Source organism: Ewingella americana ATCC 33852, from assembly GCF_000735345.1.
GTDB classification, from domain to species: domain Bacteria; phylum Pseudomonadota; class Gammaproteobacteria; order Enterobacterales; family Enterobacteriaceae; genus Ewingella; species Ewingella americana.
This window is the reverse complement of record NZ_JMPJ01000038.1, coordinates 1-57,400: the sequence shown is the minus strand read 5'-3', so window position 1 is coordinate 57,400 and position 57,400 is coordinate 1. Positions and strand designations below refer to the sequence as shown.

Genomic DNA, 57,400 nt, shown 5'->3' with positions numbered 1-57,400 from the left:
GGTGGTGTGGAATATCGTGTGGAACGCCACCGCGACGTTTATCGCGGTGATCATCATCAGCCTGCTGCTGGATGAGTCCGGCTTCTTTGAGTGGGCGGCGCTGCACGTGGCACGCTGGGGAGGCGGCAAAGGCCGCTGGCTGTTCACCTATATTCTGCTGCTGGGCGCGGTGGTGGCAGCGCTGTTTGCCAACGACGGCGCGGCACTGATCTTAACGCCCATCGTGATTGCCATGCTGCTGGCGCTGGGCTTTAGTCGGGGAGCCACACTGGCTTTCGTCATGGCGGCGGGCTTTATCGCCGATACCGCCAGCCTGCCGCTGATTGTCTCCAATCTGGTGAATATCGTCTCCGCCGACTTCTTCAAGCTCGGCTTTAATGAATATGCGGCGGTAATGGTGCCGGTGAATATCGCCTCGATTGCCGCCACGCTCTTGGTGCTGCACCTGTTCTTTCGCCGCGAAATCCCCGCTACTTATGACCTTGGCAAACTGCAACAACCGCGTTTGGCCATTCGTGACCCGAGGACCTTTAAAACCGGCTGGCTGGTGCTGGTTCTGCTGTTAGTCGGCTTCTTTGGGCTTGAGCCGCTGGGCGTGCCGGTCAGCGCGGTGGCGGCGGTTGGCGCACTATTGCTGTGGGCGGTAGCTAAACAGCAACGCGTTATTGATACTGGCAAAGTGCTGCGCGGCGCGCCGTGGCAGATAGTGGTGTTTTCGCTGGGCATGTATCTGGTGGTCTATGGTCTGCGCAATGCCGGGCTGACCGACATGCTTTCCTCCCTGCTCAATCGCTTTGCCGAACACGGGCTGTGGGCCGCCACGCTGGGTACCGGTTTCCTCACCGCCTTGCTCTCTTCAGTGATGAATAATATGCCGACGGTGCTGATTGGCGCGCTGTCGATTGACGCCAGTACCGCCAGCGGCGTTATCAAACAGGCCATGATTTATGCCAACGTGATTGGTAGCGATTTGGGGCCGAAAATCACCCCGATTGGCAGTCTGGCAACCCTGCTCTGGCTGCACGTTTTGGGGCAGAAAGGCATCAAGATTAGCTGGGGATACTACTTGCGCGTCGGCATCGTCATGACCCTGCCCGTGTTGCTGGTCACCCTGTCGGCGCTGGCCTTGCGTTTATCACTCTGAGGAAAATGTTATGACTCAATCTAATGTGAAGATTTATCACAACCCGGCCTGCGGCACCTCGCGCAATACGCTGGCGATGATCCGCGCCACCGGCACAGAACCCGAGGTGATTTTATATCTCGACACCCCGCCGTCGCGCGATGAACTGCTGCAACTGATTGCCGCGATGCGCATTTCACCCCGCGAGCTGCTGCGTAAGAATGTTGAGCCTTACGCAGAGTTAGGGCTGGCCGAGGATAAATTCAGCGACGACCAGTTGGTTGATTTCATGCTGGCCGCGCCGATTTTAATTAACCGCCCAATAGTGGTCACGCCGCTAGGCACGCGGCTGTGCAGGCCGTCGGAGCAGGTGCTGGCTATTTTGCCGCAGCCGCTGACGGAGCCATTTATTAAAGAAGATGGCGAAGTGGTCGAGCCTATATCTCCACTTCAATCACTTTAATTCCGGCGTTCCTCGCCAGTTTGATGCAATCCGCCGTGTCCTCCCCGCCGGGGAAAGCCAGCAGCAACTCCGGCTGGCTGTCCTCGAGCATAAACAGGTTGCGGCGGATTTCGGCATATTTGCCATACAGTGACCAGTTGGCCGGGTAACGCACCACGTGAGCACTGTTTTCCCTCGCCCAGCCCTCTATTACCCCGCCCAGCGATTGGTGGCCGCCGTGAATAACCACCGAAATCGCTATCGACTGATGATATAAATCCAGCACCCGAGTGACGGAATGAATATCGGCATAAAACCGCCCGGCGCAAATTAACACTCTCATTATTTCTCACCTTTTATATTTAGGTTGTTGTTATTATTTTTTAAACTTCAGGCCTGTTTTCACTGATTAACATCTCGTCGTTGCCTAGGCGTTCAATAACGGGATAAGCAATAGCGGCAATATGATGATGTACACGACGATAATCACGTAATACGCGTTGGAATATATCTCCAGATTCCGCCCATGCATTTTTATCCTCCCGCAGCTTTTTAAAATGCTCACGGCTGGCCGACGCCTCAAGTTGGCGAATCGACTCTTTACGCGCCACTAGCTGGTGCGCCGCCGAGAGGTCTTCCCCCAAGAATGCGGTCACCGCCAGACGCAGGCTGGTGAGCACTTCCCAGTGCAGCAGCCGGATGTTGTTCAGCTCGAACTCGTTGAACAGCTCGCCACGGCGCGAACGGCGCGTCGCCAGCTGGGTCAGGTTGCTGGAGAGAATGTCCCCGGCATGCTCGAAGTTGATCACAAACATCAAGATCTCCTGCGCACGGTCGGCATCCGAGTCACTCAGGCCGTCTTGGCCGAGGTCGGCCAGATAGGCGCGAACCGCCGCGCTGAGCAGATCTAGCGACTGATCGACCTGACGGATTTCGTCGGCGACGCCCTGCTCCAGATGCTGGAACAGCACAAACAGCCGGTCGAGCATAATGGTCAGCATGTCCGCCACGCGCAGTGATTCGCGCACCGCGTTAGACAGCCCGAGGTAGGCGACGTCTAGCCCCGCTTCGTCGAGATACATCGGCAGACCGGGGTCGCCAACGCGCTCTTCTTCCGGGAACAGCGTCTCCAGCACGTGCGCCAGTGGAGAGATAAGCCCGATAAACACCAGCGCCAGCACCATGCTAAACGCGGTGTGGAACCACACCACCAGCTGCGGCGTGGTCAGCGCCAGACTTCTCGCGAAGTCGGCCAGCAGCGGCAACAGCAGCAGCGCCACCAAGCTGCCCAGTACGCGAACCAGCAGATTGCCAATCGGCAGGCGGCGCGCCACCGGCGTTCCAGCACTGAATACCGGCGGCAGCGCACCGCCAATATTTGCGCCCAACACCAGCACCAGCGCGGTCTCCTGATTCATCACGCCAGTGGTCGCCAGCGAGGCAATCAGCAAAATAACCGCCACGCTGGAGTGGCAAATCAAAGTCAAGATGATGGCGACCATCAGGGCAATCAGGGTGTCGCCCTGTAGCCCCTGCATCACCGCGTGAAACACCGGCGTTGACTCAATGTGCTCAAGCGTAGTGCCCAGCAGGCTGAGTGCCAGCAGCATCAAACCCAGACCAATCATGGCGCACCCCGCGCTTTCAAAGCTGGAGTGGTCACGCATTTTGAACACCACAAAGCCGCCCAGCATCAGCAGCGGGATAGCAATCGCGGTGTTGAAGCTCATCAATTGCACCACCAGCGTGGAGCCAATATTGGCGCCCAGCATGACCGCCAGCGCCGGAGACAGGCTGAGCGTCCCGGCGGCGGTAAATGAAGTGGCCATCAGGCTCACGGCGGTGCTGCTTTGCAAGATGCCGGTGATACCAATGCCGGACAGCAGCGCCATCCAGCGGTTGCTCAAATGGCGGCCCATCCAATGACGCAGTTGGGTGCCGAATCCGCGCTGTAGCGCGGTGGAAATCATATGGCTGCCCCACAATAGCAGGGCAATGGCGCCAGCCAGGTTAATTAACAGGGTGGTTCCAGACTGAGTAGCTACGAACATAATTATTCCCCCTTTTTCAGGGATGGTGCTTTGGTAAAACGCAGTAACCTGATCGAAATTCGATTAATAGCGCTGGCGAAATCTAAAATAGTTTTAGTTTGGGTATAACTTATCTGCTCCTTGCTGTACCACTTAATAGAGTTAACGCGCAGGGTGCGGGTTATTTTCATTAAAAATAACACCACCCCAAAGATGATCTTATTTTTAATCAGTAAAATAACGCCACGCTTAGGATTGAATAAATAAGCGTGTTTCATGGTGACTTCCTAAAATTCTATAACGCTTTTCCCTGAATCATCCGGGTGCCGTAATAGCGCGACACCCGGATGAGGTCACATCAATAAAGCGATTTTCTGCTCAATCTTAATGCCACTGTTTGAAGCGACGGATATAAATGGTTTTCATGCCCTGAGCCACACAGCAGTAGGCCAGTAAGGTGCCTGCCAGCCATGGGAAGTACTGCCATGGCAGAGCCTGCAAGCCAATCAACGGCCCCAGTGGTGAGAACGGCACATAGATACCAATCGCCATAATCAGAGTGGTCATTAACAGCACCGGCAGCGCCGCCGTGCTCTGAATAAACGGCAACTTCTGAGTACGCAGCAAATGCACCACCAGCGTCTGTGACAGCAGGCTTTCAATAAACCAGCCGGACTGGAACAGAGATTGATGGTCCGTCGTCGCGCCAAACACAAACCACATTAAGGCGAAGGTGGTCATGTCGAAAATCGACGACGTTGGACCAATCCACACCATAAAGCGGCCGATGTTTTTCGCATCCCACTTACGCGGTTTGCTCAAGAACTCCTTATCAATTTTGTCCCAAGGCAGCGCCATCTGGGAAATGTCATACATCAGGTTTAACAGCAGCAGCTGGATAGCCAACATCGGCAAGAACGGAATAAACGCACTGGCCACCAATACCGAGAACACGTTGCCGAAATTGGAGCTGGCGGTCATGTTCAGGTACTTCATGATGTTGCCGAAGGTCTCGCGCCCTTTGAGAACCCCCTCTTCCAGAACCATCAGGCTCTTTTCTAACAGGATGATATCGGCAGACTCTTTGGCGATATCCGTCCCGCTGTCGACTGAAATCCCCACGTCAGCGTCGCGCAGTGCTGGCGCATCGTTAATGCCATCGCCGAGGAAACCGACGGTGTGGCCGTTAGCTTGTAAGGCTTTGAGTACCCGTGATTTTTGCAGCGGCGTCAGCTTGGCAAACACCGTGCGCTCTTCCACCAAAATTTGCAGCGTCGCGTCATCCAGATTCTCTAATTCTGGCCCGAGTAGCGGCTCGCCCGGCTCCAGCCCGACCTGACGGCAGATGCGCGTGGTGACCACCGCGTTATCCCCGGTCAGCACTTTTACTGCCACACCAATGCTTTGCAGCGCGGCAATCGCCGGGCCCGCGGTCTCTTTCGGCGGATCGAGGAAAGTCAGGAACCCGCGAATGATCAGGTCATGCTCGTCAGCCGTGCTGTACTGAGGCTTAGTATCACCCTTTTTAATGTCACGAGTAGCCACGACCAGCACGCGGAAACCGTCTTTGTTGTAATCATTAGCCATCGCCAGCAGTTGATTGCGACGCGCCTGATCCAACTCCACCAATTTGCCGTTTTCCACCATGTGGTTAGAAATGCTCAGCATCTCTTCCACCGCGCCTTTACACACCAGCAGGTGATTAGCCATTTGGTCCTTCACCACAATCGACAGTCGACGGCGGATGAAGTCGAACGGCATCTCGTCAACCTTGCTGTACCCCTCAGGTTTGACGAAGTTCGGCTCGTTTTCGGAGAAGTAAATCACCGCCTGATCCATCAGGTTCTTAATGCCGCTCTGGTGATGGCTGTTAAGCCACGCCAGCGACAGCACCGACTCATTTTTCTGCCCGGTGGTATCAATGTGGTGCTCGAGAATGATTTTATCTTGTGTCAGGGTGCCGGTTTTGTCGGTGCAGAGCACGTCCATCGCACCTAAGTTCTGAATGGAATTCAGACGCTTAACCACCACTTTGCGCTTGGCCATGGCCACCGCGCCTTTGGCGAGGTTGGCGCTGACAATCATCGGCAGCATTTCTGGCGTCAGGCCAACGGCCACCGCCAGTGAGAACAGCAGCGCGTCCCACCACTCCCCTTTCACCAAGCCGTTAATCAAGAACACCACCGGCACCATCACCAGCATAAAGCGGATCAGCAGCCAGCTAACGCTGTTCACCCCACGGTCAAACGCGGTTTGCACGCGGGTGCCGACAATAGCTTTAGCCAGAGAACCGAAATAGGTTTTTGAGCCGGTCGCCACCACCACCGCCTGCGCCGTGCCGCTGACCACGTTGGTGCCCATAAAGCAGATGTTCGGCATGTCCAGCAGGTTGTCATTGTCCATTGCCACTTCGCTGGCTGACTTCTGCGCCACGTCGCCCAGCGTGTCGTATTTCTCAACCGGCAAGGCTTCGCCGGTTAACACCGCCTGACTGATAAACAGGTCGCGAGACTCAATCAACCGCACGTCGGCTGGGATCATGTCCCCGGCGTAAAGCTGGACGATGTCACCCACCACCAGCTCGCGCATTGGGATTTCACACAACTTGCCCGGCTTGCTGACGCTGTCGCGACGCAGCACGGTGGCGGTGGTGCGCACCATCGCCTTCAGCGCTTCGGCGGCTTTGGCTGAGCGATGCTCCTGCCAAAAACGCAGCAAACCGCTGAGTCCCACCATGGTGCCGATAATGATCACCGTGGTTAAATCCCCTTCATCGCCACTGTGGGTCGGCAGCCAGTAGTCGGTGAAGAAACTGATGCTGGCCAGAGCCAACAGGATGTAGATAAACGGGTTGTTGAACGCCTTGATCAACTGCACTAACGCGTGAGGTGGCTTGTCGTGCGCCACTTCGTTATAGCCCTCTTTCTCCAGCCGCGACGCCGCGTTGGAGTGCAGCAGCCCCTCTTTGGTGGCTCCCATATTAATCAGCGTGGTTGCCACGCCGTTTTTGGCTTCCTGAGCGGCACGCATTGACAGCGCGTTGGCCTTCGGATTTTTTTTATCCCGGGTTTTGTGTTCTACAGTCATGGTAGTGCTCCTGTCGCCAAACCACAGGGAACGATTCTCGACATCAGCCAATTTGCAGGCAGCCGGAAATAGTCCGCATCGTTTAAGCGATCGGTTTTTAATTAATTTTGCGCAAGCGTTCCCGCCATTCAATTAATGAACGGAGTAAAACATTTTGGTTTTATTTATTTACGCATAGCTTCGCCGGCCTGAATATTTAAATAGATTCAGGCAATCAAAAAACACGCAAATAATAACTGATGGCACCTCGGTGGCGGATTGCTTGACGCGTTAAGCCTTAATCCACTTAGGGATTAACGCCACGACGCCGCACACCGCCAAGGGTGAGATCAGGCAGAGAAGGTCCGACTTTGTGGGTCTTCGGTATCAGAAAAGGTGCAACGTTGCTCCAGCTGGCCAGTGACAGGACTGACACGCCAGTTAGTAACACGTTGATTCAATTCATTGATTTTAATTGAAAAAATCGAATTAGAATGTTTTTTGCGCGCAGCCACAGTCCGATCGCGGGACGGGCGAACACGCAAAGTCGATGTCAGTGCTTTGACATCAGGAAAAAGGGTCATTTTGAAGTTCATAACACACCTCGGGACCGTGATACTTCAGGTTGAGGTGCTAAGACACAAGAGACTAAGCTCTGGCGAGGCACACCCGAACGATGAAATGATCACAATCAATTTCATGTTTATTATTCCGAACCGCTAAGAAAGCGTCATTCGGCAAGTGACTAGATACAGTGTCCATTATTCTCTTATGTTAAGTTAGGAAAGGCCGCAACTTCCGGCCCGTGCAATCTACCCATGAGCCTTAATATTGTCAACCCGCAAAGTAATAATAAATATGTTTGTTTATATTCTGGTGATATTCGCGGGCTAATTGTGGGAAAACATTAAACTCAAATAGAAAGGTTATTACATTACATTTGACTCAGATGATTATTAGCCACGGCGATTTCACCCCGCGCGCTCTCCTTTCCAACTCGTTTACCTGCCGTTTAAGCCCGAGTGCATAGTGTAATGATTCTCTCTGTGAGAAACATTATCATTAATAATAACAGGTGTTTACCCTATGCTTTTTAACTCTAGCACTCTGCGAGGCGGCAAAGCCTTGCTCTCGACCCTCGCCGCAGCTTGTCTTTTGTTACCCGCGCTTGCCGCAGCCACCACTTACCCATTGACTATTACCGACATGGATAACCGCAAGGTCACCATCGAGAAAGAGCCGCAGCGCATTATCTTGCAGGATGGCAGGGATATTCTGGCGCTGGCGCTGCTCGACCGCGATGACCCTTTCCATCGCGTCGTGGCGTGGAACAACCTGCCGAAGAAGCAGGATTCCGGCACCTGGAACCTGCTGCGCGGCAAATGGCCGGAAGCAGAAAAGATTCTGGATATGGGCTTCTCCGATCAGGGGAATATTGAACTGGAATCAGTGATCGCTCGCCAGCCTGATTTGATGATTGCCCAACTGCGCGCCAAGCCTTCTCTAACCCAGCTTGGTGCTATCGCCAAACTTGAGAAGCTGCATATTCCGGTTATTTTTGTCGATTACGAACTGCACCCGCTGCAAAACACCATGCCGAGCATCACCCTGTTAGGCAAAGTGTTGAATCAGGAGCAGCACGCCAAAGAGTACACAGACTACTATGCGCAGCATCTGGCGGAGATGCAAAAAGCCACGGCGGCGGTGAACCCGAAACCACGAGTATTTATTGAGCCTATCGCCGGGGTTGGCGGTGCGGACGATGCCTGCTGCTTCACCCACTCGCACAATGGCTGGGGCGGATTAGTCGAAGCCACTGGCGCGGTGAATATTGGTTCCGGCCTGTTGCCGGGGGCGACGGGGTATATTCCGGTTGAGAAAGTGATCAGCGAAAAGCCTGACTTCTACCTGATGACCGGCTCGAAGCGCGGCGGCAAAACCAACTCGGTGATCCCGTTTGGCTACGGCGCGAATCTGGCCGATGTGACGAGCCAGTTCGACACCCTGCTGTCACGCACCGGCATCAAGCAGATCCCGGCGGTGCAGGCCGGACACGTGGCGGGGCTGTATCACCACTTCTATAACCATCCGTATAACATCATCGGCATGGAAATTTTGAGTAAGACCTTCTATCCGACCCAGCTCAGCAAGCTGGACCCGGACCACGACTACCATGAAATCATCACTCGCTTCACCCATCTGCCGGACGACAGCATTATTCTGTCTTATCACCCCGGCCAGACTCACTGATTAGCGTTATCTATTGCGCGGGTTGCGGCCCGCGCAGTTTCCAGCATTTAACACCGCACATTAGCGCGGAGCCTTGGCCAAGGCGTTAATCTGTTTGGCTTCAATAATAAAACGCCCTTTAGCTCCCCGCGCCGCATTGAGCATGGCTCTCCCCAGACTCTCCGTGGTGACCAAACGTTGCGGGAATAACTGGCGTAACAGTGCCAGCACCGGCTTGCTCCAGCGATAAAACACCCGATAGCTGGCAGTTTTCGACTCAATGCCGTGCAGAGGCACAATCAGCCCCGGCCTGAACAGGTAAACTGAGGCGAGCGGCAATTTCTGCAAATCATTCTCCGTTTTGCCCTTCACCCGCGCCCACATCACCCGCCCCTTCTCACTGCTGTCAGTACCGGTCCCCGAGACATAGGTAAAGGTCAGATTTGGTGAATGCTGCGCCAGCTTTTTGGCGATACCCAGCGTCAGATCATAAGTCTGGCGGCGATACTGCACTTCGCTCAAGCCCGACGAGGAGATGCCGAGGCAGAAGAAGCAGGCATCGAAGCCCTGCCATTCGGCCTCATCTAAGGTTTCAGGTTGCAGCAGGTCTGGTAGCACCAGTTGGCGCAGCTTGGGATGGGTCTCTTTTAAGCTGCTGCGCCCGACGGTGGTCACTTGCTCGACATCTTCCGCCAGCAGGCATTCGCGCAATACGCCCTGCCCGACCATGCCAGAAGCTCCAAAGATGATAATTTTCATTGCGCGATGTTCCTTGATGTCGCCGATATGGCGATGATAGCCCAGCATACTGAGATCCGGGTGACGTTGTGAGTGGCTAATCGTGGCTTAGCCAGCCGCCACCTGCTGTATCAGCCAGTTCTCAAAGCTTTTTATTGCCGGCGTTTTGGCGCGCGATTTCAGCTGCGTCAGCCAATAGCTGCCAAGATCCACTTCTATTGGGAACGGCTGGACCAGTTGACCGCTCTGCACTTCGCGGCTAAACATATTGGCCGGCACCAGCACCGCGCCGCCGCACTGAATGGCGCTTTCAACCATCAGGCGCGAAGAGTCAAACACCGGGCCGCCAATGCGCCACGGCGTGATTTGCGCGGCGCTCAGCCACTGGTCCCACTCATCCTTGCGATAAGTGCGCATCAGCGGGTGGCGCTTTAGATCTTCCGGCGTCTGCAACTGGCGGCCAATGTCTGGCGTACAGAGCACGGTCAGCGGCGCGTCGAGCAACTTGAGATTTTGGGTCATCGGCCACTGGCCATTGCCGAAGCGAATGGCTAAATCCATGCCGTCCGAGGCCAGATTCACCACGTTATTGTTGGTTAGAATGCGCAAATCAATAAAAGGATGAGCGGCGCGGAAAGAGGCCAGCCGGGGCATCAACCAGCCGACGGCAAAGGTGCCCACCACCGCCACGGTGAGCACTTCGTGAAAATGACCGTCTTCAAACTGGTGTAGCACCGCGCTGATGCGCTCAAAGGCGTCATTTAAAACCGGGAACAGCGCCTGACCTTCTTCGGTCAAATCCAGCCCGCGCGGCAGGCGTCGAAATAGCACAATGCCCAGCTGCTCTTCGAGGGTTCTGACCTGCTGGCTGATGGCGGCCTGAGTAACACAGAGTTCCAACCCGGCACGGGTGAAACTTAAATGGCGGGCTGAAGACTCGAAGGCCCGTAAAGCGTTTAATGGCAGTCTGTTGCGTAAGGCGTGTGACATAAGTTTTCCTTTAGGCTCCCTGAAATTCTTGTCGCTTGTGAGAAGATGGCGAATGGTTAAAACTTATTCGCGGCATCAAACGATTCGTCTAAATCCTTTTACTTTTTCAATACCCGAGAATTCACTATGAAAAAAAACCAGATGTTAGTTCTGGCTCTGTTCCCTCTGACGCTATTAAGCGCATCAGTACACGCAGCCACCGACAAAGCCGAGATCGATAAAATAATCCAGCCCTTAATGCAGAAATACCATGTGCCGGGCATGACCATAGCCGTCTCTGAAAACGGCAAGCACACATTCTACAACTATGGCGTGGCATCGAAACAGACCAAAGCCCCAATAACCAACACCACGCTGTTCGAAATTGGCTCGCTGAGCAAAACCTTCACCGCTACGCTGGCGGCCTATGCCAGCAATCAGGGCAAAATAGACTTTAAAGATCCCGCCAGTAAATACCTGCCGTCGCTGAAGGGTTCGGCCTTCGACCATGTCAGCTTGCTCAATCTGGCGACTCACACCTCGGGCCTGCCGCTGTTCGTGCCGGACGACGTGACCAATAACACCCAGTTGATGACCTATTACAAAAACTGGCAGCCAAAACACCCTATTGGCACTTACCGGGTCTATTCCAACTTGGGTATCGGCATGCTGGGGATGATCACCGCGCAGAGTCTGGATATTAAATTCAGCGACGCAATGGAAAAACAGCTGCTGCCCGCGGTGGGCATGACCCGTACCTATGTCAACGTGCCTGAAGATCAGATGCATGACTATGCGCAAGGTTATAATAAAGACGATAAACCGGTTCGCGTGAATCCCGGCCCGCTGGATGCCGAATCTTACGGCTTGAAATCCAACTCGCTGGATTTGATTCGCTACCTTGATGCCAACATGCAAGTGAAGAAAATCGACGACACGTGGCAGAAAGCCATTAACGACACCCACACCGGTTACTTCAAAGCTGGCGTGTTCACCCAAGATATGATGTGGGAAAACTACGCCTATCCGCCTGAACTTAAACAACTGGTGACCGGCAACGCGGCGGGAATGATTCTGGACGGCATGCCAACCACCGCCATCACGCCGCCAAAACCGGGCACGCCGGAGAACTGGTATAACAAAACCGGCTCCACCGGCGGGTTCTCCACTTACGCGGTGTTTATCCCGTCGCGTAAAATTGCCGTCGTGATGCTGGCAAACAAATGGTTCCCGAACGATGACCGGGTCAATGCGACTTACAACATCATTCAAACGCTGGATAAATAAGCTGGACTGAGAGAGCGCGGCGAGTGCCGCGCTCATAAGATAGTAGGTACTTTGCCTCTAGCCAATTAAGAGTGGCGCTTCCCCGCCGTTCGCTTGCAAAAAAGAATAGCATCAGCAGACCTTGAATATGCATTGGCCTCTTTTTTTATATTTATCAACATCTTTTGTAGATACAGACGGTTTTCAACGCCAAGTTTTTTTTCGATATTATTGACGTGCTGACTGACAGTTTTGACACTGATCGACAGATTATCGGCGATTTGCATCGGCACAATGCCGTCGGCCAACATGCGCATAACACACCATTCCCGCGCCGTTAATTTGGCAAATCTGTTTGAGGGTATCGCCATATTAATGTGCCATGTCAAAGCAGGTCAGGCTGTCTTTCCATGGTGAGAATACGCAGGAAGCCAGTTCGTGCATACTGTCGGTTTTATAAACGATCTCTTTCTGGCCGGTGACGGAAATTAATAATTTCACGGCGTCTTCATTAGCAACTTGGGTGTAAATCACCAATTTGCTACGCGGCCATTTAGATGAGAATGAACGGACAAATTCAATGCATTCGAACACATCATCATCGCGGCTGAATAACTCCATAACCACCACGTCGATTTCATTGCTTCGAAGATTAACAGTCAGATCACTGATATTGGATGCGGCCATCACGTTAATCCCTTTGGAATTAAAGTAAACAGAAAGGCCATATTTAATATAGGTATCGGCGTCCATCATTGCGATATTAAGCATATCTATTCTCCTGATAAAAAAAATGCCACAGTATCGTGGCAAATATTCCCTGGTGTGGAACAGAAAGCGTTGCCAAATAAAGCGCGGTTAACCCTCTATCGGGTTGCGCAGACCGCCGACCGAGCATCTGGGGATGAGGTATTAATCGGTCAGCATGGAACCATTAAACGAGTTATTGCGAGGGATAATAATCAGCGAAATCATCATGAGCTGTAGGAAATGGATGACAAGACTACGGCACTCATTCGACATGAGTCCGTGATGGGAATGGCTAATATAAACGTACTAACAACGAAACAGATTATCTTAAAAGTTATTACAGAAAAACTCCTATTTTCTATTTCATTCTGACTACACACCCCGTAGTCCAGCGCCTACGCCGCCTGACGAATTGGCTGATTCTTCCTTTTGTTTATAAAATGTTTAATAAGAAAAATCTTGATGAAATATCGACAAATGTCATTCCGCAGATTTTTTATTTGGTCATTTTTTTACTTTAAGGTTAAAAGGACCCAGCCTGTCCGTTGAGTGACCGCTTATTCTTTTTAATCCTCTAATTCAATATGAGTGATGATTATGAATGCGCCATCAACACCTAGAATGAAACGCCAGACGGCTATTGTCGGTTGGCTGACCATTTTCACTCAGGCCGCCCTCCACCGCGCTGGTAAAGATACCATTGGCAACCCGGTACCGAATTTCAACGTCAGTTCAGAATCCCGTTTTTACATGGCGAATGCTCTATCTCTCGACATAAATAAAAACCTACCTTTTTTTTAAAATAAAACCCTTTTTTCTCCAAAAATCAACCTGACAACCAAACTCATAAATAACAATAAGTTAAATACTCCCCATAAATTTAACCCCTCCATTACATCACGACTACATCTCAACAAGAATTCTCCTACAGAAGATACTCAGCCCCCTGATTGAGCCGGTAATCGAAAAATCGTTCAATACGCTTCAGTCAGAAAAAGAGCTAATTAGCCCCTATTTAACCTGACACTTCACACGTTAATTCCTGCTATTTCACTGTGTGAAATTAAAAGAAACGGACTTCGAGACTGAATGAATTCTTTCCTCTTTTAATTTTCATGAGTTTTATAAGAGTATTGATTATGAAAATTCCACCTGTGCCAGTAATCAAGCGTCCAACCGCCATTATTGGTTGGCTGACGATTGTTACTCAGGCCGCTTTACCGCTAAGTCTGGCCTATTCTCCTCTGGTCAAAGCCGCGCAAACGCCAGAAGCTTCGGCACTCAAATGGTATCAATCGGCCGACCAGCAATCGCAGCAACCCTTCGCTGACTCTGCGGACACGCTGGCGGACATTGGCTCTGCCTTGTCGCAAGATAATTCTACCAATGCCGTGTCAGGTATGGCGCGCTCTGCGGCAACTGGCGCACTGAACAACTCGGTTGAACAGTGGCTTAGCCAGTTCGGTACCGCGCGGGTGCAGCTTAACGTTGATGAGAAGTTTAGAGCTAACGGCAGTGAGGCTGACCTGCTGGTGCCACTGTATGAGCGTGAGGAACTGCTGCTCTTCACCCAACTGGGCTTCCGCCATAAAGACTCTCGCAACACCGGTAACCTCGGTGTGGGCGCGCGCTACTTTGCTGGCGACTGGATGCTCGGCCTGAACACCTTCCTTGATAATGACTTCAGTGGCAAAAACCGACGTATGGGTGTCGGCGTTGAAGCTTGGCGTGATTACCTGAAACTCTCCGCCAACAGCTATCTGCGCCTGACAGACTGGCATCAGTCCCGTGATTTCTCCGACTACGACGAGCGCCCTGCAAATGGTTATGACCTGCGTGCTGAAGGCTGGTTACCGGCTTTCCCGCAGCTCGGTGCCAAAGTGATGTTCGAGAAATATCAGGGGAATGAGGTGGCGCTGTTTGGCAAAGATAATCGCCAGCAAAATCCTTGGGCCTTTACCGGCGGCATTAACTACACGCCGGTACCATTAGTCACCGTGGGTGCACAACACCGCGCAGGCAAAGATGGCAACAGCGATTCTCAGCTATCCCTTGAGCTTAACTACCGTCTGGGCGAGCCTTGGAATAAACAGATCGATCCTAACTTGGTCGGCGCATCGCGTACCCTCAACGGCACCCGATACGACTTGGTTGAACGTAATAACAGCATCGTGCTGGACTATCGCAAGCAGGATACCGTGACGCTGGTTCTGCCTGAAAAATCTTCAGGTAAAGGCCATGACACCCTGCCTATCATCTTCAGCGTGAAAACCAAAAGCCCGCTGCAACGCATCGACTGGGATGCAACAACTCTGGTTGCAGCTGGTGGGACTATCACTCAGGTCGGCAATGACCGCCTGAACGTGGTATTACCGGCATATCAGGCTGGCCGCGACAACCTTTACCACTTCGCAGGCGTCGCTTATGACGTGAACGGCAACAGCGGCAGCGCCACGGCGCAAATTCAGGTTGAAGTCGGCGATGTTAGCGCCAATACCACCAAAGTCAGCGCAACCCCAACCACCCTTCTTGCCGATGGCAAAAGCACCTCTACGCTGAAAGTTGAACTGTTCGATGATGCGTCTAACCCGGTTGGCGGCATGACCAAATCCCTGTCAGCCAGCCTTGATGAGACGGCTTTTGCAGGTAAATCCATGGGGATTAATAGTGCAGAAGCTCCAATACCGGCGAAATTGAGCGCGTTTGAAGAAGTGTCTCCGGGCATCTATCAGGCAACCCTCACCGCGAGCAACCGCGCAGGCAGCGTTCTCATCACTCCGCGCTTTAACGATGTCGCCCTGCCTGGGATAACCATTGAGCAAAACGCCGATGACGCGTCAGGCCACATTGATGCTGGCGCCCTGCTGGCCGTGGTTGACAATAGCGTGGCGGACAATAAGACAGAGAACCAAGTTGGTGTCACCATCACCGATGCGGTCGGCAACCCACTGAGCAACATGGGCGTGAACTTCAGCCTGTCCGGCGCAGCCACGGTAGCACCAGGTTCATCACTGAACGTCACCACCGACAATCAGGGGCAGGCAAAAATTGGCGTGATTGATAAAACGGCGGAAGAAGTGACCGTGACGGCCAAGCTGGCAAACGGCAACTCGGCAACCGTGGTCATCCACTTCATGCCAGATAGCGCGACAGCGGATATGCAAAAAGATGGCGTTACCGTCGATAAGCAGATGCTGATCGCCAACAATGCTGATAAAGCGACTTATAGCGCGGTAGTGAAAGACGCTAATGGTAATGGCGTGCCGAACTTCACCGTTAATTGGGGTACTAATCTCGGCACGCTATCTGGCAGTACCAGCAACACCAATGCTGACGGCGTAGCAACTGTCACGCTGAACAGCACCAGCGAAGGCAGCGCGCAGGTTACGGCTCAGGCGGGCAAATCAGGCTCTATCAATGCGCCAATGGTGCAGTTCAATGCTGATACGGGCAGTGCGGCTATCGGCAGCGATGGTCTGAAAGTCGACAAAACTACCCTGCTTGCCAACGATACCGAGATGGCGACCTACACCGCCACGGTGAAAGATGCCAATGGCAACGTGGTGCCAAACCTAAATGTTGAGTGGAAAACAAATCTGGGTGAATTATCAGCAGCGACCAGCGCCACCAATAGCCAAGGTGTCGCCACCATTACGCTGAAAGGCAAAGTGGCGGGCGAAGCACAGGTAACGGCGGCGGTGAATGGCGGAGCGGCAATCAACGCTGATAAAGTGACCTTCACGGCCGATCCTTCCTCTGCGGTCATCGGCAGCGGCGATCTCAGCGTGACACCAACCACCATCACGGCGAATGGCACGGATAAAGCGACCTTCACGGCAATTGTCAAAGATGCCAACGGTAACCCGGTACCAGACGCCGATGTTACTTGGACGACTGACGCGGGAACCCTTTCTGCCACCAGTGGGAAATCAGATGCTAATGGCGCTTCCACGGTCACTTTAACCGGCACCAAAACTGGCACGGCGCAGGTATCGGCAACGGTCAACGGCAAAGTGGTTAACGCCACGCCAGTGACCTTAATTGCGGACGTTGCTACGGCAAAAATTGAATCCTTAACCTCTGACTTGCCCGCCATTGTGGGTACAGGCAGTCAGTCCACGCTGGTTACTCTGGTGCTGAAAGATGCCAATGGCAACGTGGTAGCAGATCAAGAGGTTAACTGGGGCACTACCCTGAGCTCAGTCAGTAACGCGTCGAGTAAAACGAACAGCCAAGGTGTGGCAACCACCACGTTGCAGGCCATTCAGTACACCGAGAAACGTAACGGTACCGCTACGGTCACTGCAACCACGGCACACGACAGCAAAACCACCGATGTTACTATCACCACGGTGATGTCCGTCGGCGGCACCTTCTACTGGACAATGAACGTAGCGCACCCAACCTCTGACAAGTCGACCGCAGCCGGTTTCTGTTCAACTAATGGCGGGGGTCGCCTGTTCGTTGAGTCCGATGTCGCGACCTTTGTTAACAACGGCGGCGACTTCCGCAGCAAGAGTGTTTCCGGTGAATACAACAATGACTGGTACCGTCTGGCAGATAACTGGGATACCCGTCGCGCAGACCTTTATGGCAACGGCAGTTCTCTCGGCAATATCGAAGATGGCGAAGGTGAACATTACATTTGCGTCAAATAATCTGAATAGACGTCTTATTAAATAAAATCCACGGGATTCTGCTAGCAGAATCCCGTTTTTTATTCCTTTCCCTGCCGGTAGCATCAGTCAAATCATCACCCTATGTAAGAACTGGACTACAAAGGCGAATTCACCTTGTTATAGACGGGGTGGCTATTTAAGATACGAATAATCTTACAGCCATCTACTCTTATTCTTAGAGAATGCGCCAGTATCTACCTTACGTTGGAATAATAATGAGTCGATTTCTTATCGTTGATGACCATCCACTGGCACGGACCGCAATACGCTTTTTGCTGGAAAATAATGGTCACGAAGTGGTAGCCGAAACCGCCGATGGGCAGGAAGTGTTTGGGTTGATGACTGAGTTAGAGCCGGACATGTTAATTATTGATATTGATATAAATAATATGGACGGGCTGGAAGTTATCGAAAACTTAAGAACCCAGCGCAACCACACGCCAGCCATAGTGATGAGCGGCAAAAATGCCGATTACTACGCCCTGCGCAGCGCGAAAAGTGGTGCCAATGGCTTTATCAGTAAGAAAAATAATCTGTCAGATTTAAATATTGCCATCGAAGCCGTGCGCAATGGTTACGGATATTTCCCGCTAAAGAGCCACAGCACAGCATTATTAGAAGAAACCACCAGCGATGCCGAGCGAATTAAAACCCTTTCTGCGCGCGAATTTCAGGTTCTGCAATATTTAGCGCAGGGTATGGAAGTGATCACCATTGCCACTAGAATGAAAATTAGCAATAAAACCATCAGCACCTATAAAAGCCGGTTAATGGACAAGCTGGGGCTGAAAACACGGACGGAGTTACTCGACTTTGTCAGACGTAATCAGATTTCATGACCCAGTGACAGGCCCAAAGTAATGCTAAAAGTGCTTTTTGTTTTACTGCTGACGTTATCCATGTCGGTGCTGGCCGCCGCGCCTCCCCAGCAACTGATGATTTATAGCCGCCAACCACAGCCTGAATTGAAGTTCCAGCTCTCCGACGCCGACTGGCGTTGGCTAGGCATCAAGAAAGAGCTGACGGTCGCCACCTGGGAGCCGCAAAACCAGCCGATGGATATCGTGGTGGCTCCGGCCACCTTTGAAGGTATCTCCGCCGATTACTTGCAAATCGTCAGTCGCCAGCTCGGCGTACAGCCTCGCCCAGTGCGCTTTAACAGCCGCGCCGAGGCGCTGATGGCGGTCGAGTCGGGTCAGGTGGATATGATGATTGACGACCACGGCTCGCCGGATATCGACCTAAAGCGCTTTGCCGCCAGCGTCTCCTATTTGCCTAATCATCCCGCGCTGGTGACCAAAGAGGTCAACGGCATGGACAAGCCCGCGCCGGGGAAGCCTTTCAGTCTAGTGGTCGCCAAAGATTATCTGTCTGATGCTCAAATCAAAAAACTCTATCCCGACGCGCTGATCACTCGCTTCCCCTCCAGCCAAAGTGCCATTTCCGCGCTGGCCTATCGCCATTACGACTACCTGCTCGGCAACATGGCCAACGTCAGTTTCTTTATCGACCGCAACTACAGTAACAGCCTGTCGGTGGTCTCCGTCTCCCCCGCTCTCGACGCCGGGGCGCGCTTTGTGATGCGCAAAGACAACGCCGCGCTATTGCGCGCGGTGAACAGCGTGCTGGCCGCCGTCACCCCGCTGCAACAGGACGCCATCATCAACTCATGGTTCCTTGGCCCGGACTTCTTCTTCCTGCACCAACCGGTGAAAATGACGCCCCACGAGCAGCAGTGGATCAAAGAAAATCCGGTCATTAAGGTGATTGCCAATCCGTTCTATGCGCCGGTCAGCCTGCGCGACGCTAATGGCAGCTTCCACGGCATCAGCATGGACCTGCTGCACTTGATTTCCCTGCGCACCGGCATTCATTTCGAAATGATCCCCGAGGGCGATGTCAGCAATATGGCCGACGATTTGGTCAACCATAAAGGCGATATGATTGCCGCCCTGAGCCAGAGTACGCAGCGCGAAGACAAGATGACCTTTACCCGCCCGTTCCTGTTCGCGCCTTTTGTTCTGGTGGTGCGCAATGACGACAAAGCACCAACCGAGCTTGGCGGCAAGATGCGCGTGGCGGTGGTCGAAGGTAATCAGATCCAACAAAAATATGCCGAGCTGTACCCGGAAGTGGTGTGGATCCCCGTGGCCAATGCCACTCTCGCCATGAAACTGGTGGAAGAAAAACGTGCCGACGCCGCGATTCATATCCAAACCGGCGCCAGCTTTATGATTGATCGCTACTTTTCCGGTCGGCTAAAAATCGCCGCCCGCGTGGGCGACCAGACGGCGACCGTCAGCTTCGGCGTGCGCAAAGACCAGCGCGAGCTAGAAAGCATTCTCAACAAGACGCTGGCCGACATTCCGCCGCGCGCCTACGCCAAAATCTTCAACAAGTGGCAAGGCAGCCCGGAAGTGCCGCTGGAAACCTGGAAGCTCTACAGCACCCAATATTATTTGATGTTCGGGCTGGCGGGCATATTGGTCGCCAGTACCCTGATTTGGGCCTTCTGGCTGCGCCGGGCGATGAAAGTGAAGCAAAAGGCGCAGGCCGCGCTGCTGCTCCAACTTAACTTCCGCGACACCCTGCTGAACGGCTCGCCGACGCCCATTTACGTGGTCAACCGCCATGGTGAGGTGATAAGTCACAACCACGCCTATGACCAGTTTTTTGCGCAAGTAGCACCCGAACATATGGCGCTGCCGCTGTTTGACCAGCGCCACCCGCTGTCGCCGCTACTGCCCGCGCTCAAGCCGTTACTGTTCCAGCGTCAACACGAAGAGCAAGGTCACGAATACCATCAGCGCGCCACGCTGTTTAATGGCGAGGAAGATCGCATCGTCGCCCACTGGACCACGGTGTTAAACGACCATAAAGGGGCGATTGACGGGCTTATCTGCGGCTGGCAGGACATTACCGATTACGAAAACCTGCTGGTTGAGGTATCCGCCGAAAAAGATAATGCCCAGCAGGCCAATAAAGCGAAAAGCACCTTCCTCGCCACCATGAGCCATGAAATTCGTACCCCGGTCAGCGCGATTATCGGCCTGCTCGAACTGGCGGAGAACAGCCGCCACGCCGACACGCCGGACGGCGAGGCTCTGCAACTGGCCTACACCTCAGCCCAGTCGCTGATTGAGTTAGTGGGCGACGTGCTGGATCTGGCGAAGATTGAGTCCGGCAACCTTGAGTTGTCGCCGCAGTGGGTGTCGCCAGTGCAAACCTGCTCCTCGGTGGTCCATATCTTTGAAGGCTTGGCCCAGCAGAAAGGGCTGAAACTCAGCTGGGACAACAGCCTGACCCAAGATCTGGAAGTCTGGCTAGACCCGCAGCGCCTGAAACAGGTGCTGTACAACTACCTGAGCAACGCACTGAAATTCACCACCCGAGGCACGGTGGGCATTGAGCTGTCCGGCTCGCTGAGTGCAGAAGACCGCCTGCAAATGCAGGTGGTGGTTCACGACACAGGGATTGGCATCAGCGATGATGATCAGCAGAAGCTGTTTGTGCCGTTTAAGCAGCTCGACGCGGGCAAAAAGCAGACCGGCACCGGGCTTGGCTTGGTGATCAGCGCCGAGTTAATCCAGTTGATGAGCGGCATCTGCCGGTTCGACAGCCAGCCGGGTCAAGGTACGCGGGTGATCCTCACCTTCGACCTCCCTGCCCGTCAGGCCCTGCATTCGCCGGTGGTGACCGAGGATGGCCTGCGCATCACGCCGCGCTCGCTGGATATTCTGATTGCCGATGACCACCCGACCAACCGCCTGCTGTTGCGCCGTCAGTTGACGTCGCTGGGGCATCGGGTGATCGAGGCGGTGAATGGCGAGCAGGCGCTGCGCCTGTGGCAGGAGCATCACGTGGATCTGGTGATAACCGATTGCCATATGCCGGTAATGGACGGGCTGGCGCTCACGCGGGCCATTCGCCAAAACGGTCAACCGGCGGTGATTTGGGGGCTGACGGCCAACGCCCAAGCCGCCGAGCGCAAAGCCAGTCTCGACGTCGGCATGAACGAGTGCTTCTTCAAGCCGCTGCGCATGAAGCAGCTCAACGCGGCGCTGCACCAGTTGGCGTCGGTGATCTCCACGCCGCCGCCACTGGAAACCCTGATTGACCTGCCAAGTTTACGGGCGCTGGCGATGAGAGATGACGCCCTGCTCCGCCAGATGCTGGAGCAGACGCGGGATGAAAACCGCCGCGACGTGGCAGCAGCGACCGCCGCGCTGGAGAATGAGGAGTGGCAGACTTTCGCCGAGGCATTGCACAAGATCAGCGGCGCGGCGCAGATAGTTGGGGCCGAGCAGATTGAGGAGATGGCTAGCATGATGGAGGATCAAACCTTTGGTAATCCGGACGCTGAGGCGCTGAATACCGACTTCCGCCAGCTGTGTGCCGATATTCTAGAGCTCGACCAAGCCATTCGCCTGTGGCTTATCGCCAATGACGGCCAGCAAAGCTAAAAACTGACTCACCGCCGGTGCCGTCTCCCCTCGTCTGGTCGCAACCCCCTGCGACCAGACGCTCTCTTCTAGAGTAAGGCATCACCGATGGCAGTTCAGTTAGCCTTCAAAAGCAAAATCTAGAGCAACATCGCCAAAAAGGAGCCAAAAATCGCCAATAAGCTGGCGAAAACGGCCTGAGCGCCGCGTAACAGCGCGGCGAAGATCACCAAGCCAATGGAAGCTAAAGAAACCAAAACCCGCGACGGGTTTTCAATGAGATAAGCCAAAAACACGTCCATTGCCGATCTATCCTGAGCGTGATGTTTCAAAATGTTGCAGGAGCTTAGCACGTCTTCTGCTAAGTTGGTTTTGCTCTTTACAGGACATTACCTTTGGCTGACGGCACGCCGAATTTTTATTAATTTTCAGTTAAATAGCCCATCTCTTCACCACACTCTTCTAACCTTTCCCCCACGGCAGACCACTATTGTTGCTACAAAAAAAGCACAAAATGTTATGCCATTGATTTATAGGACCTTAACTATCACTTTTATCCATAATTTGCTTATCGCGCTATTTAAAACATAACAATTAACTTGTGCGCTATTTAATTGCACGATATAAAACATCCCGTCACCACAACATCCTGTTTACAACATAAGCGAGAGAAAATAATGAAACGTAAAATCACTGCAGCCAGCACCTTAGCGTTATCCATGTTATCTGCCAGCGCCTTCGCCGCGCCGGTGCTTGAGCCAACCACTCAGGCTTTTCTCGACTCACTGGCCGGTTCAACGCCGATTTATAAAATGACACCCGCCAACGCCCGCAAGGTACTTGAAGGCGCTCAAGCCAAGCCTGACCACCTGCTGAATGTAGATATTGAAGACAAAGTGCTGCCGATTGGCCCGAAAGGAAAAACCAATATCCGCGTTATTCGCCCTCAGGGCTTTAACCAGAAACTGCCGGTGATTGTGTATTTCCACGGCGCAGGCTGGGTGATGGGCGATAAAAATACTCACGATCGTCTGGTTCGCGAACTGGCGGTGGGCAGTAAGGCAACGCTGGTGTTCGTGGATTACAGCCGCTCTCCGGAAAACCACTATCCGGTGGCGATTGAAGAGGATTATGCCGTGACCAAATACATCGCCGACCACGCCGATGAGTTCAACGTGGATGCATCACGGTTGGCTGTCGCCGGTGATAGCGTCGGTGGCAACATGGCCGCGGTGGTAACCCTGCTGGCTAAAGAGCGCAAGACGCCAGCCATTAAAGCCCAACTGCTGTTCTACCCGGTGACCTCTGCCAACTTTGACAATGGCTCATACCGCGAATTTGCTCAGGGGCCGTGGTTAACCCGCGATGGTATGAAGTGGTTCTGGGACCAATACGAACCGAATGTTGCTAAACGCGAAGATATCTACCATTCGCCGCTGAATGCCACGATTGAACAGCTGAAAGGCTTGCCGCAGGCGATGGTGATCACCGACGAAAACGACGTGCTGCGTGACGAAGGCGAAGCTTATGCTCGCAAACTGACTCAAGCTGGCGTGCGGGTTACCGCCACTCGCTATGTCGGGACCATTCACGACTTCGTGCTGCTTAACGCGCTGTCACAAACGCCAGCGACCCGTGGAGCCATCAGCGAAGCGACAACCTTCCTGAGTGAAAGCTTGAAATAAGCTGCGCCGCGCTTTTCCCTCCCTTGACTCGGGGAGGGAAATACCTTCGCGCCGTGGCGACTAAATCCCCAACACCAGCAGATCCATCGCAGCCACCACTTCATCTCTCACACTACCCGCATTGATCACCGGCTGATGCCGTAACTCCTGCATACTAATGCTGGTCAATAGATTGGTCATAACCAGATAATGCTGGCCCGAAACCTCGATGGAAGGATGTAATTGCTTGATAGCTTTAAGGTTGTCAATTGAGGTTAAGGGGATCACCACGCGCTCATTGAGCCGCTCAAACAGGGGGTTTTGGATATCCATAAAGAAGGGATACTTGCTCTTTCCCGCGCCAAGATTTTCATAAATATCGAATTGCGCCATTACAACACGCCCCTTCCTTGTGAAAATAACCCGGCCTCTTCGGTGAAGGCATTGCATGAATCGATGGCTTGCTGATTTTCTTCCATGAACTGTTTCCTCTGCTGTTCCCTGACGGCTTCTTTTAACGCTATGTCAAAAGTCGCGGATAAATTAATGCCTAACGCTTTGGCTTGCTCCAGCAGCTCAGCGTTTAACGTGACGTTGGTTCTTCGCTTGGCCTTGGGCGAAATAACTGACATTACACACTCCTTGTATTCATCAAAGATGTGTATGATTTTCACACACTTCAGATGCTCATGCCAATACATCTTAACCTCCTTATTTCACCGTGAACTAAGTCCCTTGCCCAACTGCCAAAAAAAACGGCCCTTTCAGGCCGTTTCGTTGTACTCCATTTTTACTGATTAGCCACGCGCGGCGATGATGCTTTCTGCGACGTTGCGCGGTGCCTCGGCGTAATGGCTGAACTCCATGGTGTAGGTTGCACGGCCCTGCGACATAGATCGCAGCGAGGTCGAGTAACCAAACATCTCGGAGAGCGGCACTTCGGCTTTGATGATCTTGCCGCCACCGCCGGCGATCTCTTCCATACCCTGCACCGTACCGCGACGGGAAGATAAATCGCCCATCACGCCACCGGCGTAGTCTTCCGGCGTTTCCACTTCAACGCGCATCATCGGCTCGAGGATAACCGGGCTGGCCTGACGCGCCGCCTCTTTGAAACCAAAGATAGCCGCCATTTTGAAAGCCATTTCCGAGGAATCCACCTCGTGAGATGAACCGAAGGTCAATGTCACCTTGACATCCACCACCGGATATCCGGCCAAAATGCCGTTGTTCAGCGCTTCAACCACCCCTTTTTCAACTGCCGGAATAAACTCACGTGGCACCACCCCGCCTTTGGTGGCATCAACAAAGGCAAAACCTTTGCCCGCTTCCTGCGGTTCGAGGGTGAACACCACGTGGCCGTACTGGCCTTTACCGCCGGACTGGCGCACAAATTTGCCGTCAACGTCGGTTACCGTTTTGCGCACGGTTTCACGATAAGTCACCTGAGGCTTACCGATATTGGCTTCGACGCCAAACTCGCGCTTCATACGGTCAACGATGATCTCCAGATGCAACTCGCCCATGCCAGAGATGATCGTCTGCCCGGACTCTTCGTCAGTACGAATACGGAACGACGGGTCCTCCGACGCCAATCGTGACAGCGCAATGCCCATTTTCTCCTGATCGGCCTTGGTTTTTGGCTCGATAGCCTGTGAAATCACCGGCTCAGGGAACTCCATGCGTACCAGAGTGATGATGTCAGACGGGTCACACAGGGTCTCCCCAGTGGTCACGTCTTTCAGACCCACGCAGGCCGCAATATCGCCCGCGCGGATCTCATCAATCTCAATACGATCGTTAGCATGCATCTGCACAATACGGCCGATTCGCTCTTTCTTGCCGCGCACCGGGTTGTAGACGCTATCGCCCTTCTTCAACACGCCTGAATAGACGCGCACGAAGGTCAATTGCCCCACATAGGGGTCGGTCATCAGTTTGAACGCCAGTGCCGAGAACTTCTCGTTGTCGTCAGAATGACGGAACACTTCCTGATCTTTCTCGTCGGTGCCCGCAACTGGCGGGATATCCAGCGGAGAAGGCATCAGTTCGACCACCGCGTCGAGCATGCGCTGCACGCCTTTGTTCTTAAAGGCGCTGCCGCACAGCATCGGCTGAATCTCACCGGCAATCGTGCGAATACGCAGACCTTGGGTGATTTCGTCTTCGGACAGGTCACCTTCTTCAAGGTACTTATCCATCAACGCATCATTGGCCTCGGCCGCCGCAGAGACCATTTTTTCGCGCCACTCTTCGGCCAACGCCTGCAAATCCGCAGGGATCGGCTCGTAGCGGAAGGTCATGCCCTGCGTCTCGTCATCCCACAGGATGGCGCGCATTTTGCGTAAATCGACCACGCCGACGAAGTTCTCTTCGCTACCAATCGGGATAACAATCGGCACCGGATTAGCTTTCAGTCGGTCAACCATCATCTGGCGAACGCGGAAGAAGTTAGCCCCCGGACGGTCCATTTTGTTGACGAAAGCCAGACGCGGCACTTTGTACTTGTTGGCCTGACGCCACACGGTTTCCGACTGCGGCTGTACGCCGCCGACCGAGTCATAGACCATCACCGCGCCGTCGAGCACGCGCATTGAGCGCTCAACTTCGATGGTGAAATCGACGTGCCCCGGGGTGTCGATAATATTGATGCGGTGGGCATCAAACGAGTGGTCCATACCCTGCCAGAAACAGGTCACCGCCGCCGAAGTGATGGTGATCCCGCGTTCTTGTTCTTGCGCCATCCAGTCCGTCGTCGCACCGCCATCATGCACTTCACCCAGCTTATGGTTCATGCCGGTGTAAAACAGGATGCGCTCGGTGGTGGTGGTTTTACCGGCGTCGATGTGTGCTGAGATACCGATATTGCGGTAGCGCTCAATGGGGGTTTGGCGAGCCATATAACGTCCTTACGTGATGGATGGCAAAGTTGACGGCCTGCGTTGTGCAGTTTTTCGTCATTTCATTTAACGAGCGGTATAATACAACTGTACGAGTATATTCGTACAATAAATTTATTCTATTAGTGAAATCGTCGTGATGTGTGCTTTAAACAGTGTAGCTGTATGAGCTATATTGCGCGTCCCACGCACGTCGGCGTGAAACCAAGAGGATCAGTCCAATGATAGCGAACCACCCCGAGCGCGAGCAGATTCGCTTAGAAAACGTGCTGACAGCACTGGGCAATCCGCTGCGTTTAGCCGTAGTACGCACGCTGGCCAAAGGCGGCGAACACCCTTGCGGAACCCTGTTGCAGGGCTTGTCGAAATCGACCTTAACCCACCACTGGCGGGTGTTGCGCGACAGCGGCGTTATCTGGCAGCGCCCGGACGGCCGCGCCAACTTGTTATCTCTGCGTCGCGAAGACCTCGACGCACGCTTCCCCGGTTTACTCGACTCCCTATTGAGCGCCATTGAATCCGACTCCAGCACGCTGGAAGCCACGGTGCGCCACATCTCCGAAGAACATCTTTAATTATCAATCAGCTGAGTGCGCAGTAACTCACAGAATGTATTGATAATCGCCGAGGCGTCGCTGTCTTCGCGGCGAGCCAAATAGAGTGGCGCGCTGAGCTGCGCCTGCGCCACCAGCGGCAGAAACACCATCCCTTCTCCGCCCAGCCGAGTAATTGACTGCGGCACGATAGACACGCCAAGCCCCGCGCCCACCAAGCTTAGGCATGAAGTCAAACGCGGCGCTTCTTGCACTATCTGCGGGCTGAACCCGGCGCGGAAACAGGCCGCCAGAATGGCGTCGTACAGCCCCTGTCCCGCCGGGCGTCGGTAAAGGACAAAAGGCTCATTCGCCAGAATTTTGAGGGAAATCGGCTCGTCGCGCGGCAGCGTTGCCAGCCGATGCCTCGCCGGAAGCGCCACCAGCATTGGCTCCTGCAACACGCGTTCCACCTTCAATTCCGGCATGCCGTGAACCGGCATCCTGACAAACGCGAGGTCAATGCGCTGCGCCAGCACGCCCTGCAATAGTTCGGTGCTTCCCGCCTCTTCCAGTTGAGTGCTCACAGTGGGATAAATTTCGCGATAGCGGCGCAGCACTTCCGGCACAAAGGAGTGCAGCGCGGAAGAGCTGGTGAAGCCGACAGTGATGCTCCCCTGCTTGCCCTGCGCCGCGCGCTGCATCGCCGCCTCCAGCTGATCGGCGCGAGAAAGCAGCGCCCGCGCCTCTTGCAGCAGCACGCTTCCGGCGTCAGTCGCCACCACACCGCGCGGCTGGCGAACCAGCAGCGGCACGCCAAAATCCTGCTCCAGCCCCTGCAATAAGCGACTTAACGGCGGCTGCTGAATAAACAGACGCTCGGCGGCGCGGGAAATACTGCCTTCTTCGACCACGGTAACAAACGCGCGGAGTTTTCGCAGATCCAGCTTTGACATACCTTTTAGGTATCCTTTGTGGTCATTAAATGCATTAGACATCATGGCACGCCGCCGCGCATTATGGCAAAAAAACCAGAGCGTAAAGCACGCTTTTCAGGGAATTACCATCATGACTCAACACTCTTTAGAGACCCGTTCTCACCATGAAGCCGAGCTGCACACACCCGACTGTCGGCAACTGTTTATGGGCTTTTTTATTCTCGGCCTGACCGGATTTGGCGGCGTGCTGCCGATGGCGAGACACATGCTGGTCGAAAAGCGCCGTTGGCTGAGCGCCGCGCAGTTCACCGAGCTGTTAGGGCTGTGCCAGTTCCTGCCCGGCGGCAACATTATTAATTTGTCAGTCGCGCTGGGGATGGAGTTTCGCGGGCTGCGCGGCGCACTGTCGGCTTTAATGGGGCTAATACTGGCGCCCACTATCTGCGTGGTGCTACTCGGGCTGGTGTATGCCCGCTATCAAAACGATGTGCTGATCGAGCATCTGTTTGCCGGGCTGGCGGCCGCGGCGGGTGGCCTGTTGCTCTCCACCGGCGTCAAGATGCTGGCTCCGCTGTGGGGTAAATGGTTGCAGTTGGTCGTGGTGGCCGTTGGTGTTATCGCCATTGCCGGATTCCGTATCCCGATGCTGCCCGTGATGCTGGTGCTGGCCCCGATCAGTATTTTCATCTGTGCGAGGAGCAAAGCATGAGCGCGGTACTGATTTCTCTGGCTTTACTCTTTACCCAGCTTTCGGTTTTGGCCTTCGGCGGCGGCAATACCATTTTGCCGGAGATGCAGCGCGAAGTGGTGCAAGTGCATCATTGGATGAGTGCTCAGGAGTTCAGCGCCCTGTTCGCCTTGGCGCAGGCGGCTCCCGGCCCGAACATGATGATAGTACCGCTGGTCGGCTGGCAGGTGGCGGGCTGGGCGGGACTGCTGGTGTCGTCTCTGGCGAAATTTGGCCCCTCTTCCATCATTACACTTATCGTGATGGGCGGCTGGAAACGCTACAAAGACCGACCATGGCGGCAAATCGTTCAGCGCGGGCTGGTGCCGGTGACCGTCGGCTTGGTGGTTTCTAGCGGCTTGTTGATAGCCAAGGCCACGGCGCCTAATCTGAGCATGGCGGCGGTGATTGCTATCTGCACGCTGATGGCGGTAAGCAAGCGTTTTCACCCGCTGTGGGTGCTGGCGGTAGGCGCGGTGCTCGGGCTGGCGTTGGGCTGACAATCCACTTATTATCGGCCTAACGCGCTGATAATAAGGACAACAGCAATGAATGGCATCGTTGAAACGCATGAAGCAGAGTTTGACCGAATTATTGAGGTCTGGGAAAGCTCGGTCAGGGCCACGCATGATTTTCTGCAAGAGGCGGATATCGCCGCGATGCGCCCGCAAATACGCCATAACTATTTGCAAGCCGTGAAGCTGCGGGTGTTTAAAGACGCAGACTCAGTGATTCAGGGGTTTGTCGGGGTATCGGAGGGCAATGTGGAAATGCTGTTTGTGGCACCTGAAGCCCACGGCAAAGGGATTGGTAAAGCCCTGTTGCAGTACGCCGTCGAGCAGATGAACGCCACTAAGCTGGACGTCAATGAGCAGAACCCGCAGGCGCTGGCTTTCTATCAGAAACAAGGCTTTAGCGTGGTTTCCCGCTCCAGCCATGATGGTCAGGGCAATCCTTTCCCCCTGTTGCACATGCAACTTTCATAAAATAAGAAACGGGCGCACTAAGCACCCGTTTAACACACAGCCAGACCTATTGCGCGCAGTAGACGCGCGCTTCACGCGGAGAGTAGATGCCGAAAGTCACCAGACTCAACAGCCCGTTCACGAAGGTTTCCTGCACTTCCACGCGAGAAACTTTATCCGCGCCGCCGCACACTTTCGCTGCATCAACCATTTTGTGCTGCCCAATACCGTTGACGAAGAAGTGATGTGTGGTCACTGCTTTAGGTTGAGTCGCCACGCCTTGATCCATATTGAACGTCTGTTGAGCACAACCAGACAGCAGAGCAGCAAAAGCCACGGTCAGTAATACTTTTTTCATCATTAATCCCTTAAAAATTCCCACATTTTTGCCAGAGGGCGACTTGCCCTTTTAAGCGTTCTATTAACAGTTTCATCCAAGTGAAACTGACGATTAAGACGCTGGTGAAAATGTGAAGTTCCGGCTTTTCAGATTAGGGGGGATGAATGAGTCATGTTGTTTTTAGAATTATGGCCGCCAAGCCTTGTGCAGCCTGACTTTAGATGTGAAAACGGGCGCACTCGGCGCCCGTTAAGCAAGGATAAATATCCTATTATGCGCAGTAAACGCGCGCTTCACGCGGGGTGTAGATACCAAAGGTCACGATGCTCAGCAGAACGTTAGGGAAGGTTTCCTGAACTTCTACGCGAGAAACTTTATCTGCGCCGCCACAGACTTTCGCTGCATCAACCATTTTGTGCTGACCAATACCGCTGACGAAGAAGTGATGCGTGGTCACTTCTTTCGGCTTAGTCGCCACGCCCTGACCCAAGTTGAAAGTCTGTTGAGCACAACCAGACAGCAGCACGGCAAAAGCAGCGGTAAGTAATACTTTTTTCATCAAAAATCCCTTATTAACCCTAAAAATTAAAATAGAACGACCTATTGCGGAATTCTTATCGGAAATTTAGGGCAAAGGTTTAGGGATATTTGAGTAATTACTTCATTTATTACAAAACGCGGGCCAGCAAGAAGCCATCCCAGCCTTTACTGCCGACGGTTTGCAGCGCGGTGGCACTCAGGCGCGGCTCTTCGGCAATCAGGTCGAAGAAGCTTCTCACGCCCTGCACGCGATCGTCGTCGCTGGCGGGATTGACCACTTCGCCGTCGCGCACCACGTTGTCACCGATGATCAATGTACCGGGCCGTGAGAGCTTGAGCGCCCATTGCAGGTAATGAGGATTATTCGGTTTGTCGGCGTCGATGAAAATCATATCGAACGGGCCTGAATCAATTAGCGCAGGTAAAGTGTCCAGCGCCGGGCCTTGGTGCAGCTTGATACGCGACTGCAAACCCGCCAGTTCTATATTTTGCCGCGCCACCTGTGCATGGTGCTGGTCGGCCTCCAGCGTCACCACCTCCCCGCCCTCCGGCAAGGCGCGGGCCAGCCACACCGTGCTGTATGCGCCCAAGGTGCCGATCTCCAGAATGCGTTTTGCTCCGACCATTTGGGCAAACAGCGCCAGAAGTTTCCCCTGATTAGGTGCCACGTCGTGGGCGGGCAATCCGGCTCGCGCATTATTTTGCAAAATCGCGTCCAGCGTGTCGTCACTGCCCACCAGTTTATCCACGATATAGCTGTCAACCTGCTGCCATTTTTCACTCATTAGCTTCTCCGCACATGTTGAATCATTGCCAAAAATTTACTTAACACTTTGTTAACAAGCAATGTTGAGTTAAGCCGTAATAGAGCAAAAAGCGGCCAATTCCATGATAAATATGAGGATAAAAAACAACCTCATTTTAAATTTTTATTAAAAGTTCCCTTGAAATTGAAAAACAATAATGATAACAATTATCATTAAGTTTAGCATTCACGTAAGTTATGAATAAACACCCACTTTCAGCGGGTGTTTTTGTTGTGGCAATAACCCCCCGCGAATGCCCGGCTTTTAAGCTCAGATGACGCCGTCATGGGCTTTTTTTACACACACACTTTTTATAACTCGATATTTCATCTCGATATCTATAGGGACTTTGAATATGTTGTTGGCCTTCCCTCTAAAACGCTCGGTGCTATTGTGCGCCGTAGCGCTGACGCTACCTGCTGCCTCGTTCGCTGAAGACACCGTTGTCGTGACCGCAGCTCCGCCACAAACTGCCGATACCCCGACTCAGGGTTACAACGCGAAAACCAGTCGTACAGCAACCAAAACCGATCAGCCGATCATCACCACCGGTCAGGCTGTGTCAGTAGTGACTCGTCAGCAGATGGACGACCAGAACGCCACCACCGTTAACGCCGCGCTGAACTATACGCCGGGCGTGTTCACCAACTTCGCCGGTGGCGCAACCCGTTACGACACCATTTCTCTGCGCGGTTTCCACGGCGGTGACGTCAACAACACCTTCCTTGATGGCCTGCGTATTCTGAGCGATGGCGGCAGCTACAACTCCATTCAGGTTGACCCATGGTTCCTCGAGCGTATCGACGTGCTGAAAGGCCCCTCTTCTGCCCTCTACGGCCAGAGCATTCCGGGCGGCATCGTGATGGAAACCTCCAAGCGCCCGCAGTTCACTGAAGAAGGCCACTTCCGTCTGTCAGGCGGCACGCAAAACACTAAAGGCGGCGCGTTCGATTACACCAACGCCATCAATGACCAGTGGGCTTTCCGCCTGACCGGCATGACCCGCAGCAGCGACACCCAGTACGACCACCAGCGCGAAGAGCGTTATGCCATCTCTCCACAGCTGATGTGGCAGCCGGATGAAAACACCTCCCTGTTACTGCGCGCTTATCTGCAAAAAGACCCGTCCGGCGGTTATCACGCCGCAGTCCCTGCCGACGGCAGCCTGTACGGCGATCGCCTGAGCCGTGGCTTCTTCGACGGCGAGTCTTCGCTGAACCAGTTCAAACGCTGGGAGCAGATTTATAGCTACGAATTCCGCCACGCGTTTAACGACGTCTGGTCATTCCGCCAAAACACCAGCTACACCCACTCCAACACCGAGTTGGATCAGGTCTATCAGGCTGGCTGGAATGCCGATCGCACCTTGATGAACCGCTACTACAGTGGCGAAACTTCCTCTCTGGACAGCGTGGCAGTAGATAACCAGTTGGAAGCGGACTTTGCGACCGGCGAGCTGGAGCATAAAGTGGTGGTTGGTTTCGACTACTCCTACTTTATGAATGACCTGAAATCTCAAGGCGCGACGGCCAGCCAGTTGAACCCGTACACCGGCTACACCGGTGGTCCAAATCTGGCGTTCTATAGCGACAAAACCGGCAAAAACCGTTATGAGCAGAATGGCACTTACATTCAGGATGATATGGCGTGGAACCAGTGGCATCTGACCCTGTCCGGCCGTTATGACCGCCTGAAAACCAAAACTGCCGCCGTGGACACCATCGGCCTGACCGACGTGACCACCGAGCGTACTGATAGCCACTTCAATAGCCGCGCTTCCCTGCTGTACGCGTTTGAAAACGGCATCTCTCCTTATGTCAGCTACAGCCAGGCGATGACCCCTTCTGCTCTGCCGGGGCCAAACAACACCCTGCTGAAACCGATGCAAAGCGAGCAGTATGAAGCCGGTATCAAGTACCAGCCGGTCGGCACTTCCGACATGTATACCGCGGCGATTTATGACCTGACGCAGGACGACGTGGGCAACCGCGTGGTGGTGGGCAGCTACTATGAGCCTGCGGGTAAAATCCGTTCTCAAGGTCTTGAGCTGGAAGCGAAGAAGCAAGTTACCGATCGCTTTAACGTGATGGCGGGCTACACCTACAACAAAGTGCGCTTTGACGACTCCACCACCAACGACGGCAACACCCCGTACGTGACGCCAAAACAGATGGCTTCCATCTGGGGCCAGTACAACACGCCGGTTGGTGTTGATCTGGGCGCGGGCGTGCGTTACATCGGCACCCAGTGGGCCGATAACGAAAACACCCTGCACATGCCGTCTGCCACGCTGGTTGATGCGTCAGTACGTATGAATCTGGCGCAGTTCAACCCGCAGCTGAAAGGCGCGTACGTGCAGCTGAATGCTAACAACCTGTTCGACAAGAAATATGTCGCAGCCTGTTACGGCACCAGCTACTGCTACTGGGGTCAGGAGCGTACCGTGGTGGCAACCGTGGGTTACGACTTCTAATTGCAGACTTAAAAGGGACAACCTTCACACGTTAACCTTAAACACAAAAAACAAAGCCCTGAATATTCAGGGCTTTTTTATTGCAGCGAACACAGGTCGAACCGCAGGATTAATGCAGAGCCAGTTGCGCCATGATGCGTTTTTTGGCCTCGACCAACAGGGCATCTGACTTAGCCGGGTCCGGCTCGCAGCGCGCCAGTGACAGCGTGCCCATCAACTCGGCGCTCAGTGCTACCGCCGCCGTTTCTGGCTTCTCCACGCCCATCTCGCGCAGTTGGCCAATCACCATGCCACGCAGCCTGCCGATGCCTTGGGCGAAAGCCGTGCGGCACGGTGGCGTCATACGCGGCGCTTCGGTGAGCAATACCGCCACCGGGCAGCCCTGCGACGGGTTATCGCGATGCCACGGCGACAGGTAGAAGTCGATATATCCCGCCAACTGCTCGCGGGCGTTCAGGTCTTGGTTATCCCTGTCCCAGCGCGCCATACTTTGGTCAAACATTTGGCCAATGGCGGCTTCAATCAGGGCCTCTTTCGATGCGAAGTGAGCATAAAATCCGCCATGGGTTAACCCAGCCTGGCTCATCACCCCGGCTACGCTGACCTTTTCCGGACCATTGATGCGAATTGCTTTAGCCGCCTCTTTGAGGATTTGCTCGCGAATCTTCGCCTTATGTTCACTTTCGTAACGCATGATTAACTTCCTGATTGGTGAGACCTCTAGCCCCGCTAGTCTACCGCAGCGCGCTGCGACATTCACTCATGCAGGCTAACCTTGGCATCAACGGACAAACCCGGTCGCAGCGCGGCCAGCCCCTGCTGGTCGGCATCGAGATGAATACGCACCGGCACGCGCTGGACGATTTTGGTGAAGTTGCCCGTGCCCGGCTCAAACGGCAGCAGCGCGAAGGTAGAACCCGACCCCGGCGCCAAACTGTCGACCACGCCGTGCAATTTAACATCCGGCAGCGCATCGACGCTGACCGACACCTTCTGCCCCGGCTGAATCCGCTCGGTTTGCGTCTCTTTGAAGTTAGCCACCACATAGAGATCGTTGAGCGGCACCAGCGTCATCAGGCGCTGACCCGGCGTCACATAGTCGCCAATTTGCACCTGTCGGTTGCCAACCACGCCGTCAATCGCCGCGGTAATAGTGGTGTGGCGCTGATCCTGCTGGGCTAAATCCAGTGCCGCCTGCGCCTTCTGCAACGCGGCCTGCGCCAGAGCCAGTGACGCCTGAATCTCGGCGCGCTGGGCGTGAGTCACCTGCGCCTGATTCTGCGCCACGTCGAGCATCGCACTGGCATGGGCGGCGTTTTGCTCGGCGGTCACGGCGGTAGTTTTGAAGCGTTCAGCGTCATTGCGCGAGGTCGCGCCGCTGTTGACCAGCGCCTGATAGCGCCGCTGCTCGTCTTGCGCATGCTGCTGCTCGGCGAGAGAAGAACGGATCGCCGTGCGCGCGGCCTGAATTTGCGTCTGCGCCAGTTGCTCCTGCGCCTGCTGGCTAACCAGCGCTGCCTGTTGTGCCTCGACCTGCGCCTTGGCGTCGGCCACGTCGCCCTCCGCCGCCGCGACGCGCGCGTTGAACTCTTCGCTGTCGATAGCCACCAGCGGCTGCCCGGCCTTCACCCACTGGTTGTGTTTCACCAGCACGTTAGAGATAAAACCTTTGACCCTCGGCGCGACCGTGGTGGCATCCGCACTGACGTAAGCATCGTCGGTTGACTCTGTCGACGGCGCGGCCAGCAGCCACGCTGCACCGCCCAATGCCACCGCCAGCGCAATGCCGCTCACCACCCAAATACGCGGCGAACGGCGCGTTTTCTCTTTCCCCTGAATCTCCGGCGCCCCGCTAACTGTTGCTTCACTCATTTTTCTTCTCACTCATTGCATGATGGCGATCATATTAATATGATGCTCATCATATAAACAAGTTCAAAAAGGTGTTTGAAATGTCAGAAGCTACCGCCCCCTCTTCTGTCGCGCCGGGTTTCTCCCCCAGCGACCTGCCCACAGCGCGGAAATTTTTAATCTTTAGCATCATGGCTTTCGGCATGTTTTTGGCTCTGATCGACATTCAGATCGTCGCCGCCTCGCTCAATGATGTGCAGGCGGGACTGTCCGCCGGGCCGGATGAGATCAGCTGGGTGCAGACCTCTTATCTGATTGCCGAACTGGTGATGATCCCCTTCTCGGCCTTTTTGACTCAGGCGCTCTCTACTCGCTGGCTGTTTAGCGCCTCGGCGGCGCTGTTTACTCTCAGCAGCATTGGCTGTGGGCTGGCGTGGAATATCGAGTCGATGATTTTCTTCCGCGCGCTGCAGGGCTTTACCGGCGGGGCGATGGTGCCGACGGTGTTCTCCACCGGCTTTGCGCTGTTTAAAGGCAAGCAGCAAGCGCTGATCCCGGCAATTTTGGGCATGGTCAGCGTGCTGGCCCCGACTCTTGGGCCGACCGTCGGCGGCGTGGTCACCGAATGGCTCGACTGGCGCTGGATCTTCTTCATCAATATTGTGCCGGGGGTACTGGTCGCCATTGGCGCGCTGATGTTCATTGATGTCGACAAAGCCAATTTCCCGATGCTCAAACGCATCGACTGGGTGCATCTGTTCTCGATGGCGATTGCGCTGGGCTGTCTGGAGTACGTGCTGGAAGAGGGACCGCGCCAGAACTGGTTTAGCGACCCGGACATTCAGATCTCAGCCTGGTTTTCACTGGTGGCTTTTGTGCTGTTTTTGGAGCGTTCTTTCTATTCGAAAAACCCGATTGTGCGCCTGACGCCCTTCCGCGACCCAACCTTTACCTTTGCCTGCGTATTCAATCTGGTAATTGGTTTCGGGCTGTACGCCTCGACCTACCTGACGCCAGTGTTCTTGGGCCGCATTCGCGACTTCAACAGTTTGCAGATTGGCACGACGGTGTTTGTGGTCGGCATTGGCCAGTTTTTCAGCACCATTATGGCCGCCAGGCTGATCGGCAAAGTGGACCGCCGCATTCTGATCACTGCCGGGTTATTGGGGTTCTCCACCAGCATGTGGCTGACCACCCAAGTCACGCCCGAATGGGGTGCAGACCAGTTCTTATGGCCGCAAATCATTCGTGGGCTGTTTATCATGCTGTGCATCGTGCCGAGTGTGAATATGGCGCTCACCGCCTTTCAGGGGCCGGAGCTGCGCTACGCGTCGGGCTTATTTAACCTGATGCGTAACCTCGGCGGGGCGATTGGCATAGCGACGGTGAATACCTGGTTGCAGGACTGGACTCGCGAACACACCGCGCATTTTGGCGACGTGTTGGGGCGTTATGGTGAAGAGGCGCAGACAGTGATCGGCGGGCTGGCGACGCGCATCGGCCAACTGACCCCAGACTCGGCGCATGCCCTGCTGATGGCGAAAAATCTGTTTGGGATTAAGGTCGCCAATGAAGCCTTCACCATGGCTTTCAATGACGCCTTTATGGTGATGGCGTGGATGTTTTTGGCGGCGTTATTGATGGTGCCGTTTTGTCGGAAATAGTGGCTTTAGTGTCATGAAATGTAAAACGTCTGTGATCGTACTTCCAAAAAATGCGATTGTTTAGGGAACTTTTCCGACATCCTGTAAAAGCTTTGGCCTGTTTGAAATAAATCCTTATAATTGGCGGCCCAGAAATGTGATTGGTTACACATAAAGATTCTCGTTCCGGTCAAGTGTGTACCTACAATAGTCATCCGGTTGTTTCTGTTAACACCGGGGGAACACTTCGACAACAACTGCCTGTGTGGCATTAAGAACCAACGACAAATATGAAAATGAGCATTCGCGCTATCCTTACTATGGTTTTGGCAGTTGCTGCGTACAGCCAGTCAGCTTCGGCCGTGGTGTACCCTCTTCCTGCCAATGGCGGGCGGTTAGTCGGGGAAAACATCACCGTTACCGTTCCAGAAAACAGCAAATTACCTCTTGAGAGTTTTGCCGCACAGTATCAAATGGGCCTGAGCAACATGCTCGAAGCCAACCCGGGCGTGGACCCGTTCCTGCCAACGCCGGGCACCGTGTTGACTATTCCACAGCAGCTGATCCTGCCAGATACCCCGCATGAAGGTATCGTGGTAAACAGCGCTGAAATGCGTCTTTACTACTACCCGAAAGGCAGCAACACCGTGGTGGTATTGCCAATCGGTATCGGCGAATTGGGCAAAGACACCCCGCTGAACTGGACGACCACTATCCAGCGTAAAAAAGCCGGCCCGACTTGGACTCCGACTGCAAAAATGCATGAAGAGTACGCGTCTCGCGGCGAATATCTGCCAGCCGTATTCCCAGCAGGTCCGGACAACCCTATGGGTCTGTACGCGCTGTACGTTGGCCGCCTGTATGCTATCCACGGGACTAACGCCAACTTCGGTATCGGCCTGCGCGTGAGCCACGGCTGTGTGCGTCTGCGCGATGCTGACATCAAATGGCTGTTCGACAACGTGCCGCAAGACACTCGTGTACAGTTCATCAACGAGCCGCTGAAAGCCACCGTTGAGCCAAACGGTAAGCGTTACGTTGAGATCCACAACCCGCTGTCTGCTAACCAGGAAGAGTTTGACTCGCAAGAGCCACTGCCTGTTTCTCTGACGGGCAAAGTGGGCGCCGTTGCTATGGACCCAAGCGTTAACCAAAACATCGTACAACGCGCTATCGAACTGCGTTCTGGTATGCCAACTCAGGTTAACTAAGTCTGATTTGCAGACTGACTCGAAGCCCCTCCATGAGGGGCTTTTTTTATTTTCCTCGCTAAAAATCCTTCATGTCATAAAAGCGTCACGCCGCTGACTTATGCTCCCGTGTAACAAAGTACGACAAACTGTATCTCTTGTTTTCTGGTCTTCATTACACGGAGTTTTGTTATGCACCTGCCTCTCTCTTTTGTTGCTCGTTCCGTAGTTACCGCCCTGCTTCTGACCTCTGCCAGCAGCGCCATCGCCGATGACGCCCTGACCTCCCGCGCCGCCAAAGGCGACATCACCGAACAAGGCGGCGCGCGCCGTTTGACCGGCGACACCACGGAAGCCTTGAAAGCCTCACTGACCAATAAGACGGTGAAAAACGTCATCCTGCTGATTGGCGATGGCATGGGCGACTCAGAAATCACCTCGGCGCGTAACTATGCCGAAGGCGCGGGCGGCTATTTCAAAGGCATCGATGCCCTGCCATTGACCGGCCAATACACTCACTACTCTTTGGATAAAAAGAGCCATAAGCCGGACTACGTGACTGACTCGGCGGCATCCGCCACCGCGTGGTCTACCGGCGTGAAAACCTACAACGGCGCGCTGGGTGTGGATGTCAACGGCAAGGACCACGTCACCATTCTCGAACTGGCGAAAGCGGCGGGCAAAGCCACAGGTAACGTCTCCACCGCCGAATTGCAGGACGCCACTCCGGCGGCGCAAATCTCCCACGTCACCTCCCGTAAGTGCTACGGCCCGGAAGAAACCAGCGAGAAATGCCCAACCAATGCGCTGGAGAACGGCGGCAAAGGCTCCATCACCGAACAGCTGATCAAAGCACGTGCTGACGTCACGCTGGGCGGCGGCGCGAAATCCTTCGGCCAGTTAGCCAAAAGCGGCGAGTTTGCCGGGAAATCACTGAAAGATCAGGCCACCGCGCAGGGCTATCAGTGGGTAGAAAACGCCGATGAGCTGGCGAAAATCACCCTTGCAGACCAGCAAAAACCGCTGTTAGGTCTGTTCTCCCCGGGCAACATGCCAGTGCGCTGGTACGGCCCTAAAGCCAGCTACCACGGCAATATCGATAAACCGGCTGTCACCTGCGAAGCTAATCCACAGCGCACCAGCGACATTCCAACGCTCGCCGCAATGACTGAGAAAGCCATCGACCTGCTGAAGACGCAGGAGAAAGGCTTCTTCCTGCAAGTGGAAGGCGCGTCCATCGACAAACAGGACCACGCGGCGAACCCGTGCGGACAGTTTGGCGAGACGGTTGATTTGGACGAAGCCGTGCAGAAAGCGCTGGAGTTTGCCCGTAAAGACGGCAACACGCTGGTTATCGTGACCGCCGACCACGCCCACTCTAGCCAGATTGTTGAGAAAGATGCGAAGGCGCCGGGGCTGACGCAGACCCTGACCACCAAAGACGGTGCGCCAATGACCATCAGCTATGGCAACTCAGAAGAGGATTCACAGGGCCATACTGGCACCCAGTTGCGCGTCGCGGCCTACGGCCCGTTTGCTGCTAACGTGGTGGGCCTGACCGACCAAACGGATCTGTTCTTCACCATGAAAGAAGCCATGGCGATTAAATAAGTCAGGCTTTGGCAGGTAACTAAAAAATAAACACAAAGGCCGGAAAGTGCAGACTTTCCGGCCTTTTGTTTTAATGCAAAATCACTGGTAGCTAATGGTGAAATTCGCCACCGCGTTGGCATCTCCCGGCTTGATTTTGTCCGCTGTCTGAATGTAAACAGCAGATAACGGGATATTAAAATTCCCCTGCTCTGTCGCCTGAGCAACAAACAGCGTGTGGTCGAAATCCACCCGCGTGTCACGCAGTTTGAGCTGAATACCCACACCCTCTGCACCACCACTGGTCAAATCAATAATGCCGTCGCCTTTCGACGAAGTAGCGGCAAAGCTGATATTCACTTTAGCGTTACTATCACAATGCAGTGGAATGTTGATATTAACCGGCGTCAGGGTAGAACCTTTACCCTTGAAATCTTCCATCTTGGCTTCGCCCATTGCTACTGGGATGCGGCTTGAACCGGTTATTTCGCACGACGCCTGCATGACATTGCCGGAAGCAAGGCTGTAAGTCACCGCAGCATCATTAGTCGCATTCACCGCCACGGAAATCAGCGGGCCGAGTGCCAGTGGACCCGAGGTTATGTCGCCCGTTTTTACCAAAATCACCTCAATTTCCGGGTTATACCGAATCGAGCCGTTGGTAGAAATATTGGTCTCCCAATGATAGCCGCTGCTCGGCACATACTGCCCGCGCACCTTCAGCTTGAGCCCCACGCCGTTGATACCACTGGCATAAGTGTTTGTACCATCTAGAGAACGGTAGTTGGCTTGATTCACCGAACCACTCTCTCTAAAGGTGCCCGTTGAACAAGCGCCGGTGATGGCTGTCGTTTCAGCGGGGATCACTTTACGGCTTATCTCTGCCCCGACGGGCAGGTCTCGTTGCACGGTTATACTGCCCATATTGATGGTACTGTTCACCGCGCTGCCCAGAGCGGCGCAGTCCGCCAGCGCATTAGTTGAGAAGCCCAACGCCACCAGCAACCCAAGACTCAGGCTTACGTTCCTTGTACTCTCCATAGGTGTTCTCCTGCTGCGCCTTTAACGGCACTGTGCCGTAATGTTTTTAATCAATGCTGTCGGGTCATCGGTTTTGTTTTTTACCAGCGAATAAATGCCATAGCACTGCTCATGACTTTCATTACCCCATTTGGCGAAGATCTTCCCTTTCTCTGGCAAGCCAGTGAGATAAACTTCGCCGTTTTCGCTGACAATACCGGTGATCGTGCGGCTATCTTCAACCAAGCTAACTGTCGCACCGAACGGCACCACTTTCCCCATGAACAACAACTGAATAAGGGCACGTTGACCGATACGCGTGTCGAAATCAGCGCGAACCACAGCACCACGAGTTGGAACCACTGTCACTTTACTGGTTTCCATATCCACATCATTGCCGAAGCTTTGAGTGTCCAGACTAACGCTGTTTTTGCGATAAGGCTGGGCATAAGGCACCACGGCGTAACCACGCCAGTCGGTATGCACACCGGCGTTATTTTGCACATTGACCCCACCGGCCCCCGGCGCTTTCACCAAGGCAATGGTATCTCCCAATGGTTGGGAAAGGGTCAGACCGTTTTCGTGCGCCACGATGCCGCCACGCAGGCCATAGCTCCATCGTTGACTGTTTCTGTCATAGCTGTAGCCAAGATTGCTTTCACCAGAGCCCCCTTTGTAATCCATGTTGGCATTACCCGAATTACCGCCGTCCTGGCTTTGGTACCCCTGTTGCACGCTATAACTTAGTCTATTGTCTTTCAGCAAACTGCCGTTGATCCCGGCTTGCTGAGTGAGGGGGCCATGACGATTGCTGGTCATGTTGTAGCTCGCCCAGGTTCCCGATGTGCCCAAAAATCTGTCAAGAGGGATAGACAGGTTGAAGGCAAAAATCTGGTCGGCCTTAGTCACCCCTGGGTTTTTAGAGTAGTTGTAGTCAAAGCCGACGTTGACCCCTGAAATGGCAGTGTTGTAACCCAGCTGTAACAGGGTTTCTTTGCCATCACCGGCCCAATAATCTTGCTGGCTGCCACTGATATAAATCGAACCATAATCACCCACTGCTTGGTTGATCGACACTTGCACTTTACTGCGCTGATTATGCGAACGGTTGTAGTCATCAAAATCGTCGCCGCTGTCCTGCTGGTAGTCCTGTACATCACTGAACGTGTAGTAACCGCGAGTGGAATAACGGTAGCCGGCAATACGAACAGTCGTATCCGTTGGCTCAAAGTTTTTAGAATACATTGCGCGATAGGAATGCCCTTTCTTGGTGCCCATCGAGTCATCATTTATGAAGTTACTGGTGGCCTGAGTGCCGTCAATTGACACTGCGCCAAGTGAACCGAGGTCAAAGCCTACCCCAGCCGTTGCCGCTCGATAGTTTTCAGCATACTGAATACCGCCGTATATCGTCGTTCGCGCCGTCAGACCATAAATATTGGTTATCTGCAGGAAGTTAGGCGTCTCGGTATTCTCATAGCCACTGCGATATTTCCCCACGACTAAATTATATTTAAGACGGCCCTCGCGTTGTAAAATCGGTAATGTGTTACTCGCCACATTAAATTTTGTCACCGAACCATCAGACTCAGTAATGGTCACTTCCATATCACCGCCATTACCAGATGGATAAAGATCGGTAATAGCAAAAGGCCCCGGCGATACGGTAGCTTGATAAATTTGGTAGCCGTTCTGCTTGATAGTGACCTGAGCAGTGGATTTAGCGATACCGCGAACGGTCGGAGCGAACTGGCTCATAGAATCTGGCAGCATTTGGTCGTCTGAAGCCACTTGCGCCCCCGTAAACTGAATGCTGTTAAACACGTCAGCCAATGTAGAATATTGCCCAAGCGTTAGCTGCCCGCCCTGCAAAAAGTGCACATTACGCTGCATATAGGTGTTGATTGATTCATAGTGCCGGATATGCGTGTCGTCACCCCCGTGCGTGCCATCTGTAGATTGGTCACTGTAAGTCGAATAATTACGCAAGCGCCAAGGTCCGACATTCAGCCCGGAGCGTAAGTTAAGGAAGTTACTCTTGGACTGCCCGCTGTCATCTTGCTGCGTCGTTGAGCCGGAATAGCCATAATTAAGTGTAAATGCTGGGATACCCTCATCCCAGCGCTTTGGATCAACCGCGTTACGTGGGTTCTGTTTTACGCCAATCTGCGGCACAGAAATGTCATAGCGTAGGCGGGTAATATCCAGAGTTTCACTGGCATCAGGCACATAGCTACTAAGGGGTTCAGTCAGCGAAGCATCAGGGGCAATAGCTTTTAGCTTCGGAAACACATCAATCTTAACCCCATACTCCTCCAGCGTCGCCGGCGAGATAACCGCATACAGCTTGCCTGGCGCATTGGGTAAGCTCACAAATTTAAGGCTTCGTGAGTCAACTTGTCGATTGTTTAGATAGATATCTACTTTATAGGTGCCGGGCATTTGCCCGCCCTTTTCTGCAAAATAGTCTAAATTAACATTTTGCAAATCCCCTGCACCGCCCGCAGCTTTAATCATTTCAAAGTTGAAGGTATCTGCCGAATAAGCCATGCCCGGCAAAGACAAAAATATAAAAAATGAAAGCGGCTTCAATATAAAAGAATAGGGAAAACTGTTACATATAAGTTGATGTTTATTTAGCCTATAGGCATTTACAGCCACAGGACATATATCCACATGGTTCCTCTTGTTTTTTTCCATGATCACAGGCCAACATCCCTTTTAAAATGAACAATATTAAATCAACTCATGTTTAAAAATTAGCGGTATACTTTTGACTCAAACCGCCATAGTCATTAATAGCTTGCCAAGTGACGCTATTCCCTACGGGGACATTAGGAATTTCAAGGGAGGAGTTCGGGGGGACCATAAACCCTTCATTTAACTCATTATTATTAATGGTGACTTTAGTGAGATTAAGGTAATAGGGTGTAGGATTACTGACACTTATTTTATTTCCCGAGCGTGCAAACTTGGCCTGCTGATATGCTGCTTCTACGGCTTTCTTATCATTTAGTGCAGCGGGGCGATAAATAAGTTTAATTCGGGTATTAATGGCGAATTGTAAAGTGTTTTTGTCTTTAGTCGATGGCGGAATAGCCAAAGTGTTCAACCAGTAAACTGACTCTCTATCCTGAGGAAGGGCTGAACTGGTTTGGGTGATTCGCAAGGCATTATCCTGTCCCGGATCGATACGGAATAATGGTGGAGTAGTTAGAAAAGGCACCTTCTCACCTGCCTTATCTGAACTTACCCAGGAACGAATAAGGTAGACACTAGAATTCTCGGTATTTTTAACTGACAGAGATGCTTCTTTCATATCAGAAGAATATACGACGCGAGTAGCTCCCACTGAGAACCCCGCGAAGGCCGGCGCGACTAATAATAAAGCTAAAGCACCACAGCATAGAGCAGAAATTCTTTTCATAATAGCCTCTATAAAAATACAATGCTGCCCCCGATAGGATATAAACCACACAGGGCCAGCACATTTAATGAAGAAAAAAGATTATTCGTAAGACATGGTATAATTAATGGCGATAGCATAATTGCCTGGTTCAGCAACGGCGTTTTTCCATTTCCCCAAAACCACATCATAATCAAGTAGGTTGTCGCCACTTGCTGATGTTTTCTTGGTTACAAACTTATCACCGTCGATTTTATCGAGACTATCTCTGTTATAAATTGCCACGCCTATATTTTTTCCTGATGAGTCTTTAAATAACTTCATAGGTTCATCATAAGAACCTTCGAACTTCACCTTAATAGGAAGGCCGACAGGACAGTTTACTAATTTAATCGTCATCGGCTTAAGAGCATGAGCAGTTTTGTACACTGGATAACTAATATTTGCTGCAGATAACGTATCATAGACAATTGATGAAGTCGTACCCGCGGTATCGATAGTACAAGCCGAACTGGAGATTTTCCCGTTAAAAATAAGTTGTCCCAATTCGCCAACCGCCTGAGCACCAGAACAAGCCATACCTAACATAATCGCTACAGCAATACTTAATTTTTTCATTTTGGTTTAATCCTTTTAACCTGGTTGATTAACACCTTAATTAATAAAGGTATCACTCTTTAACTGTCAGTATTAGTTATACGTCATGGCGAAAATAGCACGAGATACAAAAGTACCACCACCCACCGTTTTCTCAGTCGATTTCACCGCAGTTTGAAGAGCAATAGTTGCAGTATGTGTTGTCGCATCAATTGGGAACACAACTGAGGTCCCATTAGCAGGAATCTGCGAGCCGTTTTTATTAAATAAGGCAATACCCAATCCCGTGGCAGTAGAGCTCGGGTCTAATGCGAAAAGAGCTGCATCAGTTACACTCGCAGTGCCGGTGAAAATAAGTTTCGTGCTGGTCACACTAGTCGGGCAGTTTTCCAGAGTAAAGTTAACGTCTTTTTTAGGCGAGAGAGTACCTACCGCAGGAAATGACGCGGGAGTCAGCGTGCCAAAATCAATTTGTGCGGCAACCGTAGAAGCACCTTGAATAATGCACCCTGCAGCAATAATTTTTCCACTTATATTAACAGTACCATCCGCCGCACTCGCTCCCATTGCAGCAATTAAACCTGCTGCTAACACACCCATTTTAAATAAAGAAGTCATTTTCATAATAGTCCCTTAGTGGCTTATTTTTCGCAATCTAGCGAAACCCGTTAATACCTTGAAGTATCAATTACCTTTGCGCCTCAAGATGAAGATATTCTTACCCATTGAACTTACCAGTACCACTATACAAAGTCACAGAAGTTGTTAAGACATACTAAAAACGATTAACATCTATTTAGAGCATTTGCTGAATCTATAATATTACTTATCTATGAAATCTCGTTTGAATTAGATACTATTTTTATTAATTAGTATATTAATAAGAGATTTACCTTGTTGTTTTTAAAGGACTTTATGTGTTTTGATAATTTGATAATTAAAATTTAAAGTATTACCCACTATCTTATTTCTCTTTATTTTTTTAGTATTTTCGGCGCAATACCACAGGCATTGACACCATCACTGATTGCTACTCCAATCATTTATGGGAATTATTTAAAACAGGGTCAATTTGAATTTACGGGGAGATAAATGTGAATCCTGACATACAGAAAGATGATTTTAAGAAAGATGACTTAAAACGGGACAAAAGCTTTGACTACAACCTTCTGACGACTTTTCATGCGATTTACTCGCAGAAAAGCGTCACTAAAGCTTCGGTTTTACTCAACATCAGCCCGTCTGCTGTGAGCCAGTCATTAAATAAATTACGTGGATACTTTTCAGACCCCCTGTTTGTCCGCGAAGGGAGTAACCTTTCGGCCACGGTCACAGCAGTGAATCTTTTCTCGGCCACCCAGGAAAGCTTTGAGGCATTAACCCGAAATGTTTCGGTTTATATGAATTCTACGGCGCGAAACAGACTGATTGTCAGCTGCCCACCCTATATTTCAATGCGCGTGCTGCCCGTGTTGATGGCTCTGGTCAAAGAGATAATGCCCAATACTAAAGTTGTCCATGCCGATAATGGCAGCTCAGTCATGCTTTCAAGCGAAGCATTACAATATCGCAAAGCTGATTTGGTCTTTGATTGTGATCCTCACTACAGTTCTTCCTCAATCACTTATCCGATTTTAACGGAAAACCTGACATTTATTTGCCGCAAAGACCATCCGCGGTTGGATAACTCCCTTAACAAGGAGCAAGCAGCACTAGAGCAGTTCTCAATTATGGAATCCGATGGCCCTGCCATCAAACTCGCTCAGCAAAACATTAACGATAACATTGGCGAAAGAACATTTTGTTTCCGCAGTAGCTCATTATTCTCAATTTTATCCGTGGTAGAAAACTCAGATACTGTTGCTATTATTCCTATTTGGTTGTTTGAAAAAGTAAAAAACGCATTCAATATAAAATCTTTAAGTACTGAATTTTCTCTATTACCCGTCAACATCTATATGGTGCACAATAAAACATCACTTCAGAATAAGGCACTGGGTAAAATCGTGGCAAAAATCAAAAATCACTTCAGCGCATAGCCTTTGAACGATGAGGAATTTCTTTTTGTCATCCTCTTTCTCTCTTTAGGACGACTATTCTGTTCACTTATTTGACTTTGTTACTTAGGCGACTTAATTAAACCCTGTCGGTTCACTTGGTTTCAACTAAGTGATTGGGGTATAGTTCATGCGCTGCGGCAAAATCCGCAGTCGGGATTTGCACCCTGAATACCACAACGATGACGTATATATTTATTTTATACGTCAGCCTCTGCACACCTATTGCATATTACTCGTTCACGTAATAAACAATATCTCAATGGTGGCTCAGGCGGGGCAGCTTTCGGGCTGGCCGGTGATCCGTTGTGGCCGGTAGTGCAAACTCCGTCTGGGCTATCACCCAAGGGATTTGCACCTCTTAGGCTGGTAGTGATCATCACTTTGCAACGGATCATGCGAAATGACGGCCAATAAAAAATCTCAAGATACTGCTCTACCTCGCTATAAACCTCAGGCATCAGTGGGTTCCCATCGTTTTCAAAACTGGCATCCGGCAGATATCATCGCCGAGTTGCACAAACGAGGAACCACGCTGGCAGCCCTATCCCGCCAATCTGGCCTTTGCTCTTCAACCCTGTCAAACGCGCTCTGCCGCCGCTGGCCTCGGGGAGAGATGCTGATTGCCAAGGCGCTGGATATGACGCCAGCTGAAATCTGGCCAACGCGCTATTTTCATCCTGATGGCACGCTGATTGTTAAAAGTCAGAAAAAAGCCAAATAGCCTGAGCTAACCAAAGCGATGAAGGCAGGGGCTGGTGCTTCTGGCTTGAAGTCATCGCTTTTTCGAACAGATGTCTCGCGCAGCCAAGCCTACAAGCCATCTGTTATAGTCAATATTCACATTTCTGTTACTGTTATATCCAGCCTACCCTGTGGTTAAATCCCCTCCTCGCTAAGCTTCACTGTTGTACCGCCCCTTTCACTGAAACCTCATTTGCGAATGTTGTTGCGCCAAAATGGCATATGACGCCTAAGCTGAAAGGGTTACCACGCAAAAAAGAGGTTGTTATGCTTGGTCTAGACGCGTTAGAACTGGCCCGTATCCAGTTCGCTTTCACCGTTTCGTTTCATATCATTTTCCCCGCTATCACCATCGGTCTGGCCAGCTTTTTAGCCGTACTCGAAGGGCTGTGGCTCAAAACTAAGAAAGAGGAGTATCGCGACCTTTACCACTTCTGGTCGAAAATTTTTGCCGTGAATTTTGGCATGGGCGTGGTGTCCGGGCTGGTCATGGCATACCAATTTGGCACCAACTGGAGCTTCTTCTCCTCCTTCGCCGGTAGCATCACCGGCCCGCTGCTGACTTACGAAGTGCTCACCGCCTTCTTCCTTGAGGCCGGGTTCCTCGGCGTGATGCTGTTTGGCTGGAACCGCGTGGGTCCGGGCTTGCACTTCTTTGCGACCTGCATGGTGGCGCTCGGCACCCTGATGTCCACCTTCTGGATCTTGGCATCCAACAGCTGGATGCAGACGCCACAGGGCTTTGAAATCGTCAACAATCAGGTGGTGCCGGTAGATTGGCTGAAAGTCATTTTCAACCCCTCCTTCCCTTACCGGCTGCTGCACATGACCACCGCCGCCTTCCTGTCATCCGCTTTCTTTGTCGGCGCCTCTGCCGCTTGGCACCTACTGCGCGGGCGCGATACCCCTGCGATGCGCACCATGCTGTCGATGGCGATGTGGATGGCGCTGATTGTGGCACCGATTCAAGCCTTCCTCGGCGACGCACACGGCCTGAATACCCTCAAGTATCAGCCGGCGAAAATTGCCGCAATTGAAGGCCATTGGGAGAATAAAGACAGTGAACCGTCGCCGCTGGTGCTGATTGGCTATCCCGATATGAACCGCGAAGAGACGCGCTACGCCATTGAGATCCCGTGGCTAGGCAGCCTGATTCTGACCCACAGTCTGGATAAGCAGATCCCGGCGCTCAAATCCTTCGCCAAAGAGGATCGGCCAAATTCCAGCATCATCTTCTTCTCCTTCCGCATCATGGTCGGGCTGGGGCTGCTGATGATTTTGGCAGGCGTCTGGAGCCTGTGGCTGCGTAAGCGCGGCACTTTATACACCTCGCGCAGCTTCCTGCACTTTGCTCTGTGGATGGGCCCTTCCGGCCTGTTGGCTCTACTCGCCGGTTGGTTTACCACCGAAATCGGCCGCCAGCCTTGGGTAGTGTACGGCCTGCTGCGCACCAAAGACGCGGTATCCGGCCACGGCGCGATGCAGATGAGTATCAGCCTGCTGCTGTTCATTGTGATTTATTGCTCGGTGTTTGGCGTGGGTTACGCCTACATGATGCGCCTGATCCGCAAAGGCCCGGTGGCTCATGAAGGCGCAGAAACCACCCATGGCGGACCGGGGCAGCATCGCACTCCGGCAAGGCCGCTGTCGGCGGCTCAGGACTCCAACGACGACCAGAATAAGGGTAATAATCATGGGTATTGATCTTCCGCTGATCTGGTTTTTAATCATCGTTTTTGGCGTGATGATGTACGTGGTGATGGACGGCTTTGACCTAGGTATCGGCATCCTCTTCCCGCTGGTTAAGGCCGACCAGGAACGCGACGTGATGATGAACACCGTCGCCCCGGTGTGGGACGGCAATGAAACTTGGCTGGTGCTGGGCGGCGCGGCGCTGTTTGGCGCTTTCCCGCTGGCCTATGCCGTTATCTTGGACGCGCTGGCTATCCCGCTGACCTTAATGCTGTTTGGGCTGATTTTTCGCGGCGTGGCCTTTGAGTTTCGTTTCAAAGCCACGGCGGAGAAGCGCCACATCTGGGATAAAGCCTTCATTTGGGGTTCGCTGTTCGCCACCTTCAGTCAGGGCGTGGTGCTCGGGGCGGTGATTAACGGTATTCCTGTGGTGGGTCGCGCCTACGCGGGAGGCCCGCTGGACTGGCTTTCACCCTTCAATCTGTTCTGCGGCGTGGGCTTAGTGGTGGCGTATGCCCTGCTCGGCTGTACGTGGCTGATTATGAAAACCGAAGGCCCGTTGCAGGAAAACATGCAGCGCCGCGCAAAACCTCTGCTGCTGGTGTTCCTGCTGGTCACCGCCATTATTAGCCTGTGGACGCCGTTAACCCACAGCGCGATTGCCGACCGTTGGTTCACCATGCCGAATATCCTCTGGTTCTTGCCGGTGCCGGTGTTGGTGGTTCTGGTCTCCATCTGGATGCTGCGCGCGGTTAACCGCAAGTCGCACCACGCGCCCTTCTTGCTGACCTTGGCGCTGGTATTCCTTGGCTACAGCGGCTTGGGCATTAGCATCTGGCCGAACATTGTGCCGCCGTCCATCACCTTCTGGCAGGCCGCCGCCCCGCCGCAAAGCCTTGGCTTTATGCTGGTTGGCGCGCTGGTGATCATCCCGATTATTTTGGTTTATACCTTCTGGAGCTACTACGTGTTCCGTGGAAAAGTCACCCCGGATCAGGGTTACCATTGAGGTGAAATATGAAGAAGCTGATCAGAGAGATGGATGATGAGAAGGTTATTCGTCAGCCTTGGTGGAAACGCGTCGGCTGGCTGGCAATTATCTGGCTAGGCAGCGTGTTAACCCTGTTTGCCGTGGCGTCAGTGTTTAGATTGCTGATGACGGCGGCAGGGATGAAGAGTCATTAAGTTTGCATTTGCTCCTTCTCCTCTCAGAGGAGAAGACTGGGATGAGGAGTGGTTTGAGCCAGAGTTCAACGCAACAAACCTCACCCCAACCCTCTCCTTAAAAAGGAGAGGGAGCTAACCCCAGCCCCAGTAACGGGAGGGAGCAGAAATCACTTAGTAATATTATTCAGCAAATTATCCAGCCGGTCGTCGTCAATGCCTTCGGGTTCGAGGTGGGCGGTGACGTCGGCGGCGGTGAACAGCTTGCTGACGGCGATTTCAGCCGCGTCACCGATGTCATGGCCGACATCCACCGACAGCGTCCCATCCACTTCCACGTGAAACTCGACAAATACCCGGTCGCCGCCGTTGCGGGTGCGGATATCATGCACGCCGCGCACGCCCGCCACGCTAAGCACCGCGGCCTTCACGCGCTTGCGGTCTTCAATATCTAACTCCCGGTCCAGCAGCTGTTTGAGCGCGTCCCCGGCCATGCCGCGCGCATTCCAAATCATATAGAAAGAGATAAGCAACGCGCCGATGGAGTCGGAACGCGTCCAGCCGAGGTGACGTTCGAGCACCAAAGCTATCAGCACCGCGACGTTAACCGCGACGTCTGTGATGTAGTGCGCACGGTCGGCGGCAATGGCGGTGGAGCCAGTGCGCTTCACCACGTAGGTTTGCATCAATACCAGCCCGACGGCCGCGCAGCAGCTGCCGATAATCACCCAGATCCCCAGCCCTAACTGCGCCAGCGGCTGTGGATTGATGATGCGCCCGATAGACTCGCCGCCGAGCACCAGACCCGCTGCGCCAAGCAGTAAAGCCTGCACGAAGGCGGCAACGGCTTCGGCTTTGCCGTGACCGTAGCGATGGCCTTTGTCTGCCGGTCGCCCGGCGTAGCGCACGCCAATCAGCGTGACCAGCGAGGCCAGCACGTCCACTAAGCCATCCGCCGCCGAGGTTAAGAGAGCAATCGAGCCGGTGGCGGCCCACGCCCACACTTTGATAAACACCAGCACCAGTGCGACGCATACGGAGACAAGCGAGGCCACGCGCGTTAGGCCACGGTAAGGGATTGGACGGCTCATAGAGCGCCCCGCAAGTTCATTGAATTGGAAGAATAAGTCACGCGCTGTTCCTGATACGGCGATTCCATTAAGTGAAAATACGCACAGATAAAATTAAAGCCAAGCCGCGCATTATACATCTTCGCGCGCTTTTTCGGACCATACCTATAGTGTGGATCTTCGTGCTCTAGCTTAGGTAAGTTGACGGTTATTTACTTGCTTTTACATCAATACAATCTAGGGTAAAACGAGAATTGTTTCATTTAACGTTCGGCCCTAGCGCCGATAACCAGATGAGTATTATGACAACGAATAAAAATGACGCCAACCGTACTGACGAATCTTCGTCTCCTGACACCTCCAACGAACTCGATTCCAGCCAAGTAAAATCCGGTGAAGGCTACCGTTCACCCTCTTCCGACGACGGTACAAAGCAGGATAAAAAGTCGTCAGATGAAGAAGATAAGGGCGAAGATGAAGAAGGCGAAAAGCGCAAAGGTCCGGGCAAAAAGCCGCTAATTATTCTGGGCGTAGTGGTGATCATCATGGTGATTGTGGCGCTGGTCTGGTGGTTCATGACCAAGGACCAAATCAACACCGATGACGCCTTTACTGAAGGTGACGCTGTCACAATTGCCCCAAAAATCTCGGGTTACGTGACCAATTTGGCGGTCAAAGACAACCAGTTGGTAAAAAAAGGCCAGCTGTTAGTGCAGATTGACCCACGCGACGCCACCGCCCAGCGCGATCAGGCACAGGCTCAGTTGGGCGTTGCCGTGTCGCAACTGCATCAGGCTCAGGTGCAATATGACCTGTCCAAAGTGCAGTATCCGGCCCAGCTGGCGCAGGCTCAGGCGCAACAGGCCCGTGCCGAAGCCAACTTGCTCAACGCCACCGCCGACTTCCGCCGTCAGCGCGGCGTTGACCCACGAGCCACTTCGCAACAGAACATTGATACCGCCAGCGCGCAATTGCGCTCCGCCAAGGCTGATTTAGAAAATGCCAAAGCACAGGTGCAAGTCGCGGCGCAGGTTGAATTGCAAATCCGTCAGGCCGAAACCAATGTCGAAGCCCGTCAACAGCAGGTCGAGCAGGCGAAAGCCCAGCTCGAAACCGCCAACCTTAACCTCTCTTATGCCGACGTGCGTGCGCCTTATGACGGCTACGTCACCATGCGTAATGTCCAGCTCGGCACTTTGGTTCAGGCCGGTTCTTCCCTGTTCTCGATTGTTTCTCCAAACATTTGGATCGCCGCCAACTTCAAAGAGTCACAGCTGGAGCGCATGCGCCCTGGCAACAAAGTGGTTATCAAGATTGACGCCTACCCGGATATCGAACTGCACGGCCACGTAGACAGCGTGCAGCAAGGCACCGGCTCGCGCTTCTCGGCCTTCCCGGCGGAAAACGCCACCGGCAACTATGTGAAGATCGTCCAGCGCGTGCCGGTGAAAATCGTTATCGACAGTGGTTTAGACCCGAAACAGCCTCTGCCACTTGGCCTGTCAGTTGACCCAACGGTAACCGTGGAATGAGTGACGATCGCAGCGGCTGGAGACCCTCCAGTAACCCGTGGGCGGTTGCAGCAGTGGTGACCATCGCGGTGTTCATGGAAATTCTGGACACCACCATTGTCAACGTGGCGCTGCCCCACGTCGCCGGTTCCCTCTCCTCCAGCTACGACGAGTCCACCTGGGTGCTCACCTCGTATCTGGTGGCGAACGGCATCGTGCTGCCTATCTCGGCGTTCCTCAGCCGGGTATTGGGGCGTAAAAACTACTTCCTGATCTGTATCGCGATGTTCACCGTCTGCTCCTTCCTGTGCGGCGTCGCCACCGAGCTGTGGCAGATGATCCTATTCCGCATTTTGCAGGGCTTCTTCGGCGGCGGCCTTCAGCCGATCCAGCAGTCGGTGCTGCTCGACTACTTCGCGCCAAAAGATCGCGGCAAAGCCTTTGGCCTCTCCTCCATCGCCATTATCGTGGCGCCGGTGGTTGGCCCGACGCTCGGCGGCTATATCACCGATAACGTCAGCTGGCGCTGGATTTTCTTCATCAATATTCCCGTGGGGATCATCGCGCTGCTGGCTATCTACCAGCTGTTAGAAGATCCGCCGTGGGAGCGCAAAGCCAAAGGCAAGCTGAGCATCGACTACATCGGCATCGGGCTGATTGCCCTTGGGCTGGGCTGTTTGCAGGTAATGATGGACCGAGGCGAGGACGACAACTGGTTCAACTCGGCCTTTATCGTCACCTTCGCGGTTCTGGCGGCAATTGGTATTGTCGGCGCCATTTACTGGCTGCTCTACGCCAAGAAACCGGTAGTGAACCTGCGCTGCTTGAAAGACCGCAACTTTGCCGTCTCCAGCCTGCTGATGGCAGGTATGGCGATGATTCTTTATGGCAGCTCGGTGGTGATCCCTCAGCTCGCCCAGCAGCAGTTAGGCTATACCGCGACCTTGTCCGGACTGGTGATGTCACCGGGTGCAATACTGATTGTGCTGTCGATCCCGCTGGTGCTGAAGCTGATGCCGATTGTGCAGACGCGCTACATCATCGCCTTTGGCTTCTTCCTGCTGGGGGGCTCCTTCCTCTATTCCGGCAGCCTGACGCCAAACGTCGATTTCGAAACGCTGGTGATGTACCGCAGCGCCCAGTCTCTCGGCCTCGGCTTCCTGTTTGTGCCGCTGACCACTATCGCCTTTGTGACCATTCCGCAGCGGCTGAATGCCGACGCCTCGGCGCTGTTCACCATGTTCCGTAACGTCGCAGGTTCGATTGGTATTTCACTGGCGACGGCGGGCGTAACGGAGCGAACTCAGGCGCACAGCGCCCATATGGTGCATAACATGACGCCGCTGAACGAGCAGTTCAATCAGGCCGTGAGCCGCAGCGCGGCCGCCATTCGCGACTTCGCCCACGTGGTCGGCGACCCGATGCAGCTCGCCACCGCGCGTATGTATCAGGAAATGATTTCCCAGTCGCGCATTCTGGCTTACATCGACGTGTTCAGCTATTGCGCCATTGTGGCCGCTATTTTGATCCCCTTCTGTTTTCTGCTTTCGCCAGTTAAGAGCGAAGGCAATGCCGGAGCACACTGATAAAAATGAAAACTCTGACATTTACGCTTTCCGCGTTGGCTTTGGCTCTGACCGGCTGTTCCGTCGGCCCCGATTACCAGCCACCGAAGCCTAAAACACCCTCGGCTTATAACGACATGAGCCGCCCGCAGGCCACCGAGGGAGCCTCTATTGCCCTGCCCTCTGAGCCGAATCCTGTGTGGTGGAAAGCCTTCAAAGACCCGCAGCTTGATAGCCTGATTGACCGCGCCATTGCCGGGAATATCTCACTCCAGCAGGCGGTGCTGCGTATCGCCGGAGCCCGCGAGCAGGTGACGCAGGCGCGCGGCGCGTGGATGCCGTCGGTGCAGGCTAACACCAAATTTACTCGCCAACAGCTTGGGTTGAAGGGTGAACTTGAGTCTTCAGGTCTTGCCGATCAGGCGGAAAACCTCAGCCCAGAGGCGTCCAGCGCCATCGACGCCGCTACCGGCCCGGTGAATCTGTACCAAGGCAGCTTTGACGCCAGCTGGGAGCTGGACCTGTTCGGCGGAACCCGTCGGCAGGTGGAAGCCGCTAATGCGCAGAAACAGTCTTCCATCGAGCAGCGCAACGACGCCTTAGTCTCTCTGCAAGCCGAAGTGGCCCGCGCCTATTTGCAGCTGCGCGGCGCGCAGAGCATCACGGCGGCGATTCAAACTCAGATTGACGTCGCCCAGCAAACTTTAGAACTGACCCAGAGCCAGCAGAAGAACGGCCTTGCGCCACAGCTAGATGTGGAAAACGCCCGCGCCCAACTTGGCTCGCTGCGCGCCCAGCTGCCGCAATATCAGGCTCAGGAGCGTCAGGCGATGAACGGGCTGGCGGTGCTGCTCGGACAAGCGCCGGGCACCCTCGACGGCGAGCTGACCCATGTTAAACCTATGCCCGCCCTGCCTGCCGCCGTGCCGGTTGGCGTGCCGTCACAGCTGGCGCGTCGCCGCCCGGACGTGCGCAAAGCCGAGGCCGATTTACATGCCGCGACGGCCAATATTGGCGTGTCCGTCGCCCAGATGTTCCCAAGCATCTCGCTGACCGGACAGTTCGGCATGCGCAACAGCGACGCCAGCTATCTGGACAACTGGAGCAGCAACTTCTACTCCTTCGGCCCGTCAGTCACTCTGCCTATCTTCCAAGGCGGTCGTCTGGTTTCCAGCGTCCACCTGTCGCGCGCGCAGCAGGCTAACGCCGCGCTGAACTATCGCCAGACGGTGCTCACCGCGCTGCAAGATGTCGATAACGCGCTGGTTAACTACCGCACCGATCAGGACCGGGTCACCGGGCTGGATCAAACCACCGAGGCGCTGCAAACCTCATTCGAGCTGGCAACCGACAGCTACAGCAAAGGACTCTCTTCCTTCATCAACGTGCTGGACGCCCAACGCCAACTGGCGCAGGCCAAGCAGCAGTCCGCCGAAGCGCGCGTACAGACCAGCACCGATTTAGTCTCTTTATATAAAGCCCTTGGCGGCGGCTGGGAGCCGTATCAGAATGTGAAACTCCCGACCTACACCGTTTTCGGCCCGGCCGAAACCACCGATGTACGCGTCCAGACCACGTCTGAGGAAGCTGCGAAATGAATGCCATCACCAAAGAAGAGAAGAAGCCGAGTTGTGATTCAGTGATTAACAGCGTGGCTTATCGTGAAGGTAAGCGGCTGCAAGACGTCACCACCGAAGATATCAGCGAGGTGCTGAAAGAGCCGGGCACCTTCGTTTGGCTAGGTTTATGGCAGCCCGAAGACAGCCTGATGCGCACTATTCAGGAGGAGTTCGGCCTGCACGATTTGGCGATTGAAGATGCCCTCACCGCACATCAGCGCCCGAAAATTGAGCAGTACGGCGAGTCGCTGTTTATCGTCATTCACACCGCGCAGCTGGTCGATGGCAAGATTGAATATGGTGAAACGCACCTGTTCGTCGGCAAAAACTTCTTGATAACCGTGCGCCACGGCGCATCGTCGAGCTATAAGCAAATCCGCGCCCACGCCGAAGAGTGCCCCGACATGCTGGCCAAAGGGCCGGGCTACGCGCTGTACTGCGTGCTCGACATGGTAGTGGATAACTATTTAGCGATTGTCAGCGAGTACACCAAACAGTTCGATCACATTGAGCAGAAGATGTTTAAGTCCGACTTCGACCAAAACGCGGTGCAGGACGTGTATAAGCTGCGCCGCGAACTGCTGTCACTGCGCAATGCCGCCGTCCCTGCCGAAGATATTTGTAATCAGCTCAGCCACCATTTCGAAGATCTCATTCCGAAAGGCTTGCGCGCCTATATCCGCGACGTGCAGGACCACGCCCATCAGGTGATCACCGTCACCGACGACATGCGCGAAATGCTTGCCAACGCCATGCACGTTAACCTCGCACTGGTGTCCGTGCACCAAAACGAAGTGGTCCAACGCCTCGCCGGCTGGGGCGCGATCCTCGCCATTCCCACCGTGGTATTCAGCCTGTATGGCATGAACTTCAAAAACATGCCCGAGCTAGAAGACTGGTGGGGGTATCCGTTAACGCTGGGCATAACCGTTGTCGGGTGCGGGTTGCTTTACTGGCGGTTGAAGAAAGCTGGCTGGCTTTAGGGCAGCTTTAAAACATTGGGTTGCCACCCAAACTGGCCTTAAGGTCAAGGTCAAAACCGTGCGCTGCCGCCACACCGG

51 protein-coding genes (1 of these 51 cut by a window edge) are annotated in these 57,400 nt (G+C 53.5%); 26 read left to right on the top strand and 25 right to left on the bottom strand.

Annotated elements, in window-relative coordinates:
• A protein-coding gene (locus GEAM_RS06345) for an arsenic transporter (RefSeq protein WP_034789637.1) crosses the window boundary here: on the top strand, positions 1 to 1,144 show its 3' portion. 140 nt of this gene lie to the left of the window's left edge; only the last 1,144 of its 1,284 coding nucleotides appear in the window; its start codon lies beyond the left edge, outside the window; the stop codon is at positions 1,142 to 1,144.
• Positions 1,145 to 1,154: 10 nt separating this feature from the next.
• A complete protein-coding gene (gene arsC, locus GEAM_RS06340) occupies positions 1,155 to 1,586 on the top strand; it encodes an arsenate reductase (glutaredoxin) (RefSeq protein ID WP_034789634.1) in 432 nt (143 codons plus the stop codon).
• Here arsC and GEAM_RS06335 read toward each other — a convergent pair.
• The 5 genes from GEAM_RS06335 to GEAM_RS22580 all read right to left on the bottom strand — a co-directional run bounded on the left by GEAM_RS06335 (position 1,561) and on the right by GEAM_RS22580 (position 7,257).
• Complete coding sequence (locus tag GEAM_RS06335; RefSeq protein ID WP_034789632.1) at positions 1,561 to 1,908, bottom strand: DUF2493 domain-containing protein; 348 nt, start codon at positions 1,906 to 1,908, stop codon at positions 1,561 to 1,563. The two genes, arsC and GEAM_RS06335, sit on opposite strands and share 26 nt — an antisense overlap.
• A gap of 40 nt (positions 1,909 to 1,948) precedes the next feature.
• Positions 1,949 to 3,616, bottom strand: coding sequence for a Na/Pi cotransporter family protein (locus GEAM_RS06330; RefSeq protein ID WP_034789630.1), 1,668 nt, complete (start codon positions 3,614 to 3,616; stop codon positions 1,949 to 1,951).
• 2 nt (positions 3,617 to 3,618) lie between these two features.
• Entirely contained in the window at positions 3,619 to 3,873 is a 255-nt protein-coding gene (locus GEAM_RS06325; protein ID WP_051899426.1) for a hypothetical protein, read from the bottom strand.
• Positions 3,874 to 3,979: 106 nt separating this feature from the next.
• Complete coding sequence (mgtA, locus tag GEAM_RS06320) at positions 3,980 to 6,682, bottom strand: magnesium-translocating P-type ATPase (protein WP_034789628.1); 2,703 nt, start codon at positions 6,680 to 6,682, stop codon at positions 3,980 to 3,982.
• Between the two features lie 329 nt (positions 6,683 to 7,011).
• A complete protein-coding gene (locus GEAM_RS22580; RefSeq protein WP_072009872.1) occupies positions 7,012 to 7,257 on the bottom strand; it encodes a hypothetical protein in 246 nt (81 codons plus the stop codon).
• A gap of 490 nt (positions 7,258 to 7,747) precedes the next feature.
• Here GEAM_RS22580 and GEAM_RS06315 point away from each other — a divergent pair, with 490 nt between their 5' ends.
• Entirely contained in the window at positions 7,748 to 8,911 is a 1,164-nt protein-coding gene (locus GEAM_RS06315; protein WP_084674061.1) for an ABC transporter substrate-binding protein, read from the top strand.
• A 60-nt stretch (positions 8,912 to 8,971) separates the two neighbouring features.
• On the opposite strand, the gene GEAM_RS06310 is transcribed toward GEAM_RS06315, so the two are convergent.
• Together GEAM_RS06310 and GEAM_RS06305 are read right to left on the bottom strand one after the other, a co-directional pair.
• The gene (locus tag GEAM_RS06310; protein ID WP_034789832.1) at positions 8,972 to 9,649 is read right to left on the bottom strand and encodes a Rossmann-fold NAD(P)-binding domain-containing protein; all 678 of its coding nucleotides are present in this window, start codon (positions 9,647 to 9,649) and stop codon (positions 8,972 to 8,974) included.
• Between the two features lie 87 nt (positions 9,650 to 9,736).
• Positions 9,737 to 10,618 (bottom strand): LysR family transcriptional regulator, encoded by an 882-nt coding sequence (locus GEAM_RS06305; protein WP_034789626.1) that lies wholly within the window; start codon positions 10,616 to 10,618, stop codon positions 9,737 to 9,739.
• A gap of 126 nt (positions 10,619 to 10,744) precedes the next feature.
• On the opposite strand from GEAM_RS06305, the gene ampC reads away from it, so the two are divergent.
• On the top strand, positions 10,745 to 11,884 hold the full coding sequence (gene ampC / locus GEAM_RS06300) for a class C beta-lactamase (RefSeq protein WP_034789621.1): 1,140 nt from the start codon (positions 10,745 to 10,747) through the stop codon (positions 11,882 to 11,884).
• A 65-nt stretch (positions 11,885 to 11,949) separates the two neighbouring features.
• Here ampC and GEAM_RS06295 read toward each other — a convergent pair whose 3' ends face one another.
• The gene (locus tag GEAM_RS06295; RefSeq protein ID WP_034789618.1) at positions 11,950 to 12,234 is read right to left on the bottom strand and encodes a helix-turn-helix domain-containing protein; all 285 of its coding nucleotides are present in this window, start codon (positions 12,232 to 12,234) and stop codon (positions 11,950 to 11,952) included.
• Between the two features lies 1 nt (position 12,235).
• Entirely contained in the window at positions 12,236 to 12,634 is a 399-nt protein-coding gene (locus GEAM_RS06290) for a response regulator transcription factor (RefSeq protein ID WP_034789615.1), read from the bottom strand.
• A 576-nt stretch (positions 12,635 to 13,210) separates the two neighbouring features.
• Here GEAM_RS06290 and GEAM_RS06285 point away from each other — a divergent pair.
• The 4 genes from GEAM_RS06285 to GEAM_RS06270 all read left to right on the top strand — a co-directional run bounded on the left by GEAM_RS06285 (position 13,211) and on the right by GEAM_RS06270 (position 21,755).
• Positions 13,211 to 13,414: a hypothetical protein gene (locus tag GEAM_RS06285; RefSeq protein ID WP_128124528.1), complete on the top strand. Its 204-nt coding sequence runs from the start codon at positions 13,211 to 13,213 to the stop codon at positions 13,412 to 13,414.
• A gap of 338 nt (positions 13,415 to 13,752) precedes the next feature.
• Entirely contained in the window at positions 13,753 to 17,271 is a 3,519-nt protein-coding gene (locus GEAM_RS06280; RefSeq protein WP_034789609.1) for an inverse autotransporter beta domain-containing protein, read from the top strand.
• A 236-nt stretch (positions 17,272 to 17,507) separates the two neighbouring features.
• Complete coding sequence (locus GEAM_RS06275; RefSeq protein WP_034789606.1) at positions 17,508 to 18,131, top strand: response regulator; 624 nt, start codon at positions 17,508 to 17,510, stop codon at positions 18,129 to 18,131.
• A gap of 21 nt (positions 18,132 to 18,152) precedes the next feature.
• Positions 18,153 to 21,755: a transporter substrate-binding domain-containing protein gene (locus GEAM_RS06270; protein ID WP_034789602.1), complete on the top strand. Its 3,603-nt coding sequence runs from the start codon at positions 18,153 to 18,155 to the stop codon at positions 21,753 to 21,755.
• Positions 21,756 to 21,874: 119 nt separating this feature from the next.
• Here the strand turns inward: GEAM_RS06270 and GEAM_RS23075 are convergent, their stop codons facing one another.
• Positions 21,875 to 22,036, bottom strand: a complete 162-nt coding sequence (locus GEAM_RS23075) for a hypothetical protein (protein ID WP_154148040.1) — start codon at positions 22,034 to 22,036, stop codon at positions 21,875 to 21,877.
• Between the two features lie 375 nt (positions 22,037 to 22,411).
• Between GEAM_RS23075 and GEAM_RS06265 the strand changes: the two genes are divergently transcribed.
• Positions 22,412 to 23,419 (top strand): alpha/beta hydrolase, encoded by a 1,008-nt coding sequence (locus GEAM_RS06265; RefSeq protein ID WP_034789601.1) that lies wholly within the window; start codon positions 22,412 to 22,414, stop codon positions 23,417 to 23,419.
• A 60-nt stretch (positions 23,420 to 23,479) separates the two neighbouring features.
• Here GEAM_RS06265 and GEAM_RS06260 read toward each other — a convergent pair whose 3' ends face one another.
• The 3 genes from GEAM_RS06260 to fusA form a co-directional block, all read right to left on the bottom strand.
• Positions 23,480 to 23,791, bottom strand: coding sequence for a CcdB family protein (locus GEAM_RS06260; RefSeq protein ID WP_034789600.1), 312 nt, complete (start codon positions 23,789 to 23,791; stop codon positions 23,480 to 23,482).
• Entirely contained in the window at positions 23,791 to 24,030 is a 240-nt protein-coding gene (locus GEAM_RS06255) for a type II toxin-antitoxin system CcdA family antitoxin (protein WP_034789830.1), read from the bottom strand. The genes GEAM_RS06260 and GEAM_RS06255 overlap by 1 nt, the downstream gene beginning before the upstream one ends.
• A 165-nt stretch (positions 24,031 to 24,195) precedes the next feature.
• Positions 24,196 to 26,298, bottom strand: a complete 2,103-nt coding sequence (gene fusA, locus GEAM_RS06250) for an elongation factor G (RefSeq protein ID WP_034789598.1) — start codon at positions 26,296 to 26,298, stop codon at positions 24,196 to 24,198.
• A gap of 221 nt (positions 26,299 to 26,519) precedes the next feature.
• On the opposite strand from fusA, the gene GEAM_RS06245 reads away from it, so the two are divergent.
• Positions 26,520 to 26,873, top strand: a complete 354-nt coding sequence (locus GEAM_RS06245; RefSeq protein WP_034789596.1) for an ArsR/SmtB family transcription factor — start codon at positions 26,520 to 26,522, stop codon at positions 26,871 to 26,873.
• On the opposite strand, the gene GEAM_RS06240 is transcribed toward GEAM_RS06245, so the two are convergent.
• On the bottom strand, positions 26,870 to 27,787 hold the full coding sequence (locus GEAM_RS06240) for a LysR family transcriptional regulator (protein ID WP_034789591.1): 918 nt from the start codon (positions 27,785 to 27,787) through the stop codon (positions 26,870 to 26,872). The genes GEAM_RS06245 and GEAM_RS06240 overlap by 4 nt on opposite strands.
• A gap of 112 nt (positions 27,788 to 27,899) precedes the next feature.
• Between GEAM_RS06240 and GEAM_RS06235 the strand changes: the two genes are divergently transcribed.
• From GEAM_RS06235 to GEAM_RS06225, 3 genes are read left to right on the top strand one after another with little or no spacing between them, the layout of a single operon-like run.
• Positions 27,900 to 28,478, top strand: a complete 579-nt coding sequence (locus GEAM_RS06235) for a chromate transporter (RefSeq protein WP_051899432.1) — start codon at positions 27,900 to 27,902, stop codon at positions 28,476 to 28,478.
• Positions 28,475 to 28,996 (top strand): chromate transporter, encoded by a 522-nt coding sequence (locus GEAM_RS06230; protein WP_034789587.1) that lies wholly within the window; start codon positions 28,475 to 28,477, stop codon positions 28,994 to 28,996. The genes GEAM_RS06235 and GEAM_RS06230 overlap by 4 nt, the downstream gene beginning before the upstream one ends.
• A gap of 48 nt (positions 28,997 to 29,044) precedes the next feature.
• The gene (locus GEAM_RS06225; RefSeq protein WP_034789584.1) at positions 29,045 to 29,482 is read left to right on the top strand and encodes a GNAT family N-acetyltransferase; all 438 of its coding nucleotides are present in this window, start codon (positions 29,045 to 29,047) and stop codon (positions 29,480 to 29,482) included.
• A 46-nt stretch (positions 29,483 to 29,528) separates the two neighbouring features.
• Here the strand turns inward: GEAM_RS06225 and GEAM_RS06220 are convergent, their stop codons facing one another.
• The 3 genes from GEAM_RS06220 to GEAM_RS06210 all read right to left on the bottom strand — a co-directional run bounded on the left by GEAM_RS06220 (position 29,529) and on the right by GEAM_RS06210 (position 31,126).
• Positions 29,529 to 29,819 (bottom strand): Bor family protein, encoded by a 291-nt coding sequence (locus tag GEAM_RS06220; protein WP_034789582.1) that lies wholly within the window; start codon positions 29,817 to 29,819, stop codon positions 29,529 to 29,531.
• A 253-nt stretch (positions 29,820 to 30,072) separates the two neighbouring features.
• Entirely contained in the window at positions 30,073 to 30,360 is a 288-nt protein-coding gene (locus GEAM_RS06215; RefSeq protein ID WP_034789579.1) for a Bor family protein, read from the bottom strand.
• Between the two features lie 109 nt (positions 30,361 to 30,469).
• Positions 30,470 to 31,126 (bottom strand): O-methyltransferase, encoded by a 657-nt coding sequence (locus GEAM_RS06210; RefSeq protein ID WP_034789575.1) that lies wholly within the window; start codon positions 31,124 to 31,126, stop codon positions 30,470 to 30,472.
• Positions 31,127 to 31,502: 376 nt separating this feature from the next.
• On the opposite strand from GEAM_RS06210, the gene GEAM_RS06205 reads away from it, so the two are divergent.
• The gene (locus tag GEAM_RS06205; RefSeq protein ID WP_034789572.1) at positions 31,503 to 33,620 is read left to right on the top strand and encodes a TonB-dependent siderophore receptor; all 2,118 of its coding nucleotides are present in this window, start codon (positions 31,503 to 31,505) and stop codon (positions 33,618 to 33,620) included.
• A 109-nt stretch (positions 33,621 to 33,729) separates the two neighbouring features.
• Here GEAM_RS06205 and GEAM_RS06200 read toward each other — a convergent pair whose 3' ends face one another.
• Both GEAM_RS06200 and GEAM_RS06195 read right to left on the bottom strand, forming a co-directional pair.
• On the bottom strand, positions 33,730 to 34,314 hold the full coding sequence (locus tag GEAM_RS06200; RefSeq protein ID WP_034789569.1) for a TetR/AcrR family transcriptional regulator: 585 nt from the start codon (positions 34,312 to 34,314) through the stop codon (positions 33,730 to 33,732).
• Between the two features lie 62 nt (positions 34,315 to 34,376).
• Positions 34,377 to 35,492 carry an HlyD family secretion protein gene (locus tag GEAM_RS06195; protein ID WP_034789567.1) on the bottom strand — a complete coding sequence of 372 codons (1,116 nt, stop codon included), beginning with the start codon at positions 35,490 to 35,492 and terminating at the stop codon, positions 34,377 to 34,379.
• A gap of 80 nt (positions 35,493 to 35,572) precedes the next feature.
• On the opposite strand from GEAM_RS06195, the gene GEAM_RS06190 reads away from it, so the two are divergent.
• The 3 genes from GEAM_RS06190 to phoA all read left to right on the top strand — a co-directional run bounded on the left by GEAM_RS06190 (position 35,573) and on the right by phoA (position 39,915).
• Entirely contained in the window at positions 35,573 to 37,135 is a 1,563-nt protein-coding gene (locus tag GEAM_RS06190) for a DHA2 family efflux MFS transporter permease subunit (protein WP_034789565.1), read from the top strand.
• A gap of 269 nt (positions 37,136 to 37,404) precedes the next feature.
• The gene (locus GEAM_RS06185; RefSeq protein ID WP_034789563.1) at positions 37,405 to 38,325 is read left to right on the top strand and encodes a L,D-transpeptidase family protein; all 921 of its coding nucleotides are present in this window, start codon (positions 37,405 to 37,407) and stop codon (positions 38,323 to 38,325) included.
• Between the two features lie 171 nt (positions 38,326 to 38,496).
• Complete coding sequence (gene phoA / locus GEAM_RS06180; protein WP_034789561.1) at positions 38,497 to 39,915, top strand: alkaline phosphatase; 1,419 nt, start codon at positions 38,497 to 38,499, stop codon at positions 39,913 to 39,915.
• Between the two features lie 81 nt (positions 39,916 to 39,996).
• Here phoA and GEAM_RS06175 read toward each other — a convergent pair whose 3' ends face one another.
• From GEAM_RS06175 to GEAM_RS22355, 5 genes are all read right to left on the bottom strand, one after another.
• A complete protein-coding gene (locus tag GEAM_RS06175; protein WP_084674058.1) occupies positions 39,997 to 40,935 on the bottom strand; it encodes a fimbrial protein in 939 nt (312 codons plus the stop codon).
• Between the two features lie 21 nt (positions 40,936 to 40,956).
• The gene (locus tag GEAM_RS06170; RefSeq protein WP_084674057.1) at positions 40,957 to 43,614 is read right to left on the bottom strand and encodes a fimbria/pilus outer membrane usher protein; all 2,658 of its coding nucleotides are present in this window, start codon (positions 43,612 to 43,614) and stop codon (positions 40,957 to 40,959) included.
• Positions 43,615 to 43,666: 52 nt separating this feature from the next.
• The gene (locus GEAM_RS06165; protein WP_034789549.1) at positions 43,667 to 44,341 is read right to left on the bottom strand and encodes a fimbrial biogenesis chaperone; all 675 of its coding nucleotides are present in this window, start codon (positions 44,339 to 44,341) and stop codon (positions 43,667 to 43,669) included.
• Positions 44,342 to 44,422: 81 nt separating this feature from the next.
• Positions 44,423 to 44,938, bottom strand: coding sequence for a fimbrial protein (locus GEAM_RS06160; RefSeq protein WP_034789546.1), 516 nt, complete (start codon positions 44,936 to 44,938; stop codon positions 44,423 to 44,425).
• A 72-nt stretch (positions 44,939 to 45,010) separates the two neighbouring features.
• On the bottom strand, positions 45,011 to 45,541 hold the full coding sequence (locus tag GEAM_RS22355; protein ID WP_051899425.1) for a fimbrial protein: 531 nt from the start codon (positions 45,539 to 45,541) through the stop codon (positions 45,011 to 45,013).
• A 470-nt stretch (positions 45,542 to 46,011) separates the two neighbouring features.
• Between GEAM_RS22355 and GEAM_RS06150 the strand changes: the two genes are divergently transcribed.
• From GEAM_RS06150 to GEAM_RS22575, 5 genes are all read left to right on the top strand, one after another.
• Positions 46,012 to 46,956 (top strand): LysR substrate-binding domain-containing protein, encoded by a 945-nt coding sequence (locus GEAM_RS06150; protein ID WP_034789543.1) that lies wholly within the window; start codon positions 46,012 to 46,014, stop codon positions 46,954 to 46,956.
• Between the two features lie 421 nt (positions 46,957 to 47,377).
• Positions 47,378 to 47,698: a helix-turn-helix domain-containing protein gene (locus GEAM_RS06145; protein WP_084674056.1), complete on the top strand. Its 321-nt coding sequence runs from the start codon at positions 47,378 to 47,380 to the stop codon at positions 47,696 to 47,698.
• A gap of 287 nt (positions 47,699 to 47,985) precedes the next feature.
• The gene (locus GEAM_RS06140; protein ID WP_034789821.1) at positions 47,986 to 49,422 is read left to right on the top strand and encodes a cytochrome ubiquinol oxidase subunit I; all 1,437 of its coding nucleotides are present in this window, start codon (positions 47,986 to 47,988) and stop codon (positions 49,420 to 49,422) included.
• Positions 49,412 to 50,419: a cytochrome d ubiquinol oxidase subunit II gene (cydB, locus tag GEAM_RS06135; RefSeq protein ID WP_034789541.1), complete on the top strand. Its 1,008-nt coding sequence runs from the start codon at positions 49,412 to 49,414 to the stop codon at positions 50,417 to 50,419. Before GEAM_RS06140 ends, cydB begins: the two co-directional genes overlap by 11 nt.
• A gap of 29 nt (positions 50,420 to 50,448) precedes the next feature.
• Positions 50,449 to 50,595: a DUF2474 domain-containing protein gene (locus tag GEAM_RS22575; RefSeq protein ID WP_072009877.1), complete on the top strand. Its 147-nt coding sequence runs from the start codon at positions 50,449 to 50,451 to the stop codon at positions 50,593 to 50,595.
• A gap of 149 nt (positions 50,596 to 50,744) precedes the next feature.
• On the opposite strand, the gene GEAM_RS06130 is transcribed toward GEAM_RS22575, so the two are convergent.
• Positions 50,745 to 51,665, bottom strand: coding sequence for a cation diffusion facilitator family transporter (locus tag GEAM_RS06130; protein ID WP_034789540.1), 921 nt, complete (start codon positions 51,663 to 51,665; stop codon positions 50,745 to 50,747).
• Between the two features lie 281 nt (positions 51,666 to 51,946).
• On the opposite strand from GEAM_RS06130, the gene GEAM_RS06125 reads away from it, so the two are divergent.
• The 4 genes from GEAM_RS06125 to GEAM_RS06110 are packed head-to-tail and all read left to right on the top strand — an operon-like array spanning position 51,947 to position 57,322.
• Positions 51,947 to 53,176, top strand: coding sequence for an HlyD family secretion protein (locus GEAM_RS06125; protein ID WP_128124537.1), 1,230 nt, complete (start codon positions 51,947 to 51,949; stop codon positions 53,174 to 53,176).
• The gene (locus tag GEAM_RS06120; RefSeq protein ID WP_034789537.1) at positions 53,173 to 54,741 is read left to right on the top strand and encodes a DHA2 family efflux MFS transporter permease subunit; all 1,569 of its coding nucleotides are present in this window, start codon (positions 53,173 to 53,175) and stop codon (positions 54,739 to 54,741) included. The genes GEAM_RS06125 and GEAM_RS06120 overlap by 4 nt, the downstream gene beginning before the upstream one ends.
• A 5-nt stretch (positions 54,742 to 54,746) precedes the next feature.
• Positions 54,747 to 56,318, top strand: a complete 1,572-nt coding sequence (locus GEAM_RS06115; RefSeq protein ID WP_051899424.1) for an efflux transporter outer membrane subunit — start codon at positions 54,747 to 54,749, stop codon at positions 56,316 to 56,318.
• The gene (locus tag GEAM_RS06110) at positions 56,315 to 57,322 is read left to right on the top strand and encodes a magnesium and cobalt transport protein CorA (protein ID WP_034789534.1); all 1,008 of its coding nucleotides are present in this window, start codon (positions 56,315 to 56,317) and stop codon (positions 57,320 to 57,322) included. The genes GEAM_RS06115 and GEAM_RS06110 overlap by 4 nt, the downstream gene beginning before the upstream one ends.
• Positions 57,323 to 57,400: the final 78 nt, after the last annotated feature.

Excerpts from the sequence above, each read along its gene's own strand:
- GEAM_RS06125 (WP_128124537.1), top strand. The coding sequence starts at position 51,947 with ATGACAACGAATAAAAATGACGCCAACCGTACTGACGAATCTTCGTCT.
- GEAM_RS06130 (WP_034789540.1), bottom strand. The coding sequence starts at position 51,665 with ATGAGCCGTCCAATCCCTTACCGTGGCCTAACGCGCGTGGCCTCGCTT.
- GEAM_RS06200 (WP_034789569.1), bottom strand. The coding sequence starts at position 34,314 with ATGCGTTACGAAAGTGAACATAAGGCGAAGATTCGCGAGCAAATCCTC.
- phoA (WP_034789561.1), top strand. The coding sequence starts at position 38,497 with ATGCACCTGCCTCTCTCTTTTGTTGCTCGTTCCGTAGTTACCGCCCTG.
- GEAM_RS06260 (WP_034789600.1), bottom strand. The coding sequence starts at position 23,791 with ATGGCGCAATTCGATATTTATGAAAATCTTGGCGCGGGAAAGAGCAAG.
- GEAM_RS06325 (WP_051899426.1), bottom strand. The coding sequence starts at position 3,873 with ATGAAACACGCTTATTTATTCAATCCTAAGCGTGGCGTTATTTTACTG.
- GEAM_RS06245 (WP_034789596.1), top strand. The coding sequence starts at position 26,520 with ATGATAGCGAACCACCCCGAGCGCGAGCAGATTCGCTTAGAAAACGTG.
- GEAM_RS06255 (WP_034789830.1), bottom strand. The coding sequence starts at position 24,030 with ATGTCAGTTATTTCGCCCAAGGCCAAGCGAAGAACCAACGTCACGTTA.
- GEAM_RS06140 (WP_034789821.1), top strand. The coding sequence starts at position 47,986 with ATGCTTGGTCTAGACGCGTTAGAACTGGCCCGTATCCAGTTCGCTTTC.
- GEAM_RS06225 (WP_034789584.1), top strand. The coding sequence starts at position 29,045 with ATGAATGGCATCGTTGAAACGCATGAAGCAGAGTTTGACCGAATTATT.
- GEAM_RS06280 (WP_034789609.1), top strand. The coding sequence starts at position 13,753 with ATGAAAATTCCACCTGTGCCAGTAATCAAGCGTCCAACCGCCATTATT.
- GEAM_RS06295 (WP_034789618.1), bottom strand. The coding sequence starts at position 12,234 with ATGGCGATACCCTCAAACAGATTTGCCAAATTAACGGCGCGGGAATGG.
- GEAM_RS06315 (WP_084674061.1), top strand. The coding sequence starts at position 7,748 with ATGCTTTTTAACTCTAGCACTCTGCGAGGCGGCAAAGCCTTGCTCTCG.
- GEAM_RS06240 (WP_034789591.1), bottom strand. The coding sequence starts at position 27,787 with ATGTCAAAGCTGGATCTGCGAAAACTCCGCGCGTTTGTTACCGTGGTC.
- GEAM_RS06115 (WP_051899424.1), top strand. The coding sequence starts at position 54,747 with ATGAAAACTCTGACATTTACGCTTTCCGCGTTGGCTTTGGCTCTGACC.
- GEAM_RS06110 (WP_034789534.1), top strand. The coding sequence starts at position 56,315 with ATGAATGCCATCACCAAAGAAGAGAAGAAGCCGAGTTGTGATTCAGTG.
- cydB (WP_034789541.1), top strand. The coding sequence starts at position 49,412 with ATGGGTATTGATCTTCCGCTGATCTGGTTTTTAATCATCGTTTTTGGC.
- GEAM_RS23075 (WP_154148040.1), bottom strand. The coding sequence starts at position 22,036 with ATGGACGTGTTTTTGGCTTATCTCATTGAAAACCCGTCGCGGGTTTTG.
- GEAM_RS06275 (WP_034789606.1), top strand. The coding sequence starts at position 17,508 with ATGAGTCGATTTCTTATCGTTGATGACCATCCACTGGCACGGACCGCA.
- GEAM_RS06195 (WP_034789567.1), bottom strand. The coding sequence starts at position 35,492 with ATGAGTGAAGCAACAGTTAGCGGGGCGCCGGAGATTCAGGGGAAAGAG.
- GEAM_RS06305 (WP_034789626.1), bottom strand. The coding sequence starts at position 10,618 with ATGTCACACGCCTTACGCAACAGACTGCCATTAAACGCTTTACGGGCC.
- GEAM_RS06160 (WP_034789546.1), bottom strand. The coding sequence starts at position 44,938 with ATGAAAAAATTAAGTATTGCTGTAGCGATTATGTTAGGTATGGCTTGT.
- GEAM_RS06205 (WP_034789572.1), top strand. The coding sequence starts at position 31,503 with ATGTTGTTGGCCTTCCCTCTAAAACGCTCGGTGCTATTGTGCGCCGTA.
- GEAM_RS06265 (WP_034789601.1), top strand. The coding sequence starts at position 22,412 with ATGAAACGTAAAATCACTGCAGCCAGCACCTTAGCGTTATCCATGTTA.
- arsC (WP_034789634.1), top strand. The coding sequence starts at position 1,155 with ATGACTCAATCTAATGTGAAGATTTATCACAACCCGGCCTGCGGCACC.
- GEAM_RS06330 (WP_034789630.1), bottom strand. The coding sequence starts at position 3,616 with ATGTTCGTAGCTACTCAGTCTGGAACCACCCTGTTAATTAACCTGGCT.
- GEAM_RS22575 (WP_072009877.1), top strand. The coding sequence starts at position 50,449 with ATGGATGATGAGAAGGTTATTCGTCAGCCTTGGTGGAAACGCGTCGGC.
- GEAM_RS06270 (WP_034789602.1), top strand. The coding sequence starts at position 18,153 with ATGCTAAAAGTGCTTTTTGTTTTACTGCTGACGTTATCCATGTCGGTG.
- GEAM_RS06220 (WP_034789582.1), bottom strand. The coding sequence starts at position 29,819 with ATGAAAAAAGTATTACTGACCGTGGCTTTTGCTGCTCTGCTGTCTGGT.
- GEAM_RS06165 (WP_034789549.1), bottom strand. The coding sequence starts at position 44,341 with ATGAAAAGAATTTCTGCTCTATGCTGTGGTGCTTTAGCTTTATTATTA.
- GEAM_RS06230 (WP_034789587.1), top strand. The coding sequence starts at position 28,475 with ATGAGCGCGGTACTGATTTCTCTGGCTTTACTCTTTACCCAGCTTTCG.
- GEAM_RS22355 (WP_051899425.1), bottom strand. The coding sequence starts at position 45,541 with ATGAAAATGACTTCTTTATTTAAAATGGGTGTGTTAGCAGCAGGTTTA.
- GEAM_RS06190 (WP_034789565.1), top strand. The coding sequence starts at position 35,573 with ATGTCAGAAGCTACCGCCCCCTCTTCTGTCGCGCCGGGTTTCTCCCCC.
- GEAM_RS06290 (WP_034789615.1), bottom strand. The coding sequence starts at position 12,634 with ATGCTTAATATCGCAATGATGGACGCCGATACCTATATTAAATATGGC.
- GEAM_RS06285 (WP_128124528.1), top strand. The coding sequence starts at position 13,211 with ATGAATGCGCCATCAACACCTAGAATGAAACGCCAGACGGCTATTGTC.
- GEAM_RS06145 (WP_084674056.1), top strand. The coding sequence starts at position 47,378 with ATGACGGCCAATAAAAAATCTCAAGATACTGCTCTACCTCGCTATAAA.
- GEAM_RS06215 (WP_034789579.1), bottom strand. The coding sequence starts at position 30,360 with ATGAAAAAAGTATTACTTACCGCTGCTTTTGCCGTGCTGCTGTCTGGT.
- GEAM_RS22580 (WP_072009872.1), bottom strand. The coding sequence starts at position 7,257 with ATGAACTTCAAAATGACCCTTTTTCCTGATGTCAAAGCACTGACATCG.
- mgtA (WP_034789628.1), bottom strand. The coding sequence starts at position 6,682 with ATGACTGTAGAACACAAAACCCGGGATAAAAAAAATCCGAAGGCCAAC.
- ampC (WP_034789621.1), top strand. The coding sequence starts at position 10,745 with ATGAAAAAAAACCAGATGTTAGTTCTGGCTCTGTTCCCTCTGACGCTA.
- GEAM_RS06185 (WP_034789563.1), top strand. The coding sequence starts at position 37,405 with ATGAAAATGAGCATTCGCGCTATCCTTACTATGGTTTTGGCAGTTGCT.
- GEAM_RS06310 (WP_034789832.1), bottom strand. The coding sequence starts at position 9,649 with ATGAAAATTATCATCTTTGGAGCTTCTGGCATGGTCGGGCAGGGCGTA.
- GEAM_RS06120 (WP_034789537.1), top strand. The coding sequence starts at position 53,173 with ATGAGTGACGATCGCAGCGGCTGGAGACCCTCCAGTAACCCGTGGGCG.
- GEAM_RS06210 (WP_034789575.1), bottom strand. The coding sequence starts at position 31,126 with ATGAGTGAAAAATGGCAGCAGGTTGACAGCTATATCGTGGATAAACTG.
- GEAM_RS06235 (WP_051899432.1), top strand. The coding sequence starts at position 27,900 with ATGACTCAACACTCTTTAGAGACCCGTTCTCACCATGAAGCCGAGCTG.
- GEAM_RS06175 (WP_084674058.1), bottom strand. The coding sequence starts at position 40,935 with ATGGAGAGTACAAGGAACGTAAGCCTGAGTCTTGGGTTGCTGGTGGCG.
- GEAM_RS06335 (WP_034789632.1), bottom strand. The coding sequence starts at position 1,908 with ATGAGAGTGTTAATTTGCGCCGGGCGGTTTTATGCCGATATTCATTCC.
- fusA (WP_034789598.1), bottom strand. The coding sequence starts at position 26,298 with ATGGCTCGCCAAACCCCCATTGAGCGCTACCGCAATATCGGTATCTCA.
- GEAM_RS06170 (WP_084674057.1), bottom strand. The coding sequence starts at position 43,614 with ATGGAAAAAAACAAGAGGAACCATGTGGATATATGTCCTGTGGCTGTA.